This window comes from Natronorubrum halophilum (genome assembly GCF_003670115.1).
GTDB classification, from domain to species: Archaea; Halobacteriota; Halobacteria; order Halobacteriales; family Natrialbaceae; genus Natronorubrum; species Natronorubrum halophilum.
On the sequence record NZ_QQTY01000004.1, the window covers coordinates 1 to 54,537 of the forward strand.

The following is a 54,537-nucleotide window of genomic DNA, read 5'->3' on the forward strand; positions in this document are numbered from 1 at the left end:
ACTGGGAGGGTTCATTTGGCGGTGAATGTCGTATTCTTGTACACACTCACACATAAATGGGTCCACGTTCGGTGACCGCGATCGAAGACCGATCGGGCGTCACCGAACTACCAAGGCTAACATCAGACCCCTTCTGTACGGCGGACCGCAGGGGAAGGGTCCTCATCTTCCTTCGGATATAGTTGTAATCGCCGATCACTACTTAAGGCCTCCGAATCGGGACCTCAAAGGTAGGTAGTACCACGCACCCCGCTGTTATGTTTCTAAAACGGGACTTTCATAATCAGAGGAATGTTGAAGTACTGTCTCTGAAGGAGTATCGGCTCGAGTGACGTCTCGACTCGCAAGAAAAGTTAACCGCCGTGAGTCTCGAGACCGCGATGAATCGTGACGCGATCTCCAAAACGGACGGTGCGTTCTCAGAAGAGCAAATAGTTCTCCGAGAGTAGCTGAGAACGGCGATTCGCGGATCGTGGTTTCGATTCGCCGTGACGAAAACTCGAGGACCGAATTCGCTTATTCGATACTGGCGCTGGTGTCAATCTGCTAGAAGTAACCGCGATGATAACATGGCGACTATCTCACTCCCGAGACTACCGAGTGACGATGGGAGGAGAAGTCAACGATCAACTGGTCGATTTTTGTCCTCGGTTCCCCGTGATTCTTCTTTTTTCGTTCGAACCCACGTCCAGAGACGAGCGCCAAAGAGCCACTCGGGCCAGGTGAGTTCACGACGTCGCTGGTTCTGTTCAGGAAAGCGTCGGGTTTCGGTCATACTATAGTTGACGAGAGCGACAAATACGAGACCTCCAACGGTATTCCCGAGGACGACTGGCACGAAGAAGTCGGAGAATACCACGAGCAATTCTGCCTGCCCATTGAACACTAAAAAGAGTACTTCGCACGCGCCGACAATGCAGTGGAAGAGATGCGCGATGGGAATCAAAATCATGATGATATACACGATGAGAAAACGCGAGATGGTATCTCGCGCCGCGTGCACTACCCAGACCATCGTTGCGACAAGCCCACCGGCGAAGACGCCTTTGTAAAACAGTGCAGACCATGACGTACTCATCGCGTGTTCTCCGAACTCCGATGCGGTCTCGGCGATGGCCGGGTCGAGAACGCCCGTCCGAGCCAGAATAAACGCGACGACCCCTGCGCCGATGACGTTCGCGGTGAGCACGATCGTCCAGAGACGAAGGAGTTGTGGAAGGCTCGCGAGTCGTGTTAAAACGAGCGTAACTGGGGTGAGCGTGTTTTCTGTAAACAGTTGATAGTTCCCGAGGACGATAATGATGAATCCGATCGGATAGAGGAGATTTCCGACTCCAGACGGATCATCCGGATACGCTGCGGTCAACGCCGCTCGAGCAAGAAACGTCGCGCCGACGCTGAGCCCTGCGGCGAGTCCGCTGAAAAAGAGCAGTCGTTTACTGCGCCCGACTTCCTCGCCTGCAGTTGCCGTAACCCGCTGGAAGATCTCGTCCGCAGAAAACCGATCGCGAACCGCTTCACCGGCGGCGGGTGCGCCTCGACGGGATCGATCGATCGTTTCTCGAAACTCGTGATTCTCGTACTTGAGTGACTGTTCGAGATCGATGAAGTTCCCCGCATCAGCGATCTCGGCGAGCATCGAATCGAGATCCAGCGGGCCGTCGTAACGCGTTCCGTCGATAAAGAACGTTGGCGTCCCGTTCACGCCGCTCTGTACACCACTGAGAAGGTCCTCCTGAATTCGTTGTTCGTGTGCATCCGTTTCCAGTTCGGTTACGAACGAGTCGATGTCCAGATCGAGTCGCTCAGCGTAGCGAACCAGATCGTCTCGAGTAAGTGCGTCTTGATTCTCATAGAGGAGGTCGTGCATCTCCCAGAACCGGCCCTGAGCGCCGGCGGCCTCGGCCGCTTGCGCTGCCTGTTGGGCATGCGAGTGTTGTTGTGTGAGTGGAAAGTGTCGAAAGACGAGTCGAAGACGAGTCCCGACTCGGTTCAGGAGTCGCCGGACGATCGGGTAGATATCTCCGCAATACGGGCATTCGAAGTCGCTGTACTGGACGAGTGTTACCGAGGCATCGTCTGATCCGCGGATATGATCGCGCTCGCGTACCGGTAACGTTAGCGTAGTCGTCTCAGTTTGACTCATACGAATGCACCTCGCGACTGCGTACGAGGGGCCATGAATTGGGAACGATGCCGAACTGCTTAAATCACCGATCCGCTACCTCACCGTTTTGTACCCGCTGGTTCGGATTCGGCCCTGTGACTATCCAGCAACCACAGTATCTCTTCGACGATCGGTTTCGCAGGCTACCAGGACTGCTTCTCCGAGCGGAGCGAGTACCGTCTCACGGTCCCACGGCTGTCCGTAGCGTACCGCGCTGGTAGTAAAATCGCCATCTCGCGGTCATCGTTCACAGATAGTCGATGGCAGATTCAGAGACGTAATCGTGACCCACAGATAATCGATCCCACAGACGACACGAACGGTACTGGTGAGTGCTAAAAATGGCGACACCGGGCGTTTAAGAACTCTGCAAAAGCCGGTGGCCAACTCGGATTTGAACCACCTCGAGACGGCCCTGCTCACCTCGTTGCACTCGGTTGCGTGGGTCGCGACTCGTGGAATTCAAAACCTCGTGACTGTATGTATGTACTCGCGGCTCTCGATATTGTCCGTCGCGAGAAATGGGCCAACTCGGATTTGAACCGAGAGCCTCCACCTTATCAGAGTGGCGCTCAACCTGATTGAGCTATTGGCCCGCGTCGCAATCAGTAGTTGCCCGGTGGGATGTTTAAGGGTTTCTTTCTTCGGCCCCCGTGCGAACCGCTACCGAGCGTAGGGGTCGTCGTCTTCGTCCGTTTCGTCCGCCCGATCCGACGTCCGTTCGTTGCCGAAATCGATCGAGTACGAGTCCTCGCTGCGGTCGGCGTCGACAGTATAGTCGTCGGCACCGAGGTCGTACGTTCCGCCGTCGGTTGGCTCGCTCCCGCCGTCTCGAGCCACCCCTCCGTCCGGGAAGCCGAACGTCCAAACCTGGCCGCTGGCGAATCCGCCGGTCTTCTTGTCCGCGTAGGGGATGATCACGAAGCGTTTGAGTGCGGCACGGATCGGGATTCGAGTCAGCGGAATCACCAGGAGGAATCCGATGGCGTCCGTGACCAGTCCGGGAGTCAAGAGGAAGGCTCCGGCGGCGATGAGCAGGCCGCCATCGAGCAGTTCGTCGGTCGGCGGCTTCCCCTGGGCCATGGACCGTTGCATTTTCCGGATGGTTCGGCGACCCTCGGCGCGGACGAGCAACATGCCGACGAGGCCGGTCAAGACGACGAGCAGCACCATCCCGACCCAGCCGAGGTACGACGTCTGGCTGACGACGACGGCCAGGATCACCGCATCGAGGAACGGAATGAGCAACAGCGCGAAGATCCACCGGAGCATGCCGTCATATAGGCAGCGGAGAGTGAAAACGCTTTACTCTCGTGTCTCCCGGAGCAAGCGGACTCCGCTCGAGCGGTGAGAGAGTCATCGAGTCCCGTGCTGGAACGAGTCATCGGAGGATCGAACGAAGGGCTTACGCCCGCGACACTCGAGGCACCGGTATGGACGATCCGACACGCGTCGAGTGGCGGGAATGGGGACGGGACGCCTTCGACGAGGCGACGGCGGCCGACGTGCCCATGTTGCTCTCGCTCACTGCGACGTGGTGTGACCACTGCCACGAGATGGACCGGGAGACCTACGCGGAGCCGCGAATCGCGGCGAACGTCAACGATAGTTTCGTTCCCGTTCGCGTCGATGTTGATCGTCACCCGCGCGTTCGTGATCGATACAACATGGGCGGTTTTCCGTCGACGGTCTTTCTCGCCCCCGACGGGGCGGTGTTGACCGGCGCGGGCTATCTCGGCCCGGACGGGATGCGCCAGGTGCTGGACAGCGTCCGGACCATGTGGGAGACGAAAGGAAGCGACGCCGCACGGATCCCGCGGCCGCTCCGGGAGGACAACCCGCCCGCGGGGGAGCTCACGCCCGACATCGAATCCGCGATGCTCGGTCAGTTGACCGAAACCTACGACGAGATGGCGGGCGGGTGGGGACAGAGCCCGAAGTTCCCGCTCCCCGACGCCCTCGAGTTCGCGCTCAAGCGCGACCGGGAGATGGCGCTTCGCTCGTTCGACGCGGTCAGTGCGAACCTTCTGGACGAGTACGACGGCGGGTTCTATCGCTTCGGGGCCAATCGGGACTGGTCCGGGCTGCAGTACGAGAAGTTACTCGACTCCAACGGCGCGCTCGTGCGTGCGTTCGCGAACGCGTATCTCCACACCGGCAAAGACGAGTACCGCGAGCCCGCCGACCGAACCGTCGAGTACCTCACGGCGACGCTGTGGAACGACGATGCGGACGCCTTCGCGAACAGTCAGGCACCTGGAGAGGACGACGCCCACACGCTCGACGCGACCGACCGCGCTGCAGCGACCGAACCGCCGGTCGACGAGGGCGTCTTCGCCGGGCCGAACGCGCTGGCGATCGAGGGACTGCTCACGTACTACGCCTACACCGACGACGAGCGCGCTCGCCGCTACGCCGAACGGGCGCTCGCGACGCTGCGAGAGGACCTGCTCACGGACGGCGTCGTTGCCCACACGCTCGAAGGCGAGACAGCACTCGGCGAGGGCAGCGAACCGGTTCCGCTGCTCGCCACCCAGGCTCGCGCGCTGTCCACGCTGACGACGACAGCGAGCACCCTGGAGACGGACGTTCTCGCGGACGCGACGGCGGTTGCGGACGCGACGATCGAGCGACTCCACGACGGAGAGTCGTTCCTCGACGGGCCAGCGGCGGGAGTGGGACTGGTCGAGCGACCGCTCCGACCGCTGGACGCGAACGTCGCGTTCGCGGACGCGCTGCTCGAGGTGGCGGTCCTGACGGGCGAGGAGCAGTATCGCGAGCGCGCACGGGAAACGCTCGAGGCGTTTGCCGGGGCGAGCGACCGGTTCGGGGTCCAGATCGCCCGCTACGCGACGGCTACCTCGCGCCTGCTCGACGGACCGCTGGTGATTCGCGTCGGAGTCGAACCCGGAGCCGACCTCCATCGGGCCGCCCTGAGACTCGCGGACCACGAAAAGATCGTGGTCCCAAGCGCGGACGGCGGCGGCGATCTCGAGGCGGGGACGGCGCGAGTCGAGCGCGGCGACCGCGTCTCGAACAGCGCCGAAACCCCGGAGGAGTTGAGCGAACGGGTGCAGTCGCTCCTCGAGTAACGGCCGACGGCCCGGCCGTGGGCGAACGAGAAACTCGGCTATCAAACCACCACAGCGTTTATGTTTCTTCGGTTGGTCCCACAGCGTATGTCCAGCCTCAGGGATCTCGGGCTCTCGGAATACGAGGCTCGAGCGTATCGAGCGCTACTCAGTACCGGGCCCACAACGGCCAAGGAGTTGTCACGCGCGAGCGACGTGCCGATGGGACGGATCTACGACGTGTTAAACAGCATCGAACAGTACAACCTCGTTCGGAGTCAGACCGCGAGTCGCCCGAAGAAGTACGTCGCCGTCGAGCCCGCGACGGCCCTCGACCGGCTGCTCGACGACAAGAAACGCGAACTCGAGGAGAAAGCTGACCAGTACGAGTCGATCGTCGACGACCTGGCCGACGAACTCGACGCCGCCGAGCCGGTCGAAGATCAGTTCTGGACCGCCGCCGTCGGTCCCGAGGAGACGATCGACCTCCTGCTCGAGCGGCTCGCAGCCGCCGACGACCACATCGTGATGGTGTCCGCAAACGCTGCTCCCCAGTGGGATCTGCAGGCCGTCAGCGAGGAGGTCAACGCGGAACTCGAGGAGGCGCTCGACCGGGGCGTCTCGATCGACCTCCTGATGACTCGCGAGATGGTCGGGTCCCTCTCGGAGGACGTGGGCCGACGCTACCGAACCACCCTCCAGCAGCGCGACGACTTCGACGTCCGGACGAACGACGACGTTTCGGGATCGTTCAACATTATCGACGGCGTCGAAATCTGTATCCAGGTGCCCAACCCGCTCTCCTCGGGCGACGCGTTCGGGATGATCGACCTCAAGGACCCGGAGTTCGCCGCGAACGTCCACGCCGAGTTCGTCCCCCGGTGGGAGGAAGCGGAGCCGCTCGAGTTCTGAGCCTGACGACCGGCGACGCCGCTCCCGAGCGGCGACTACTCCTCGTCGAGGACGACGGGAACGCCGCCGGCCGCGACGTCGGCGGCGAACGCTCGGGAGTCGGCCTCCAGGTCGGGGAAGGTGTTGTAGTGGATCGGGAGCACGAGCTCGGGCTCGATAGACGTCGCCAGCTCCGCGGCCTCGGTCCGGTTCATCGTGAAGTTCTGTCCGATCGGCGGCACGAACAGCGAGACCTCGAGGTCGTGGTGGACGTCGAGCACGTCGGTGTCGCCGGACCAGAACGCGCTCGTCCCGTCGACGACGAATCGATAGCCGCAGCCGAACCCCTCCGGATGAAGGGGATTGCCGTCAGCGCCGACGTTGCGTCCGTCGGGGTGGTTGTACGCGGGGACGACCTCGAGATCGACGCCCGCGACGGTCGCCGTGTCGCCGTAACCGACGCGTCGGACGTCGTAGGGCAGCGACTCGAGGTCCTCGACGTCGCGGCCGCCCTCGCGGATCGCGCTCGCGTCGACGGACTCGTAGGCGACGACCGTCGCGTCGCCGCTCGCGACCCGGCGGACGCCGTCGGAGTCGTAGTGGTGATCGTGGGTTACCAGCACGAGGTCGCCGTCCCGTTCGTCGTACGTCCGGCCGCGCGGATGGGGCACGTTGCGGTCCCACTCGCCGGTGAGCGTGCCGTACCGACCGGGGTCGACGTAGACGACCGTCCCGTCGTCCGATTCGATCCTGACCGTGGCGTAGCCGAGCCACGTAACCGTCAGTTCGTCGTGTCGTACCGTCACGGCGGAACGTATCCCGGTCGCACCGATAAACGTTGCCTCGAACGGGACGGAAGCGTCTCGAAGAATTCGGGAGCGTCGCGAACGCCTCGAGCGCCGGTGGAGATCGAACCGCTAGATCAGGCGTCGCCGTTGACTTCCTCGCGCAGCGTCTGCATCTCGACGACGCGGTCGGCGTGGGCGTTGTGTTGGTGGATCGATTCGTCGTTGGACTGTTTCATCGTGATCACCGCGTCGTCTGGCAGGTGATCGAACTCCTCGACGGTGCCTTCGGCCAGCGCGCGGACGCAGTCCTCGACGAACTTCGCGTCCGCGTGGGCCGCGTAGGTCATGTGATCTTCGTCCGGGCGCTTCGCGAGGTTGTAGATTCGGGCGCTCATCGAGTCGCGCGCGATGTCGATGATGTCGTTCAGGTCGACCGCCGGATCGCCGTTCGATTCGATCGTCAGCGTCGCGTGGCCCCGCTGAGAGTGTCCCGCCTGCGGGACCTCGTCCAGAAACGCCGTGATCGTCTCGTCCTCGACGCCGAGGTTCTCGAGGGTCTGTTTCGCGCGCGCGGCGGACATCCCCTGGGAGCAGGGACAGACGGTCATCCCGGTCACTTCCGCGCCGATTTCCTCGCGGGTCCCGTCTTCGGTCGCGGTCGCCGAGGCGATGATGTCGACGGTGTGTTGGGTCTCACGATCGCTCGCGGGCGTCCGCTCGCGGCGCATGAACTCCGCTCGCATCGACACCTTCGCGGTGGAGGTGTAGTCGTGTTTCTCGAGGAGTCGTTCCGCGGCCTCGCCACAGACCTCCTCGACGCGGTAGGCTTCCTCGCGGGTCGCGTCCTCGAGGATTTCGTCGATGACCTCCATGTTGCGGCTCATATCCGCGCCCTTGCGCCAGGCGGGGAGGTCGACGAAGACCTCGAACTCGGCGGTGAGCACGATCGGGCGTTTGCCCTCGCGGGCGAGTTTGACGAGTTTGTCGACGCCGGTGACGCCGACCTGACTCAGTCCGACGGTGACGTCGGGCGACGTGGCTTGCACGTCCGGAAGCTGGTGACTCATTGTCCGCATTCGGGGCAGGGGCCGATTCAACCTTTCGGAACTGGCAGTCGCCGACGTGTGATCGGGGATACCGAACCGATTCTAGCGACGGCGATCCGTTCTCGAGTCGCTCCCGATCCCGCGTCGTTCTTTAAGTGCTTCTGGTCACAAGGTAAAGCTACGAAGGGCATTCGGGCGTGGTCCGCCCGCTTCTCGTTTCGCTACTCCTCGAGTGTCAGCTATGACTACCGTCCCGGATCACGTCTTCGAGGCCGCCGACGAGTTGCTGACGGCGATCGAACGCGGGCACGACGTTTCCATAGCGCTGGCGGCCGCCCGCGGCAGTCACGCCTGGGGTGCGGCGAGTCCCGAGAGCGACTACGACGTCGGCTTCGTCTTCGTTCCTGACGACCTGCGGCGCTACGCCCACCTCGAGGAGCCACCGGCGACGATCCACGAGACGGCTGACGGCGACGAGATCGAACTGCAGGGCTGGGACGTTCGCACGTTCGCGCGCCTGCTCGCGGACTCCAACGACGGCGCGATCGATCTGCTTCGGAGTCCGATTCACTATCGAACCGCCTACGATCCGACCGATCTCGCCGAATACATCGAACGCACGTACAACCCGATAGCCCTCTACCACGCGTGGCGGGGGATCGCGACGGGCAACTATCGCAAGTACATCTCGCACCACCTCGTGCGCACCGACGACGAAACGTTTCCGATCCTCGAGATGCTCGAAGACGCCTACGTCGTCGAAACCGACGACGGGACAGCGACGATTCCAGCCGACGACGAGCGATTCGCCGAAACGCAGACGAAACCCACGGTGAAACGGAACCTGACGATCTGTCGGGCGGCGATGTCGGCCCGATACCTGAAAGCGACCGGAGAGCGCGGGACGCACGAACTCCCGGCGCTCGAGTTCGAGCGCTTCCTGAGCGAACAGGCACCGGCGGTCTTCGAGCCGGATCGGATCGAACTCGCTCGAGACATGCTCGAGCGGAAACGACGGGACGAGGGAGCGACGACCATCGGCGACGCCGTCGGTCGCGAGTTCGCCAGACCGCCGGCCGATATCGACCCCGAGGTTCACGCCGGCGATGGACCCGAAACTGAACGGCTGGACACGTTCGTCGACGAACTGATCGCCGCAGTCCGGTAGCCGCGCCATTGATGTTAGCTGTTCGAGAGGTTCTTTAAGTATCTCTGGTTACAAGGTAGAGATATAGCAGGGGGACGCCGTTCTCGAGCGCTCGAACGTGCGAGTCACGACGCTTCCGAATTTTCGGCGGCAGGTTCGTCCGCTCGAGAACGCGACGTTGCGAGAGGCGACCGTTCTTTAAGTGCTTCTGGTCACAAGGTATAGCTACGAGGAGCTTTTCACGCCGCCACACCCAGAGCGAGAGCGCCGTCTAGCGGTCGGAACCGGTTGGAAAGACTGTTAGTCGCCCTATCAGACCGTTCGAAACGAGCGAGCCTTTTTCTGTCTGCCTGTCTGAGCGAGACGTAATGAGAGACGACGGTATCGAACCCGGCCCGGACGGCGAGCAGCCTGCGGCCGTCGGCGACAGTCCGCCCCTCGAGCACGACGAGCGCCGCCTCGAGACGCGTCCCGGATCCGGGGCGCTCTCTCGAGCGGACGTCCAGCGGGATTCGACGATCCGCCAGTGGGGCGTCGTCACGCCGAGTGCGACCGTTATCGGTCGCGCGGAGTCGCCCGAGGCGGACCTCTCCGAGAACATCCGGCGTCTCCACGACGAACAACACGGGGCGACGCCGGGCTACAGCGAGCGCGCCCACCACCTCGACCGGCTCCGGACGACGCAGGCGCTGTGCAACGCGCTCGACCTGACGCCGTGGCAACGCGACCTCGCGCTCGGCGTCATGGACAAAATCGACCTCACGGAGTTCGGTAGCCAGCGCGCGATTCCGAAAGTCGCCCTGGTAGTTATCCGGCACGTGGTCGACGTCGACCGACAGGCGTACTTCGGGCTCGACGACATCGACATGCAGGCGCTGTCGGCCGACCGGATGGAAGAGCTGTTCGGCCAGTACCGAGCCCACGATATCACGGACGAGGAGACGTTCAAACGGCTCACCGCCGAGTACGGGCTGGACACGACGAGCCTGAATCGACTCCGAAGGGTGCTCACGGAGCAACTCGAGGACGAACTTCCCGCCTACGGTCGAAACCCCTACCGAGACCCGAATCTGCCCGATCTACCCGGGACGAGCGATGCCGGCAACGGAGGAGCCAGCGCGACAGCCGGCGGGGACGCGAACGGAAGCTGAACGGGGCGTCAGACGATCTCGTGAACGGGACGTCCCACGATCTTGTTGATCTCGCGCGCGCGTAACGCAGAGACGAATTCCGGTTACTATCGACTTTTCCGTCCGGACTCCCTAGCGACGCTATGTCCGATTCAGTCGACCGACTGCAGCTCTACGCCGACTACGTTTGCCCGTTCTGTTACCTGGGAACGCGATCGCTCGAGCGCTATCGCGAGGCGCGCGAGGACCCGCTCGAGATCGACTGGCGGCCGTTCGACCTGCGGAGCGGAAAGCGAAACGCGGACGGATCGATCGACCACGACGCGGACGACGGCAAGGATGACCACTACTTCGAGCAGGCGAAACAGAACGTCCGTCGCCTTCAGGAGGAGTACGACGCCGAGATGGCCCAGGAGCTGGCGATCGAGGTCGACTCGCTGCCCGCCCAGCAGGCCTCGTGGTACGTCAAACGGGAGTATCCCGACCGGTGGGCGGCGTTCGACGAGGAGATTTATACGGCGCTCTGGCGGGACGGTCGCGATATCGGCGACGGCGACGTGCTGGCGGATATCGCGGAGACCGCCGGGGTACCGGTCGACGAGATCCGATCCGCGATCGACGACGACGGACTCCGAGCCGAACTCGAGGGCGAGTTCGCCGCGGCTCAACAGCGGGGGATCACCGGCGTTCCGACGTTCATCTACGAGGACCACGTCGCTCGCGGTGCCGTTCCGCCGGCACAACTCGAGCGACTGCTCGAGGGAGCGACCGACGATGCACGAACGGGCGCGGGACGGTAACGGGAACGGCGAGTCGTAGCGCCTCTTATTCGAGTTTCTCGAGGCTCGAGATGAAGTCCCCTTGCGGGCCGACGAGTCTGGTCGGATCGTCCGCGACCGAGACGGTGATCGTCGCGGGTGGCTCGAGTCGCTGCCGGTTGCGCCCGTCGCTGATCACGTAGGCGGTGTCGGTATCCGAGACGGAGAGAGTGAGATCGGTGCCGGGTTCGACGATCAGCGGGGGCATCGAGTCAGTGGCGGCCATCTGGCTGACGACGAGGGCGTGCGTCGTCGGGTGGACGAGCGGGCCCCCTTCGCTCAGATTGTACGCGGTCGACCCCGTCGGCGTCGCCACGAGCACGCCGTCGGCGTGACTCTCGGCGTAGCACTCGCCGTCGACCCGAATCTCGACGGTCGCGCCACCGCCGTGGCCCCGCCGCGGACCATGGACGACGATTTCGTTGAGCGCCGGTTCGAGCGTCCACGCGGAGTCGACGTCGTTCGCCTCGAGGCGAACGAGATCGCGACCCTCGAACCGACCGGTTTCGCGGTACTCCGCGACGAGATCGGTAACGACCGCGACGGCGTCAGCGGGTGCGACGGCGTTGAGAAAGCCGACTTCGCCGAGGTTGACACCGAGAAGCGGCGTCGAACCGACCTCGCGGGCGACGAACAGCAGCGTGCCGTCGCCGCCGATACTCACGACGAGGTCGCGGTCGGCCATTTCGGCGACGGGAACGGCGGTCGCGTCGATCGCCTCGCCGGTCGCTTCGTCGACGACGACCGACGTATCTTCGTCTGTTCGACCCTGTACACCCCCGCGCTCGAGCGTCTCGGCCAGCGTCGCGGCGAGTCCCTGTGCGCGCTCGTTGTCTCGTTGGGCGACGATTCCGACGGCGACGTCCATCGTCGGCGGCTACCCGCCCCGTGATCAAAAAGCCACGCTTCGCCGCGTACCGCTCGCGCGCCAGCACCGGTCGTCGAGATACGCAGTGCTCGAGCGGGCCTGCCGGCTGGAAGCCAGTAGGTAGCTCCTGGATGTCACGGCAGTAACAGACTGTTAGCCCTGCGTTCGCTGCCCATACTTTTGCGGGCGTCGGCGCGATGACTCGTATGGCCCAACGGACAACAGCCGACGAGACGCTTCCGCGAACGGCCCTCGCATCGTATCTCGAGGCGCTCGCCGGGGAGTTCGAGGCGGACGAAGAGGAGGTCCACGTCGACGTCGGCAACAAGACGATCACGCTCACACCGCCCGAGGACGTCGATTTATCCATCGACGTCGTCGAACGGTCCTCGCGGCTCCGAGGGAGTCGGGAGACGATCGAGATCGAACTGAGTTGGAAACCCTGATCTCGAGCGCGAACGGTTCGTATCGGACGAGCGGATCCTGCCAAAAATATAGAATTACAGACGTATTTCCGATTCCCTCAGTAGACCGATCGCAGAGACGGCAGTAGCGGGACCGTACACCGGTTGGCGCCGATATCACGAGGCGGACATCACGTACTTTGATATGTTTTCCATCGGTAGTGAGCGAAGAATGCGTCGCTCGCTCGTAATCGCGATCACACTGCTCGCACTGTCCGTGCTCTTCGTCGGCGGTCCGTCGCTGTTGTTCTCGCCATCGACCAGTGACATCGCACCCGACGAGACGGAAGTCTCGCCGCGAATGACTACCGTGGGAGACTCCGAAAGCAAATTCTGGCGGTTTATCAGCCCGCAGGAACGGTTTCAGCAGCGAAGCCCGCTCAACGTGATCGTCCGGGGAGACACCGACGATATCCTGCAAGTGATGTCCGAAGAGGGTGACGGAGAGTGGGCAGAACTGGATGACCGAGCGGCGAACGACACCGAAAACGAGACGATCCTCGAGGAGGAGAACGGTCACGCGACGGGGGTCAAGTGGGGTGACGCTACCGGAGCGACCCGATACGCGTGGGTCGATCCGGGTCCCGGTGAGGACGCCTACTGGACGACGGAGTCGGCCCAACTCGAGGACGGTGACTACTACGGCCAGCGCTATCACATCCGGCTCTACGAGAGCCCGAACCCGGACGACCAGTGGGTTGCCATGCAGGGACACACCGAACACTTCGACTGGTTCACGCTCCGTCACCGCGTCGACGGTGTCGAAGCCGCCCAGTCGAAGATCGAATCGGACTTTATGGCCCTCCCGCAGGTCGATACCGAGCAGGACGTCCGTCGGATCTATCTCAATAATTCCGGCCCCTCGGACGCCAACGGCTGGGCGACCGTCGTCGATCTCACTGGGATGATCCTCCTGCCCGCGGGCGTGGGACTTGCGGCCCGCAAACGCACCAGGAGTACCGGGACCGGCACCGGTCGGGGAACGAATCCCGAGCGCGTCTCCGAGCACGCGCCCGACGCCGTCGACGATCGCTTGACCGACGTCGACCGCCGCCGGATCGCGGCCGCCTACGATCGCATCGAGGCCGGGCACATCATCCTCGTCTTTACCGTCCTCGCGCTGTTCCTCGGCGTCCGGATGGGCGGACTCCTCCTCGAGCGCCGTGCCGGATTCATGACGCCGCACATGATCGCCGCGATGTTGTATCCGGTCATCGCGCTGGGAATCCCGACGGCGACCTATCTGATCGCCGGGACGCTCACCCGACGACTCGACGCCGCCATCGTCGCCGCGGGCTCGCTCGCGGTCGCAATCTGGCTCGATTACGGTCTGCTCGGCGTGGATTCGCTTCCCGTCGACGTCGTCTTACAGCGAATGCTCGTCGTCGTCGCGCTGGGGCTGATCGCCGGCGGTGCAGCCAAACGGGCGACGCGCGACTCCCGGTTCAACGATCTGCTGCTCGCCGGCGTCGCGATGTGGGTCGTCGTCCTCGTCGGAACCTTGTTCGGCTACTTCTGAGAAACCGGTCTCGAGGGGCTTCCGACGCCGGGATATCGATCGTTCTGCGACCGCGTCTCGGTCCGAGACGCCTTCGGCACGAGACGGGTCCGCTACCATCGTTTCCCCGGTGCTCGCCGAGTCGACAGCGTCGAGTATGACTTCGATACCGCTCTCGTGCTGGCAAGCCCTTAAGCCACTGGGACTCCGATATCGATTCGAAATGGCTAGTTCCACCCGCCAGCGCCAGCGTGATTCTGAAACGGACGAAAAAACGCAGGAATCAGGGGGTGAGCGGGTATGCAGTGAGTGTGACAGCGGAACACTCATCAAAAGCGAGGATCAGGGAGAACTCGTCTGTGACCACTGTGGACTGATCGTCGAAGGAACGAACATCGATCGCGGCCCGGAGTGGCGCGCGTTCAACCACTCCGAACGACAGAACAAGTCTCGCGTCGGCGCGCCGACGACGCAGACGATGCACGACAAGGGGTTGACGACCTCGATCGACTGGAAAAACCAGGACGCGTACGGACGGTCGCTCTCCTCGGACAAACGCAATCAGATGCGCCGACTGCGCAAGTGGCAAGAGCGGATCCGAACGAAAGACGCCGGCGAGCGGAACTTGCAGTTCGCCCTTTCGGAAACCGACCGGATGGCCTCCTCGCTCGGCATCCCCCGGTCCGTCCGCGAGGTCGCCTGCGTGATGTACCGACGGGCGCTGGACGAGGACCTCATCCGCGGCCGCTCGATCGAGGGCGTCGCGACCAGCACCCTCTACGCCGCCTGTCGCATGGAGGGGATTCCCCGATCGCTCGAGGAGGTCGCCGCCGTCTCCCGGGTCGAGCGCAAGGAGATCGGTCGGACGTATCGGTACGTCGCCCAGGAACTCGGCCTCGAGATGAAACCGGTCAACCCGACGCAGTACGTGCCGCGCTTTTGTTCCGAACTCGAGCTTTCCGAAGAGGTGCAGGTGAAAGCCAACGAGATCATCGAGACGACGACCGAGAAGGGACTCCTGTCGGGGAAGTCGCCCACCGGCTACGCCGCCGCCGCGATCTACGCCGCGTCCTTGCTCTGTAACGAGAAGAAGACCCAGCGCGAGGTCGCCAACGTCGCCCAGGTGACCGAAGTCACGATCCGAAACCGGTATCAGGAGCAGATCGAAGCGATGGGCATCTACGAGTAAGGCGCGCCATCGGTCTTCGACACGCGGTCGGTTCTGTCATTTTGATTCGGCTCCGACGCTCGAGCGCTCGCCGAGCGACGCGATATCCAGAAACCAGCGGATGCGCCGACCGGGAGTCGAACCCGGGCTATGAGCTTGGGAAGCTCATGTCCTACCACTGGACCATCGGCGCGCATCGTCGCTGCGAGCCTCGCGCGGCGAGGCCCGCAAGTCATCCGAACGTACCCGCCGATTGCACTTCAACGTAGCGCTCTCCCCTCGAGTCACCGCATCCATGGCACCTCGAGAATGTAACACCCGTCCACTTTTTGCCTGCGAGGGGAGGCTATTAGGACGAGCCATCCGTACGAGGAGACATGCCTACGCTCGACCTTCGCTTCTCGGAAGGGGAACTGGAACAACGACGCGAACACATTACGGACTTTATCCGCGAGCGGGTCGATACCGCGGGAGCGGAGGGTGCCGTCCTCGGCCTTTCCGGCGGCATCGATAGCACGCTCACCGCCGAGCTCGCCGTCGAGGCGCTCGGCGCGGAGAACGTCCACGGGCTCGTCCTGCCCGCGACCGTCAGCAGCGGCGGGAACATGAGCGACGCCGAACGGGTCGCCCAGGACCTCGAGATCGGGTACGACGTCATCGAAATCGAACCGGTCATCGACTCGCTGCTGGCGGCCTACCCCGAAGCCGAGGAGGACCGCGAGGCCGTCGGCAACGCTCGAGCGCGCGTCCGGGCCGTCCTGAACTACCTCGTGGCGAACCACGAACAGCGACTGGTGCTGGGAACCGGCAACCGCAGCGAGGCCGCCGTCGGCTACTTCACCAAGTACGGCGACGGAGCCGTTGACTGTCACCCGATCGGCAACCTCTACAAGGCGCAGGTTCGACAGCTCGCTCGCCACGTCGGCGTTCCGGAGGATCTCGCCGCGAAAACCGCCACGGCGGAGCTGTGGGCCGACCAGACCGACGAGGACGAGATGGGCGTCAGCTACGAGACGCTCGACTCGATACTCGCGACGCACGTCGACGGCCCGCTGTCAGTCGCCGCGACCTGCCGGCTGCTCGAGGTCGACGCGGAGACGGTCGAGAAGGTCCGCGGCATGTACGAGCGCAGCGAGCACAAACGACGGGTGCCGCCGGCGCCCGAGCCGCCGAACTGATCGCGACTCGCACAGTCCGCACCCTATTCCGATTCCGTCTCCGAGCGCCACTCGTCCTCGAGGACGCCGTACCAGTAGGTGTCGTGGTACTCGCCGTCGACGAACGCCTCGTCTCGGTGGACGCCTTCCCGCGTGAATCCGACCGACTCGAGCAGTCGCTGCGAGGCCTCGTTGAACTCGAAGACGCGAGCCGTGAGCTTGTGCAGACCGAACTGGTCGAAGCCGTAGGTGACGAGACGCTCGGTCGCGTCGCTTCCGTATCCCCGTTCGTGGTACGCTGGGGCGATCCAGTAGCCGATCTCCGCGCGCCGGGACTCCCACTCGATCGAGTTGAAGCCGATCGTTCCGACCGGCGTCGAATCGGCGACGACGAGCAGGTTCACCGTGTCGTCGTCGCAGACGACGTTCTCGAAAAAGTCCTGTTCCTGCGCTCGGTTGATCGGCCTCGAGCCACCGATCGCCCGCCAGACGCGCGGATCGTTGATCTCTCGTTGCAAGAACTCGAGGTCGTCCTCCTCGATCGGTCGAAGATCGACGCGATCACCGGCGAGAAATACCGTCTCGGGCATTGGTCTGTGTACTATCGAGCGCATACAAAACCGTTAGGATACTCACACGTTCGCGGTGACCGACTGCCGCACCGAACTCGCGGCGACTACTCGAGCAGCGCGTCGATATCGTCCGCGTGGGCTTCGACGAGGTCGCCGAAGGCCTGCGCTTCCCGTCGCTCCTGCGTCGCGCGCTCGCTGTCGTCCCGGATCCGGCGTTTCAGGACGGCGAGGGTGTCGACCGCGTTCGAAGCGATCTCTTCGGCGACGTCTCGCGGGTCGTCCTCGATCCGCGAGATCAGACCCATTCGCAGGGCCTCCTCGGCGTCGACGGCTCGGCCCGAGAGCGCGAACTCGAGGGCGTTTCCGTCGCCGACCGCGCGGGGCAGCCGGACGGTGCCGCCCCAGGCACCGAACAGCCCGAACGTCACGCCGGGCTCGCCGTAGGTCGAGTCGGGCGCGCCGACGCGGACGTCACACGCGAGCGCGAGTTCGAGACCGCCGCCGCGCGCGGGACCGTCGATACCGGCCACGACGACCGCCGGCGAGTCCTCGATGGTCCGGGCGACGCGCTGGCCCAGGCGGGCGAACTCGACGGCCCGGTCGCGGTCGCCGTCGAGGCCGCCGACCGCCGCGAGGTCCGCGCCAGCACAGAACGCCGAGCCGCGTCCGCGAAGATAGATCACGGGTTCGTCGGCCGCCTCGATCGCCGCCTCGAGCGACTCGAGCCCGTCGACGGTCAGGGCGTTTCGCGCCTCGGGGCGGTCGATCATGACGGTGCGGACGGACCGGTCGGCATCGATATCGACATCGATCATGTGCGGCAGTCTATCAGAGGTTTCCAAAGGTCTTTGGCTCCGCCGTCGTAAGCCTCTGCCAATGGAAAAAGCCGACAGCTGTCGGCGTGCCGCCTCCGAGGCCGTCGCGGACGTGGAACCACCGCAGCTACACGACCACATCGAAACCACCCTCGAGGAAGCGTCGATGCTTCCGGGCGTGCTCACCATCGAGAGCGCCGCAGCGACAGTCGACGGAAGCGACGGGACCGCATTCGAGGCCGACCGATCGACGAGCCGAGCGCAAACCGGGGACCACCAACGCGACCGCGACACGGATCGCAGCCGTTCCTCCGAGCGCGAATTCGACGGCATCGCCACGCAAGCAGCCGGTGTGCAGCTCATCTACGAGGGGCTGCGCCTGACGCGGGCGCTCGCCCGCGACGAACCGTGGGCGGCGATGGAGACCGATCGGGACGACACGACCGCCAGCGACCTCGAGATTCTCGCCGCCGATATCCTCGTCGCTCGCGGGTTCTACCTGCTCGCCCGCACCGACGCCGCGGGGAAAGCGGTCCGAACCGTGCAGGCGTTCGGACGGGATCAGAGCCGCCACGGTGCAGTCGCTGACGCCGACGAGTCCGAACGCGAGTCCATCGACGCCAACCTGGAACGAGACATCCTCGAACTCGCCGTCCTCACCGGAGCCGCCGCCGTGGGCGACGCCCCGAGTTCGCGGCTGCTCGCCACGGCCGACGCCATCGCTGACGCCGTCGGGGCCTCGTTCCCGCCGGCCGGGACGTATCTCGTCGACCCCGATCCGTCGCGCTCCGGGCAGTCACTCGAGGACCACACGACCGATCGAGCGACCTCCGCGACCGATCCCTGACTCGAACCGCGCCACACCACCCCACGCCCGGTGGCGAATCGAAACGCATAAAGACGACTCGAGACAACGATGAAATGCGCGCCTGGGTAGCTTAGCGGTAAAGCGCGTCCTTGGTAAGGACGAGAGCCCGGATTCAAATTCCGGCCTAGGCTTGGTTTCTCCACTGGACTCGAGCCCGTATCCTCGAGTCCAATTCTGGACAGGTTCGACGTCACTACGAACGGTCCCGTGGTCGCTCGAGCCACGGCGAGTACGAGACCGCGACGGTTCCGACGCCGAAAAACAGCGGGAGCCAGTACGTCGCCGCACGGTAGAGCAGCGTCGCGGCCGCCGCTTCGACGGCGGGAACGCCGGCGGTGGCGACGAGCAACAGGATGAACACCGACTCGACGGTGCCGAGTCCGCCCGGGAGAGGAAGCACGTTCGTCGTCGCGCCGAGCGGGACGATGAACAGCGCGATTTCCGGCGGGATCTTGTACCCGACCGCGTAGACGGCGAGCCAGAGCGCGAGCGAGAGACAGAGCCAGCCCGCCGTCGAGGAGACGAGTGCGCGCTTTAGATTGCGTCGGTCGGCGGTCACCCGTTCGACTTCTTCGACGAACAGCTCGAGGCGGTCGTATAATCGATCGACCGAAACCGCCCGAATACCGGGCACGACCGCGCTCACTCGAGTCGAGAGGCCGCCGAAGAGACGAGCGGTGCCGACTATCGCCCGCCGCCGATACTGCCATCCCAGAACGATCCCGCCGAGAATGAACCCGAACACGGCGACCACCGCCAGGAGTGCGAATTCGACTCGTCGACCGAGCGCCGCGGTCACGGTGATGTAGACGACGCCGATCCCGGCCAGTGGTAGCATGGGGGCGTAATTCAACAGATCGACGCTCGAGACCGTCGCGAAACTGGTCTCGTAGTCGCGGCCGGTGTGACGAGTCAGAAAGAACGCGGCGAGGGGTTCGCCGCCCAGATACGTCGACGGGGCGACGCTGTTGGCAAAGAGCACGTCGCCGAACATGAGGACCGCACCGATCGGGCCGTGGTCGACGTCGAGAATGTGCAAGACGATCGAGAACGTGTACGTCCACGCGCCGGCCCAGAGCACGACGGCCGCGAGGACCGCGATCAGGCCGATGCTGTTTGCGGTCGCGACGGCGGACGCTGTCGCTCGAACGCCGACGGCGGAGAGAACGAGAAGAATCACGCCGAAAGCGACGACGAACCCGACCGCGACGGTCGTCACGCGAACGCCAGTAGTATCCATGCGTGTGCCATACCGCGAACAGGAACAAAACAGTAGGCCAACACGGGACGGGACGAGCGCGCCCCGCCGACGCGAGTTCGCGACACCGGTGCAAATATTTGGGACCACGGTTTAGTGGGGTGACCGGTAGACGTCTAGCATGACCGAGCTATCGACGCCGGAGTTCGATCACGACGTCAGTACCGCAGTCGTCACGGGTGCCCTCGGAGACGTCGGTTCGTGGGTCGTCGACCGACTCGCGGATGGCGGCGTCCACGTCGTTGGCATCGATCGCGAGCGTCCCGAGGGAGTACGCGCGAACGCTGAGTTCCGTGCCGTCGACCTGACCGAACAGGCCGCCACGTGGGAGACAATTCGCGAGGTCGATCCCGACGCGATCGTCCACCTGGCGGCGATCTCAGACCCGCTCGTGAACCCGGCGACGCGGGTCTTCGAGAACAACGTTACGAGCACGTACAACGTGTTCCAGGCGGCCGGGCGCACGGGAACCGACGTCGTCTGGTCGTCCTCACAGGCGGCCTACGGCGCGCTGTTCGCGGAGACGGACTGGACGCCGGACTACCTGCCGATCGACGAGGAACACGACCGCCGTCCGGAGGATTCCTACGGGCTGTCGAAGGTCTGTAGCGAGGAGATCGCACGGACGACCGCTCGGCGATACGATGTGACCGTTACCACCGTTCGGCCGGCGACGGTGTTCACGCCGGACAACGCTCGAGCGCGCCCGACCGAGGACGGAACGGATCTCACGGACGAGGCGTCCGGCGGAAACTTCGGCTCCTACGTGGACGTGCGCGACGTTGCCCGGATGGTCGAAGCGGCGCTCGGAGCCGATCACAACGGCCACGAAGCGGTCTGTTGCGTCGCCGACGAGAACTACCTCGGACGGCCGACGAGAGAACTCGTCGAGGCTGTCTGTGGCGAACGTCCCGACGACGCCTCCCTCGAGGGCAAGCAGTCCGCGCTCTCGAACGCGAAAGCCGCTGAGCTACTCGGGTGGACGCCCGAATACTCGTGGCACGACGAGGATGCGGCGGACGCGTCTGGGCCGAACTGGTTGTGATACGCCGACGGGACGGCGAAACCGTCGAGAAAGCGTCCGAGAGCGACCAGTAGGCGAGTCACTACGAGACGTACAGCGAGTAGGCGATGATGAGAAAGCCGGCGAGCATGAGCAGACTCTCGAGAAGAATGCCCGTCATCAGCGGGACCTCGAGCAGTTCGTAGAGCAAGCCGGCGAGCACCAGTCCGAGGGTGACGAGGCCGAATCCGGCAGCGAGATAGCCGAGCGCGCGCTGACGGGTCCGACGGTAGGCCTTGTACGCGAAGAACGTGATAACGCCGCCCACGAGCAGGATCAGCGTCTTGACGACGGTAAGGATGATCGCGATCGACGTTCCTGCATCGTGGAAACTCATGTCAGTTGCGTACGTCGAAATTACGAACGGGAACCAAGTAGCTTGCGTTTACGACGATTCCGGCCACCGCCTTCGGTCGCGACTCGAGAGCGGAGCGACCGATGACCAGTTCCTTTTCGGCGATCGGTCCCGAACCGCGAGTGATGACACGACTCGTCGAACTCGAGGCAACCGGCCCGCGAAAACTGGACCCCACCGATATCGACGACGAGAAGGGCGACGTCGCGATCTGTCAGTGCGGTCTCTCGGACTCGTTCCCGTTCTGTGACGGGAGCCACCGCCACACCGAGGGCGAGGATTCTGAGACGACCTACGTTTACGAGGACGGCGAGCGCAGGGCAGTCGACCGCGTCGTTACGGCGGACGAGGGATAACGCAACACAGTCCCTCGAGCGGCGAATCGGAATGGATACCGGTAGTTCACCACGTTTCGATCCGGCCCTCGCGAACGTCCTCCGCACAGCCCTCGCAGTCGGGATGGCCCGCCTCGTAACAGGCCGGCCGGTACTGCTCGTCGAGCATCGCCGCTCGCTGTTCGGCGTAGCGGCGACAGACGATCTTCGCCCGTCCCGCCTCGTCCGAGGGGATCCCACGGGCGTTTTTCGCCACCCGGTAGGCCTCGCGAGCCTCCGCGAGTTGCTCGTCCGTCGATCCGCGAACCTGTTCGTACTGCTCGCCGGCTTGCTGGAGCTTCGAGCGAAGGAACCGCTCGAGACGACGACGGTCCGCCATTACCGATCCGTTGGGCCGCGGGCCACATAGTCCCGTCGCCGGAATCGGAGCGGACCGCGAACCGAGATCTGGTTGCAGTTTCGCAGTTCGAGTCGTCCCGTTCACTTTCACTCCGGCCCCGTTACTTTAAATACTATTGGGCGCGAAGCTGGGTATGCCTCCCACTGAAACGAAAGAGGAGGCGTGACACAATGAGCGACGTACGACAGCACGCGGACGACATACACGACCAGTTTTCAGACCACATCGACGTCTCCGTCGACGACGTCGAGGAGCGCCTGACAACGCTCGTCGACGAGTACAAGGTTCCCATCGACGAAGCGCGACGGAGCGTCACCAACCACTACCTGGAGGAAGCGGACCTAGAGCGCGAAGACATCTCGCGCGGCGGCAGCGAGGCCGTCAACGTCGAAGACGTCGACGAACCGGAGCAGTGGATCGACCTCACCGCGAAGGTCATCGAGCTCTGGGATCCCCGAAGCGACTCCGTCGCACAGGTCGGCCTGCTGGGCGACCCCACGGGAACGATCAAGTTCACCAAGTGGGCGAAATCCGACCTGCCCGCCCTCGAGGAAGGCGGCGTCTACGAACTCCAGAACGTCGTCACCGACGAGTACCAGGGCCGGTACTCGGTCAAACTCAACAGCACGACCGTCATCGAGGAACTCGACGAGGAGCTCGAGGTCGGCGACGACACGAGCGTGATCGAAGGCGCGCTCGTCGACATGCAAAGCGGCAGCGGGCTCATCAAGCGCTGCCCGAAGGACGACTGTACGCGCGTCCTCCAGAACGGCCGCTGTAACGAACACGGCGAGGTCGAAGGCGAGTTCGACCTCCGAATCAAGGCCGTCGTCGACGACGGCATCGACGCCCACGAGGTCATCTTCGACAAGGAGGCCACCGAGGACCTCACCGGGCTGAGTCTCGAGGAGGCAAAGGAGATGGCGATGGACGCGCTGGATACGACCATCGTCGCCGACGAGATCATGGACGATATCGTGGGCACCTACTACCGAATAGAGGGGCCGACCTTCGGCCGCTACGTGCTGGCCGACGACGTCGAGGAACTCGACGGGCCGGCCGATGCGGAGGAACTGCTGATCAAAGCGAGGTCGATGTGACATGAGCCAGTCAGAACTCACCCGCGAAGTCGCCCGACGCGTCTTCGCATCCGAATTCAACGATTCGACGTACACCTTCAAAGAGAGCGACGACGAGCGCGCGCCGAACTACGCGCTCCTCCCGACCGGCGACCGCGCGAACCGCGCGTTCATCGTCGGAACCCTCACCGAGACCGAAGACGTCGGCGACGAAAGCGAGTACTGGCGCGGCCGGGTCGTCGATCCGACCGGGACGTTCTTCGTCTACGCCGGTCAGTACCAGCCCGAGGCGGCCGCCGTTCTCCGGGACACGGAGCCGCCGGCCTACGTCTCGATCGTGGGCAAACCCCGAACCTACGAGACCGAAGACGGTACCGTCAACGTCTCCGTCCGGCCGGAGTCGATTTCGATCGTCGACGCCGCTACCCGCGACCGCTGGGTCGTCGAAACCGCAGAACGGACGCTCGACCGCATCGAAGCGTTCGAGGCGTGGGAAGCCGAACAGGAGGCACCCGAAAGCGGCTCGACGGCACCCACGAACGAGTACGCCCAGATGGCTCGCGAGCGCTACGACTCGCCCGTCATCAACTACCGCAACGACGTGATTCAGGCCCTCGAGAGCCTCGAGGATATCGAGAGCGACGACGCCGAAGCGACGGTCTGAGGTCGGTCGCGGTCACCGTTCTTTTTCGCAGCCGCTCGCGAGCGCAACCGGCGGAGCCTGCCGGCACAGTCGTTACCGGGCTCGAGCCGGAAGATAGCCTATGGTCGACTCGGATAGCACCCACAGAGACGACGGACGCGCCAGGCTCGTCGGTATCAATCACGTCGCTTGCGAGGTCGGCGATATCGACGCCGCACTCGAGTTCTACGAGTCGCTGTTCGCGTTCGACCTCCGGAGTCGGAGCGATACGCACGCGTTTCTCGATATGGGCGACCAGTTCATCGCGCTCGCGGAAACCGATGCGGCTGGCGACGAGATCGACGACGCTCGCCACTTCGGTCTCGTCGTCGACGATACAGATCGCGTGTCCGAGCGCCTCGAGACGCTCGAAATCGACCGGCTCGATGAACCGGGGATCGAGATCCGTGATCCGTGGGGGAATCGCGTTCAGATCGTCGACTACGCGGAGATCCAGTTCGCGAAGGCGGATCACGTTCTCGAGGGGATGGGTCTTGGAGACCTCGACAAAACCGACGACGCGCTCGCGGAACTCGCGGCGAAAGGGGTAGCACCCGATTCCGAGTGATCGGATCGGCGCAACTACGTCTCCGTTCGGTCACCCTCGAGAACGGCCTCGAGTACCGTTTCGATCGCCTCTCGAGCGCCCGACGAATCTACTCCCGTGATAGAGCCCTGCCGTGTCGGTGAGCGGCGGGAAACTTCGATCTCGGGAGAGTATACCGTCGCTCGGCGGGTCGGACGGACACTCCCGTCGTCCGACGGTACCTCCCGTCTGACGAACTGTTAAGTGTTATGCCCGACGAATAGCACTCAATGGGCAACAAGAACAAGACGATCTCGTTTCGTGTAAACGAGGACGCGTTCGCGGCGCTGCAGGATATCGCCGAGGAACGCGACATCTCGTTGTCCGCGGTCTTCCGGGACTACGTCGACCAACTCGTCGAACACGACGGGCAGGTCGCGGTCGTCACCGAGGCGGAACTCGAGGCGAGAGACGGGAGCACGGACGGCGAGGAGCAAACGTTCCCCCCGACCGTCGAGGTGCCAAAACGCTTCATCCGCGAACACGAGCGCCTCGAACTCGAGGCCGACCACCTCCGCGAGCAACTCGACGAGTACAAATCCTACGTGAACGACCTACAGGATCGACTCGAGGAGGAAGAAGGCGAGGTCCTGTTGCTCGACGAGTTGGACAACGAGGACGAATCGTACCAGCTTCGATAAGGACGACGGTTCCGACTCGACTCGGTAACGATGACGGCTCTGACTCGCGTCTAACGACGACGGCCCTTATCTCGAGAGATTCCGTTTTTCCCGCCGAATTTCGTCGTACTTCTCGTCTGCACCGTCGACCTGGGCGAGTCCCTCGGCCGCCTCGAGCGTGCGTACGGCGTTATCGAGAAACGAGAGCACGTCGCCGGGGTAAGCGTAGACCATGTAGTCGTCGGTCATCACGTCGACGATCGCGTCCGGCCCCAGCCCCTGCGCGCGGAGTTCGAGGAGATACTGGAGGAACTTCCGTTCCGGACAGCCACAGTAGGGGTTGTTGTCACAGCCGCAGTCGAGGAAGTCCTGCGTGAAATCGAGCACGCGATCGCGCGTCGCGTCGTCGAGTTTCTCGAGCCCCTGGCCCTGAAAGAGCATGTCGAGCGTCGCTCCCTTGAACGCACCCTTCGGGATGTTCGTCTCGAGTTGGGAGCTGAGTTGGCGGTGATTCTTGACGTAGATTTTGTCGGTGATGGCCACGCGTTGGCGGTGATAGCGCCCGTACCCCAAAAAACGTCTCGGTCGTGAGTTGTCGGCGACTACCGACGGGCGGTGGGCATCCACCCGGAGATCGCGCGGTACGGAGTCGCACGGCCTCGTGCTCGAGTCGTAACGTATTTGAGGGCAACCGCTCCTAATTCAGGACGCAAGCGTGTCCGGGTTAGGGTAGTGGACTATCCTTCAGCCTTGTGGAGGCTGAGACGCGGGTTCGATTCTCGCACCCGGACCTTTTGACGACGGCTTCACGGAGGAGTCAAAAGTCCGACCGAGATCGAACCACGCGAGACGAGCGTCAGCGAGTCTCGCAGTCGGGTTCGATTCTCGCACCCGGACCGGTAATCGAAATCGATACTCGTCCCTGAGACGCTCGACGACTTACTCACCGGAAGATGCCCTCGAGAGATCGCTCCGCGGAGGTTCGGGCCTCTTCGAGAAGCCAACATCCTGTTCGCTCGAGCATTCGTCCGTGATAACCTCGGACGTCGTCGGTAATCAGCGGGGATCGTACGCGCCTGCTCGAGCGCTCGAGACGTCGCAAGCGGTGTCGTTCCGACGGACGCGAGCGAGCGCGGACCCACGGACAACGCCAATACCGGTCCGTCCCTACACCCGATCGATGTCAGAACCGGACGGTCCGTTCGAGTGTCGTTCCTGTGAGGTTTCGGTAGCGTTCGAGGACGCCCGTCGGACGAAAACGATGGGGGGACTCGACCCGACGAAGTGGCAGACGCTTTGCTGCCCGAACTGCGGTTCGCGGCTGCAGACAGTTTTCGTCGGCGACTGAGACGACGGCTCAAGCGCCCGACGGCGGCGTGTTCATGCCTTCGCGTTTAGGCCGCCAAGCCTGTAGTGTGGCGTATGGCGGAGCCCCAACTCGATGAGACGCTGGATTCGACGCAACGAAACGCGGTGTTAGCCTGGCTCGTCACCGTCATTCTCGCGGCGCTCGCGGTCAATCACGGTCTCGCCGACTCGTATCGCTGGTTCGCGTTCACCTGGTTTGCGGTCGCGATCGTGTTGCTTCCGGTCGCCGCGTTCCGGGATCCGCTCGCGATGCCCCCCTGGGAGTTACTGGTCCTCGTCTTGCTCCCGGTCGCCGACGCGACGGTGCTCGGCGAATCACCGCTGACGATGATCGCGGTCTACATCGCCGTCGCCGCGGTCGCGCTCGTCGCGATCGTCGAGGTCGACCGGTTCACCGCGGTCCGAATGAACTACCCGTTCGCGATCGTTCTGGTGGTGCTCACGACCCTCGCCGTCGCCGGCGCGTGGAACGTCGCCCAGTGGCTCTCCGACGCGACGTTCGGTACTAACTACATTCTGGACGGGCGCTCGCAAGATGCGGCCAACTACGCGCTGATGGTCGACTTCGCCTACGCGGCGCTCGCCGGCCTGCTCGCGGGCGCCGTCTTCAGTCGCTACTTCCAGTCCGCTCGCGAGTACGCTGACGAAATAGACCGCACCCCGACGCAGGAACCGCAAGACAAGACGGCCAACTCGGGAACCGGGGCAGTTCCCAGCCTGATCCGCGATCGGCTGGACGTCCCCGATCGAACCGTCCGACTGCTCTCACGCGTTATGCAGGTCGCCCTCGCCGTTCTTCTGCTGTACGGGCTCGTCACGCGTGACCCGACCACGGTCACCAACAGCGCCATCGCGCTCGGCATCACGTTCCTCCCCGCGATACTCGAGGACGATTACCGGCTCCCGCTCGAACCGGGGCTCGTCTTCTGGCTCACGGCGGCGGTCTTCCTCCACGCGCTCGGCTCGGCCGGCCTGTACGGGGTCATCGGTCAGTGGGACAGCGTGACGCATACGGTTTCGGCGTCGATCGTCGCTGCGGCCGGATACGCGGTCGTTCGTGCGATCGACCTGCACACTGACGAGATATACGTTCCGTCGCGGATGCTGTTCGCGTTCATCCTCGTGTTCGTGCTCGCTTTCGGCGTCGTCTGGGAGCTCGCAGAGTTTGCGATCGACTGGAGCGCACAGCAACTCGGTATGACGGCAATCGTTGCCCAACACGGCATCAACGATACGATCGTCGACCTCGTCTACGACGTCGTCGGTGCCATCGTCGCCGCAGTCTGGGGTTCGTTCTACCTTACCGATCTCTCTCAGCGTATCGCTGGCCGGCTCGAGGGGTGACGCCGCTCTCCGAGCGCGGGTCGACGGTATCGAAGGGATGCGAATCACCGGCGTCGAAGAAACCCGATTCAGCGTGGGTTACTCCGCGATATCGGTCAGACGCTGTACCTCCTCGTCGTCCAGCGAGAGCCGCGAGGCGGCGACGTTCGACTCGAGATGGTCCGGATCCGACGTCCCCGGAATCGGGAGGATGACGTCCGAGCGCTCGAGCAGCCACGCCAGCCCGACCTGTCGTCGGGTCGCGTCGTGGGCATCAGCAATCTCGTCCAGTAGGTCCCCGTGTTTCTCGAGGTCGTCGCCGTCGATCGGTGCCCACGGGATGAACCCGATATCGTTCTCCGCACAGACCTCGAGGACGTCCGCGTTCGAGCGGTCTCCCACGTTGTACCGGTTCTGGACCGTCGCGACGTCGACGTGTTCCCGGGCCGTCTCGAGCTGTTCGACGGAGACGTTACTGACGCCGACCTGATCGACGAGGCCCTCGTCTTTGAGTTCGGCGAAGGTCTGCACGGAGTTCTCGAAGGGCGTGTCCGGATCGGGGCGATGGAACTGGTAGAGGTCGATCGTATCGGTTCGGAGCCGGTCGAGCGAGGCAAGCACCTGATTTCGGATGTAGTCCGGTTCGCCGTGGGCGAGCCACTCGCCCTCGCGGTTGCGCAGGAGGCCGGCCTTGGTCGCGACCAGCACGTCATCGGGGTCGCCGATCGTTTCTCCGATGAGCCGCTCGCTCACCCCCGGCCCGTAGGAATCAGCTGTATCCATGAAGTCGACGCCGCAGTCGACAGCGTGCTGGACGACTTCACGCGCGGTTTCTTCGTCCTCGGGCGGGCCGATGATCGCGTCGCCACAGAGCCGCATCGCTCCGAATCCCAGCCGATGGACGGTTTTATCGCCGAGTTCGAGCGTGTCGCTCTCGTTTTCGATCGTGTTGCTCACACGTCCAGTACGCCGGAATGCCAGATAATCGTTAGGTGTTCAGCCGCCAGGCCGTGTTCGGCGAGCAGCGGATCCACGGTAGCTATCACCGCCGGATGGGATGGGTGCACATGGCACGAATTTCGTACGTCGATCGCGGCGAGATGCCGGCCGACAAACGCGAACTGCTCGATACGCTCTCGAACGAGGACGGAGACGAAACGAACCGCAATCACTCGCTGTCGGGGGGCACCCTGAACGTCTATCGGGCGATTGGGCGAAACGTCGATCTCCTCGAGGGATTTCGCAGGTATGGATCACTGGTCTGGCAGGAGAGCGGCCTGTCGCCCCACGAGCGAGAACTCGTCATCCTCGCGACGGCGTATCACGCGGAAACGGCCTACGAGTGGCAACAGCACGTCCGCGTCGCCCTCGACGAGGGGATGGACCCGCAACGGATTCTCGCGATTTCGCGCGAGGAACTCGAGCGACTCGAACCCGCTCACGCGGCCCTCGTCGAATACGTCGAGCAATTCGTCGGGGGAGCCGTCGATGACGCAACCCACGAACGGCTGAGCCAGCACTATAGCGACGGCGTGATAGTCGGCGTTGGAATGCTCGCCGGGTGCTACCTCGGTCTCGCGCGAGTGCTCCAGGCGCTCGAGGTCGACCTCGAGCGCGAATTCGTCGGCTGGGACCTCGAGAATTGGTGAGGACGACGGATCGGGTCGCTCCGCCCGCGGGAGGGCTCGAGCCAAGCCACCACGCGCTCTGCTACTCCGTCCGATGTACGAACGTGGAGGTAGATTAGCGAGGGTTGGATGAGGATATGTTAACTGCCCATAACGCCGCGTTTGTCGCCTCAAACGGCGTATTTATGCGATCTACTCTACATCCTGACAGAATCGATACATTATTTTGAGAGGTTTGCGATAGGAGCGTATCGGCGTTCGTACCGCCGTCGATCGACGACTCAGTTCACGACACACGCACACAGAACCTACCGACAGGGGTACAACACGGAATCAGCCGCCGCCCAGAACGATCGCAGCTACCTGATCAATGACAAGCCACCACGCTGGAGACGCGTCTTCGCCGACCGCCATCGAACCGATCATCGACCACGAATCGCTGCGTGAACGCGACGACGTCCCGTTTCACGAGGAGACGGACGTGGTCGATGCGGAGATCGTCGAGCAAGTCGCTGCCCTCGCCGACCTCGCTGGTGTCGGCATCACGAACCGCGACGGCGAGGTTCTACTCCGACGGCTCACCGACACCTGCTCGTGGAAGATCCCCGTCGCCCCCGTCGGTCCGGAAGAGGATTTCGCCACAGCAATCGCGGCGCACATCTCGAAAACCATCGGACTCGCCGTTGCACTCGACGCGATCGAAGGCGTCTGGGATATCAGCGTCCGGACGGACAACGGGACACAAACGGCGTCGCGAGCCTTCGTCATCTTCAGCGCCTCCGCCGTGTCCGGTACCGACGACCTCGAGGCAGCGACTCCCGAAGGTGATGCCGTCGAGGCGGCTGACTGGTTCGACGAACTCCCAGATGGGGCGGACGAAATCCCCGGCACAGGTCTGTTCATCGACTGAAAGGGCACGGAGGCGACGGGAGCGAGTCACAGTGGGTGTGGGCGCTGTCTGTCGTCAATCGGTCGGTGATAGGGTGCTGTTTCCCGGATTTGAACCTACTGTGTCCTGGGTCACGGTCACCGTTCCAATCGACCTAGTGTCACCTCCCATTGATGAACCGTCGACGGTGATTCTGCCTGCCAGTTCGTGCTCACCCGGTTCCTCGAAGGTGTAACTGAACTCGTACTCCGGGCCGCTGGCATATTGACAGTCTGTACCACTGTCAACCGTTCCGTCGCGAGTTTCGATCGCTTCGCCGTCGACCAGAAGTGCGGCAGTAAATGACGTCTCAGCACCGAACGTTGCAATGCTGAATACCACCGTGACGTCCTCGCCGACTGACACTGTCTCAGGCTCGAACTCAGGTCGCCAAACATCGAGGGTTGGCGAATCCAGATAGTGAGAAACGGTGAGTTGTTCCGAAGCAAGAATCTCCCTATCTGGGCCACGAATCCGTACACGTTTGTCGCCTGGACCGGGAATCGTCCGTACGTGTTCTGGTCCCTCACCGCCTGGTCCCTCGCCGAAATCGACCGACCACCTACCATTGTTGGTCTCGAAGGTAACTTCCTCAATAATTTCCTCGTCAACGATTTCGAGGATTAGTTCCGCGTTGCAGTCCTCTGCTTGTCCCTCTATGCTCCCTGTTCTGATTGGACCGGCACCACACCCGTATTCCACGGATACGGACGCTCGGGTAATCTCAACAGTATCGCAAGCTTGAGATTGCGACGAGTTCGAGAGACAACCAGCCGAAAGCAGTAGAGCTGAGCCTGTAAACGTCGCGAGGAAAGCACGTTTTCTCATCAAAAAATTAATACGTGATGTTCTGCATAAGCTTTTTGCCGATACGGTTCAGGAGCGTCAGCGTACCACGGCGAGCGAAGTGAGTCGCGGTTTCACTCGACGCTCCCGTCGGTCGCGTCGAGGTGCTCTCACCTGGTTTTTGCGACCGAGAGATTCCCGTAGCGGGCGTAGTGAGCGAGAAAACCCGAAGGAGTAGAAGAGGTATGCCACCTCCCGGATTTGAACCGAAGGAAGACGGCCGCTCTCGCTCCGCTCGAGCGCTGCGACTTCCAGGGTTCAAAATCCGGAAGGCGTCGTTTCTACGTCTCCTCACTTCGTTCGTCGCCGCAGAATATGCCGCCTCCCGGATTTGAACCGGGGACAGCTCGATCTTCAGTCGAGTGCTCTCCCAGTCTGAGCTAAGGCGGCGCATCTCTACCTCCGTCCATCGTATAAAAAAGGATTTCGAATCGGAGCCGTCGTTCGACCGACCGCGTCGATCCTGCTAGTCTCCCGTTCGCTCCGCTGGTAGGCACACATATCACGCAGTAACGACAGAAATACGCACCCGTTTACCAACCCACGGCTCCGGTCTGTTGGATTTTTAGATATTCAAGACACCCTTTTCCGCTCTGGCGGGTAATATCGTGTTATGGAAGCACTTACCTCGAGTCAGGGGGCACAAGAACTCTCTGCAGATACCATCCTCGAGTTGCTGGCGAACCGTCGCCGGCGCTACCTCCTCTACGCGCTTCGCGGGCAGGACGGCCCAATCGAACTCTCCACGCTGTCCGAGCAGGTCGCCGGCTGGGAACACGACGTCCCGCCGGACGAGGTCGCCAAAAACGAGTACAAGAGCGTGTACGTCTCCTCGGTGCAGTGTCACGTCCCGAAACTGGCCGATGCGGGCGTCGTCGACCACAACGAGGATAACCACACCGTCATCCTCTCGTCGAACTTCACGCAACTCGAGCCCTATCTCCGAATCGTTGTCAAAGACGAACCGGAGAATTCGACGTTGCACGCCGCCCTCCAGACGGAATCCGGCGACGGTTTGCTCGGACAGATTCGGGAGAACGTCGCACGACTCAAGCACTGACTACTCGTTTTCGAACGGTGCGGACGGGGATAGTGGCGGCTTAGCGAGAACGGGTTGGCTCGAAGGACCCCGCATTTTTCGGCCGGAGAATGCAACAATTGTGACCGCCAGCGATGACGCCGTTCCCGGAGCGAGTTCCGGTGTCTCACGGACGATGGTGACGGTGTAGCATCGAATTACCCGCGCGAAACGTCGGTTGGGGGACGCGTCGCGATTCGTGCACGGAACCGACCGGCGGGAGCGATCCATCTCGGAGTGAGCTGGGTTCTGATCGTGCTCGGCGTTCATCTCGAGAGGGGTGGCGCGTAGTCGGTCTCGTCGTGTGGCTCGCGGAATCGTTCGACAGAAATGGGCTCGGGCGGGTTCGAACTACGCCGAGACGTGCTCACTTCGTTGCGCGCGTCTCGTCTACTTCGAACCGCCACTCGCGCTACGATTCACTCCTCACGTCCGTTCGTCGCAGAATCGAAGTGGGCTCGGGCGGGTTCGAACCACCGACCTCGGCCTTGTAAAGGCCGCGTCATAACCAGCTAGACCACGAGCCCGTACTCGAACCCTGTGCCCCCGTCCGAATAACCTTTACTTTCTCCCGTCGGAACATCCGCCATGGTTCTCGAGCGCGTCTGGAAGGCGCTGCTGGCCATCGTCGTTGTCGCCGTCATCGGCTTGCTCGTCCTCCAGATCGGGCTCGTTTCCCCGCCGTGGGCCGAGGACCAGGCCGAGGTCCGCGTTCTCGACGGCGACACCGGCGACGAACTCGCGGCCGTCGACGCCAAGGTCGCGGACACCCCAGCCGAGCGCTACACCGGGCTGAGCGATCACGACTCGCTCGAAGACGGCGACGGAATGCTGTTCGTCCACTCGAGCGAGGACGAGCGAACCTACGTCATGCGGGACATGGAGTTCGACATCGACATCGTCTTCATCGACGCCGGTGGCGAGATCACGGCGATCGAAGGCGCGAGAGCTCCCGAAGCGGGCGAGAACGGAAACGGCCTCGAGTACGAGGGCCGCGCTCGATGGGTGCTCGAGGTCCCGCGGGGGTACGCGAACGAGACGGGAATGGACGTCGGTGACGAGGTCGAGATCGAGTACGAATGAGTCACTGAACGACCGGGAGAGACACTGTTTCGATTCGTAGCAAACCCTTATTGGCAACGACCCCCGAGACGAACGTAATGCAGGACGTCGACTGGGACGAAGACGACCCGTTCGAGGATCAGCGGGAGCAAGTCGAGAGCCCGATGCGCCGGCTGTTGTTCGAGTACGGCCGTCCGTACTGGTTCACCGTTACCGTCGGGCTCATCTCGAGCGTGCTCGCACGGGCGCTGGATCTGCTGCCCGCCCTCCTCCTCGCAGTTGCGATCGACGCCATCTTCGGCGAGGCGGTCTTTGCAGAACAGGTCCCGCTGGTGGTCCTCCCCGAAGCGTGGCTGCCGGCGACCCAGGAAGGCCAGTTCTGGTTCGTCGCGATCGCCATCGCGTCGTCGTTCGTCCTCGGGGCGCTCTTTCACTGGCTACGAAACTGGGGCTTCAACGCCTTCTCGCAGGAGATCCAACACGACGTCCGGACCGCGACGTACGACAAGATGCAGCGCCTGGACATGGAGTTTTTCGCCTCGAAGCAGACCGGCGAGATGATGTCGGTCCTCTCGAACGACGTCAACCAGCTCGAGCGGTTTCTCAACGAGGGGATGAACTCGGCGACTCGGCTGATCGTGATGGTCGTCGGTATCGGCTTCCTGCTGTTCTGGCTCAACCCGCAACTGGCACTAATCTCGCTGGCACCCGTGCCGTTGATCGGGGTCTTCACCTACATCTTCGTCAAGAAGATCCAGCCCAAATACGCCGCCGTCCGCTCCTCGGTCGGGAAGGTGAACTCGCGACTCGAGAACAACCTCGGCGGGATCGGGGTCATCAAGTCCTCGAACACCGAGGGGTACGAGTCGGAGCGAGTCGACGACGTCTCCCGGAACTACTACGACACGAACTGGGAGGCGATCTGGTTGCGCATTCGCTTTTTCCCCGGCCTGCAGTTGATTTCGGGGATCGGTTTCGTCCTGACGTTCGCCGTCGGTGGCTACTGGGTCTTCACGGGAACCGCCCCCGGACCGTTTACGGGCACCCTCCAGACCGGGACCTTCGTCGCGTTCATCCTCTTCACCCAGCAACTCGTCTGGCCGATGGCGCAGTTCGGCCAGGTCATCAACATGTACCAGCGCGCAGAAGCCTCGAGCGAGCGCATCTTCGGCCTGATGGACGAGACGGGCCGGATCGAACGCGACGAAGGAGCGGACGACCTCGAAGTGTCGGACGGACGCGTCGAGTACGAGCACGTGAGCTTCGCCTACGAAGACGACTACGCCGACGCGGATCGCGAGGAATCGTCCGCACAAGAGCGCACGCGGTTCCGCGACGTGAGCGACGACGAAAGGATCATCGACGACATCTCGTTCGAGGTCGATGGCGGCGAGACGCTCGCACTCGTCGGCCCGACGGGAGCCGGGAAGTCGACCGTCCTGAAACTGCTGCTTCGACTCTACGACGTCAACGAGGGGGCGATCCGAGTCGACGGACAGGACATCCGCGAGGTCTCGCTGCCGAGCCTTCGCCAGTCGATGGGCTACGTCGGCCAGGAGTCGTTCCTCTTCTACGGTACCGTCGAGGAGAACATCACCTACGGCTCCTTCGACGCGGACAGGGAGGAGATCGTCGCGGCGGCCAAAGCGGCGGAGGCCCACGAGTTCATCCAGAACCTGCCCGCGGGCTACGACACGATGGTCGGCGAGCGCGGCGTCAAACTCTCGGGCGGCCAGCGCCAGCGCGTCGCCATCGCCCGCGCCGTGCTCAAGGATCCGGATATCCTGGTGCTCGACGAAGCCACCAGCGACGTCGACACCGAGACCGAGATGCTCATCCAGCGCTCGATCGACGACCTGACCGAGGATCGGACAACCTTCGCCATCGCCCACCGCCTCTCGACGATCAAGGACGCCGACCAGATCCTCGTGCTCGAGGGCGGCGAAATCGTCGAACGCGGCACCCACGACCAGCTACTGGAAAACGGCGGCCTGTACTCGCACCTCTGGGGCGTCCAGGCCGGCGAAATCGAGGAATTGCCACAGGAGTTCATCGAACGCGCCCAACGCCGGACCGCACGCACGGAAGCCGGCGATGACGACGACTGAGCGATCAAACCGGCGAAATAACGGACGCGCCGGCGGAAACGCCCTCTTCTCGAGATCGGAACCCGCTCGAAAATCAGCTGAGTATGGTCCGATTGAACCGATAGTAACCGATCGCGAGCGGAACCAGGATCCAGGCAGCGACGAACGCCCAGGCGAACCAGGGCTCGAGGAAGAACGGAACGTCTCCGGCGAGTCGATCCGCCGGCGAGACGGTCTCGGAACCGGGGATCTCGACGATCGTGCCGGAGATCGCGGCGAGCGGTTCCCAGATACCCAAGCGTTCGACGAAAAGGTACCAGACGGGGAGATCGGTACCGCCGGGCAGTTCGCGCTCGAGAAGCCAGTAGATCGCCATCGGGACGACCCACCAGAGCCAGTCGGAGATGATGTAGACGCCGAGCACGCCGGCGACCGCCTTCGCGCGCGTGTCGACGCTCGCGGAGACGCCGACGGCGAGGGAGACGTACACCAGACCCACGAGGAGCGAGAACGCGAGGAGACCGGCGTAGGTCGCGATGTCGAAGCCGTCGTAGAGGATCGCGATCACGACGCCACCGACGGCGAAGCCGATCACCGTCGGGACGGCGACGACGGCTGCCCGACCGAGCACCTTCCCGACGACGACGTCGAGGCGGGTGTTCGGCAGGCCGAGCAGAAAGCGAATGCTCCCGGACTCGCGTTCCCCGACGATAGACTGATAGCCGACGACGAGGGCGATGATCGAGGCCATCGTCACGACCACCGAGAACAGGAAGCTTATCGCCTCGTCGAACCCGGGGGCAGGCCCCTGTCCGGGGGTGTGAATGAGGTGGGGGATCGACGAGATGCCGGCGACGAGCAGGATCATCAGCGCGGTCAGTATCCAGAGCGTCATCGCTCGACTCGCGTCTTCGAAGTCCTTCCGGGCGATCCGGGCCCAGGTCATGCGTCGACCTCCTCGATGAGGTCGTCGGTCTGAGGCGGTTGGTGACCGCTGGGGCGTGCGCCCTCACCGGTCGTAAACGCCGCGAACAGATCGTCGAGCGAGTGGTCCTCGGCGGTGATATCGGCGACCACGCCGCCCGCGTCTTCGACCGCGTTGATAACTACGGCCTTCGATCGCGGGTTCGCAACCGTCGTTACGATATCCGCCCCGTCGACACGGACATCGTGTACGCCGTCGATCGCTTCGAGCGTGCGCGCGATTCCGTCGGGGACGGCGTCGACGGTCAGCGTGAGACGGGATTCGGCGTCGAACTGGTCTTTGAGCGCGTCGATGGAATCCTCGGCGACGAGTCGGCCGCCGTTCATGATTCCGATGCGGTCGCAGATCGCTTCGACCTGTTCCATGATGTGACTCGAGAAGAAGACCGTCGCGCCCCGGTCGAGTTCCTCCTGAATGATCGCACGCATCTCTCGAGCGCCGTTGGGATCGATCCCGGAGGAGGGCTCGTCGAGAATGAGCAGGTCAGGCTCGCCGACGAGGGCCATCGCGAGCGCGACGCGCTGTTTCATGCCCGTCGAGAAGCCGCCGGCCTTTCTGTCGGCGGCCTCGGCCAGTCCCACGCGCGCCAGGAGGTCGTCGGGGTCGTCGGTTGCGCCTTTCGTATCGATGGCGAACTGGACGTGCTTTCGAGCGGTGAGGCGCTCGTACATGCCGAAGTCTTCCGGAAGGACCCCGATCGATTGTCGGATCGCGAGCGACTCGTCTTCGATGTCGTAGCCGAGTACCGTTCCCGACCCCGACGACGGCGGCGTGAATCCGAGGAGCATATTGATCGTCGTCGACTTGCCGGCACCGTTCGGACCGAGAAAGCCGTAGGCCTCGCCGGCTTCGACGTGGAGGTCGAGCGACTCGACGGCCGTGACGTCTCCGAATCGCCGAGCGAGTGCACTCGTTTGTATCGCAGTCATTAGTTCACCTATACTTTCCCAAACGGGAAATATCATAACTGTTCCGATCCGTTCGGCGGGTAGATCGACGGGAACAGAAGTGTATGCCGCACTCAACGACCGAGCGCTCGAGGGCTCAGTTCGCCGTCGAAGGATCGGACGGGTTCAACTCGGCGATCACGAGCCGATCAATCATCTCTCGTGTCTCGAGGAGCGCGTCGTCGTTGCCGAGAAAGATTTTCTTGCATTGCGCTCCGGTGATGAGGTCGTCGATCACCTTCGCGAGGCGGACGGTATCGACGTCGTCGAAGACGCCCTGATCGATACCCTCCTGCATGATGGCGCTGAAGTGATCGACTGAGCGGTCGGTGAGTCGGTTGATTAGCTCTTGATGATCCGGATTGTGGTGAGACTGGGCCATGATTTCGTACAGCGCCGTCGCGAACGTCCAGTAATCGAACTCGTCCACCCCCGTTCCCAGGAGGATCCGATCGATTTCGCTCGTCAGTTTCGTCAGCGGATCGTCGTCGACCGAGCTGTCTAACTCCTCGGAGTGGTGGTCGACGAGGACCGAGAGCGTCTCGGTCACCAGCTCGTCCTTGCCGTCGAAGTAGTGGTGGATGAGCTGGCGACTCTTCGGAAATTCGGCGTCGATATCCCGGACCCGCAGATTGACGTACCCCTTCTTGGAGAGTGCGATGAGCGTCGCGTCGATGAGTTCCTCGTACGTGTCAGCCGGTATTGATGGAGAGTTTGTCGCAGTCATATCGGTCGGTCGTCGCCTACGTCTAGTGGCTCAGACAACTTGAACTGTTCTTCCCTGCCACTCGTTACGGCGTCCGCGCCGTTCGCCTTCAGAAGGACTCCTGTTCGCGCTGGTCGTCTTGCTCCGGCGCACCCTCGTCCTGTCGATCCTCGCCCGCCGCGGGCGGCGTGCGGTCGCTGTAGTTCTTCCGCCCGATCGCTTCGTCGCCGACCATGTTCATGATCGCCTGTTCGACCTCGCCGTAGTCTCTGTACTCGTCCTCGTTCAACGGCGCGATGAGTTCCTCGAGCGTCGCCGTTTCGTCCTCCATCTCGATCTCCTCGTCCCCGTACGTCTCGAGCAGTTCGTCCTCGCTGAGCGGGTAGTCGGCCGACTCGAGCTGGTCGCCGAGGTCGCCGAGTTCGACGCCGAGTTGGCGATTGTCGTCTGCCATACTCGTGTGTTGGCGAGGCGTCGGAAACCGGTTGGCCCTGCGTTCGCCACCGAATCGGCCGTCTCGACGCGCTGGTCGCACCGTGAGTCGTGCGATGTGAGCGGTCCCATCGGGCTCACGTCGACCACCGCGGAACCACCAGCGCTGGTGCGATCGCGAGCGCACCGAGGGCCGCAGCCGGGACGACCGTCATCGGCCCGCCCTCGAGGACGACGAGACCGGCGAGCAGCGCGAGTGCAGTCGTTGCCGTTTCGGCGTGATACGTCGTTCGCGGCGTCGGCGGCGATCGAGGTCGCGGCCGACCGATCGACCACGCGGCGAGCCCCCCGGCGGCGAGCGCGGCGTACGTCACCGAGCGACCCCCGGAACCGCTGACGGCCATCGCGACGAGCGCGAGGCCGAGCGCCGACGCGAACGCCGTGCTCGTCCGATCGAACGGGGAGCGCTCGAGGAGCCACAAGATCGCCGCGAGGTAGCCGACGCCGACGGCGATTCCGGCGACGATATCAGCCGGGTAGTGGACGGCGAGCACCACTCGAGAGAGGCTGATCGCGCCCACGAGAACGGCCGCGACTGCGAGCCGAACCCGTCGCGTACCGGTCCGTATCGTCAGCGCCAACAGTCCGTAGGCGACGGTTGCCCCGATGGCGTGCCCGCTCGGGAGGCCGTAGCCACCCACCGTCACCGTCGAAACGTACGTCGACTCGAGGGCGGTCGGCAGCACCGCAGGGGTCGCTGCGACGAGTTCCGGCCGCGGGAGCGCGAAGAGGTATTTCAGCGCGGTCATCGCGGCCAGTCCGCCAACGACGACGCCGACGAGCCAGCACGCGGAGCCGTGAGTCGGTGCGTCGCGGGACGAGTCCGCGTGTTCCTGCCGATGGGAGTCGGCGTTGGCTCGGCCCCACGTCAGCACCCACGAGGCCGCGATCGCGACCGAAATGACGATCCAGACGTCGCCGAGACGCGTCACCAGCGCTGCCAGAAGGAGCACCCACTCCGGAACGGAGTCGTGGACGGCCTCGAGTACGTCGCCACCGCGAAACATGCTGTTCGGTTCGAGACACGACACGGTAACGGTCGGAGCGGCAGTTGCAAGGTCACTATCCCGCGGCGATTCGCCACGGCCACCGGGAGTTTCATATCCGCCCCGCGGGAGTACTCCCGCATGGACCTACGCGACGCGACGTGGACGGACGTTCGGGACCTCGAGACGGATCTCGCCGTCGTTCCCGTCGGCAGCACGGAACAACACGGCCCCCACGCCCCGCTCGGCACGGACGTCGTGACGGCGGAAGCGGTCGCCGACGCTGGTCTCGAGCGATTCGACCACGAGGCCGTTCGCGCACCGGCGATCCCGGTCGGTGTCGCCGAGGAACACCGACAGTTCCCCGGCACGATGTGGGTTTCCGAGGAAACGTTCCGAAACTACGTCCGCGAGGTCGTCGAGAGCCTCGCCTCCCACGGCTTCGATCGCGTCATCATCGTCAACGGCCACGGCGGCAACGTCGACGCCGTACGAGAGGTCGGCGGCACCGTCACCCGCGACGGCGAGGCCTACGCCGTTCCCTTCACGTGGTTCGAGGCCGTCGGCGAGCACGCCGCCGAGATGGGCCACGGCGGCCCGCTCGAGACCGCCCTCCTGCGCCACTGCGAGCCGGAACTGGTTCGCGACGATCGGATCGAGGAGGCGAGCGCCGGCGGTGCCGATAGCTGGGGCGAGTGGGTCAGCCACACCAATCTGGCCTACGACGCGGCGGAGTTTACGGAAAACGGCGTCGTCGGCGATCCCCGGGACGGGGACGAACAGCGGGGCGAAGAACTACTGGAGTTGGCGGGCGACGCGCTGGCCCGACTGCTCGAGGCCGTCGCCGAGCGTGACGTTTCGCGGCCCGAGCGTCGATAGCGCTGGACGCGTCGGACGAACTCGGCGGCATCGGTGGGTCGCGTGGCGGGAGGCTACGCGTGCGACGGGAGCGGTGAACGACGGCTGGCTCGGCTTACTCCTCGTCCTCCTCCTCTTTGTCGACGTCGTCCGCCTCTGCCTCGTCCGCATCGTCGTCTTCGGCAGGCCCGGCGTCCTGTAGCGTCCCGCGAAGCGCCGGAATCGTCGAGGTGAGTTCGCCGACCTGTTCGCCCGCATCGGCGATGCCCTCGATCGCCTCCTCGAGGTCGGCGATCTCCTCCTCGAGATCGTCGGCGTCTTCGAAGGCGTCGGCCCGCTGGCCCATCGTGAACCACTTCTTGGCGTCGCGGAGGTGGTCTTCGGCGTCGCCGGCGTCCAGCGCGGACTTGAGGCCGTTGAGCACGCCCAGTACGTTGTCGGCGTCGGTCTCCCAGACGTCGTCGGAGCTCGGAAGCCCCTCCCACGCGCTCTCGAGCGACGATTCAACGTCCTCGCGCATCTCGTTGGCGGCTTCGCCGAACAGTTCCTCGTCGTCACCGAGTGTCGCTTGACTCATGTCTTTGCCTTCACGGGGACCGAGGTTAAAAGGTCGCCCGAAAGTGAAAGTGAAAACGAACTCGAGCGGGGCGATACTGCCGCATCGACGGATAGATTTCGAAAAGAAGGACGCTGGCCGTCTCCGTTTCGACGAGTCGCCGAAGGGGCGTTACACGACAGTCTACCGACAGGATTGCGCTCGCCGGCGTCGTTATCGACCGTGAATCGACTCGATGCGCATCAGCGGATAACCGTCTTCCATCTCCATACGCGTGCGGACTTCACAGCCCTCGTAGTCGACGACGATCTCGACTTCGAGAAACCGGCCCGTCAGTTCGGTGTAGTCGGCGGTGGACGCCGCGAGCGCGGCCTCGAGTTCATCGATCCGGACGTCGACGGTCACGTCGGTACAGTGGGGCTGGTTCTCGATGGCTTCCTCCATCGCCGTCGCGAGGCTCGAGGCGCTGTCCGGCGAGATCGGCGTGCCGGCGAACTGGTGGTAGAGCGTGCCGAACTTGATGCCCGCCTCGAAGCAGGCGGCCTCGGCGTCGGTCGGCGTCTCGTCTGTCGACATACGCGAGTGCTCGAGCGCGGTCGGGAAGGGGATTGCGGTGCCCGCTCGTCCAGCGGAAGACGCGACGTGCGTCTATCACTCGCCTCGTTCGCGACGGCCTCGAACGGCGTCAGGCCGCGACTCAGCCCGCACCGCCGCGGACTGGGCGCGCGGCACCGCCGATCGCGACGACGCGGAACCGCATGGTACTTATCGCCGCTTTCCCTCACACCGAACGAATGGCACAGTCGGTCCTGCTGACGGGGGCTGCGGGGCGCGTCGGAGAGGCGATCCTCGACGGCCTCGCGGACGAACACGAGTGGCGATTGCTGGATCGCGATCCGCCGACGGACGAGCAGCCGGGCGAGTTCGTCGTCGCGGACATCACCGACGACGAGGCCGTCCGCGAGGCGATGGAGGGGATCGACGTCGTCCTCCATCTCGCGGGCGACCCCCGAAAAACCGCCCCGTGGGACAGCGTCCTGACGAACAACATCGACGGGACACAGACGGTCTTCGAGGCCGCCGTCGACGCCGGCGTCGAGAAGTTCGCCTTCGCCTCCTCGAACCACGCCGTCGGGGCCTTCGAGACCGACGAGCGAACGCCCGATCTGTACCGCACGCACGACGACTACCTGCTCGACGGGACGGAACTCCCCCGGCCGGGAAACCTCTACGGCGTCTCGAAAGTCGCCGGCGAAGCCCTCGGACGGTACTACCACGACGAGTACGGCATCTCGGTCGTCAACGTTCGCATCGGAAACCTCACCGAGGGCCACCCGCCGATCGACTACGAGCGCGGGCAAGCGATGTGGCTCTCCTATCGGGACTGCGCGCACCTGTTCGATCGCTGTATCCGGGCCGACTACGAGTACGAAATCGTCTACGGCATCTCCGACAACGACCGCAAGTACTACTCGCTCGAGCGCGCTCGGGAGGCGCTCGGCTACGAGCCGCGGGACAACTCCGCGGATCACAACTGAGGTCGGCCAAACCTGGCCATCGATCCCCGTTTCCGCCCTTCGATGTCCGTTTTTCGCACTCGAAACGACTCCCGACGAGCGTGAGTGCCGGCGACTCGAGACGCCGGACAGCGACGTTTTTAACGGTCGGCCGTCGCAGAGGGTCCTATGGAGTACACCACGCTCGGTTCGACCGGGATGTCGGTTAGTCGCATCGGCCTCGGCTGCATGAGTTTCGGCAGCGGTCGGGAGTGGATGCTCGAGCGCGAGGAGGCCATCGAACTCATCGAGCGCGCGATCGACCTCGGAATCAACTTCTTCGATACGGCGAACGTCTACTCGACGGGCGAATCCGAAGCGATTCTGGGCGACGCGCTCGCGGGCTACGATCGGGACGCACACGTCATCGCGACGAAAGTGTACGCCGAGATGGATCCGGACAACCCGAACTCGAGCGGCCTCTCCCGGAAGACCATCGAGCAGGAACTCGAGGCGAGTCTGGATCGACTCGGGGTCGACACCATCGACCTCTACCAGACCCATCGGTGGGATTCCGAAACGCCCATCGAAACCACCCTTCGGGCGCTCGACGACGCGGTCCGTCGCGGAACGGTACGGTACGTCGGCACCTCCTCGATGTGGGCTCACCAGTTCGCCGACGCCTTACGGACGAGCGACAGGCTGGGGCTCGAGCGGTTCGCGACGATGCAAAACCACTACAACCTCTTCTACCGCGAGGAGGAACGCGAGATGCTCCCCCTCTGTGCGAAGGAGGGCGTTGGCGTCACCCCGTGGTCGCCCCTCGCCCGCGGCGTCGGAACCCGCCCGCACGATCGAATCGAATCGACGACCCGCGGCCGGACGGATCAGTACCTGGAACAGATTCCGTACCTCCAGGGCGGCGGCGAGGAGATCAACGAGCGCGTCCAGGAACTCGCCGCCGAGAAGGGCGTGACGATGGCCCAGATCTCGCTCGCGTGGGTGCTCCACAAGGAACGGGTCGACGCCCCCATCGTCGGCACGACGAGCGTCGACCACCTCGAGGAAGCCGTCGAAGCGATCGAGATCGACCTCTCGCCGTCCGAGATGGCGTACCTCGAGGAGCCCTACGCGGCGCTGCCGATCGCCGGACACGAGTGAGCCGGTACGTACCGCGAGGGGCGGCTCAGAACAGTCCATCGACGGACGACTCGCGGGCCTGTCGTCGCCCGACGTGGTCCGTCAGTCGCCGATAGACGAGGCCGCGGTGCTCGTCCTCGCGGACGAAATCGAACAGCAACGTGATGAACCGGCTGTCGTCGTCGCCGGCCTCGAGATCCGCGCGGGCGTACGTCCGGGCTCGCTCGATCGGCTCCGCATCGAGTCCGAACTCGTCTGCAAGGACCGTCGCCGCGACCGCCGTCGGCGCGAACTCGAGTGCGTCGAGCGACGGGACGGTCCCTTCGTGCTCGATTCGAACGGGTCGTCGACGCTCGAGGAGTTCGGGATCGGCCGCGAGGGCCGCGAGGAACGCCCGCACTGGCGGGAGTCGGACGTCCCGATACGCCGCGGGCAACTCGGCGAGGTACTCGAGTGCGCTGTCCGCCAGTCCGGTGGCCCCCTCCCAGTTGCGCTCGCGGGCGTGGTGCACCGCGGCCGTGAACTGGATCAACCCGTGGAGCAGTCGCTCGTCGTCGGTGCCGGCCTCGAGGTCGAGCCAGTACGCCTCCCACGCATCGTGGGCAGCGTGGTAGTGCCCCGCGTTGTAGATCGCGGCCCCTGCCCGAAGCTGATCGCGCATACCGTTCGTAGGGACTCGAGAACCGAGATACTGTCGGCCGTGAGGGGCGGTGGTCGCGATAAAAACGGCGAGTACCGGACACGTACCGCCTCCGGCGGGGCGGGTAGACAACTGTGGAAGGGAGTACGCCGCCGGCCGTAACTGGGTTGGAGTCCCCGAACTGTCTCGGCGACTCCGCCGACACGGGCTACGGCCGACGGGATACATCGGTCGCTGCAATGACGGGCAGCGGACCGCGTGCGGGACGAACAGCGGGTCCCCGACCGGTTACTGGCCGCCACCGGTCATGGCGGGACTCGATGAGAGGTCGGATTGGGATATGAGTATGTCCCGATTTCGGGAGTGTTTGGGATCGGTTGACGACGCACGGGAAGCGAGTAAGCGGATGCTACTCGTCGCGCCGGGGGTGTGATTCGCCCTCGGATAGTTCGTGATCCTCGCGAAGCATCCCCTCGGCCTCGGCTGAACGCCGGTGTTGTGGCGACGCGATCGGCTCGCCCGACCCCTCGATTCGTTCTTCGGGGTCGTCCACCGCAACCCACTCGCGAAGCCGCGAGAGCAGTCGTCCGAACATGGCTGTCTCTACCGGTTTCTCGAGCATAGTTCTTGGGCGTCGCCCGCCGGTCGGGTAACTGTCCGACAGCGTCGGTTCGATGTGTACCCGTTCGAACCGTCGCGATTCGGAGACCGGAGGCCGAAAACCGCGTTACTCCCACCGGAACCGGCCGTTTCGCTGCACGACTTCCCCGTCGATCTCGAGTCGCGAGTCCTCGCTGACGTCGGTGATCAGGTCGACGTGGATCGCGGAGTCGTTTCCCGACTCGCCGTCGGGGAGGTTCGCGTCGTAGGCCCGGCCGAGCGCGAGATGGATCGTATCGCCCATCTTCTCGTCGAAGAGGATATTGTCCGTATAGCGGTCGATACCGCGATTCATGCCGATCCCCAGTTCGCCGAGACGGCGCGCACCGTCGTCAGTCTCGAGGATTTCGGCGATCACGTCCTCGCCTTGCTCGGCGTCGTAGTCGACCACCGCGCCGGATTCGAACTCGAGGCGGACGTTCCGAACGGATTCCCCGTGGAGCGTCATCGGGACGTCGAAGGTCACCTCGCCCTCGGTGGCGTGCGGTGCGGTAAAGACTTCGCCGCTAGGGAGGTTGTGCGAGTCGTACGCGACCGACGCGGCGCTGTTGACCGCGGTGCGGCCGTCGATCCGCATGGTGAGGTCGGTGCCCGTCGAGACGAGGTGAACCTCCGATCCCGAATCGAGCAGCGCTTTCAGTTGTGCCATCTCCTCGGCGAGGGACTCCCAGTCGCGCAAGATGGCGTCGTATGCGAAGTCCTGGTACTCTTCGAACGCCATGTTCGCCTGCTGCGCGAGCGAGCGCGTCGGATGAACCGTCGAGATCCAGCGGGTGTCGAGGCGGGCCTCGCGGATGTCGCTCCTGGCGCTACTGTAGGCCTGTCGGATCTCGCCGGGAACGTCTGCCGTCGCGCTCGTATTTCGACCGCCACCGAGCGAGAGCACGACGTCGGCCCGTTCGAACAGCAAGCGTTCGTACTCCGGGCTCTCGTCGAAGTCGCCGTCGTGGGTCCGGAGATAGGCGCGCTTGATTTCCCCGGAGCTGTACATCGTGAGCAGGTTCGCACCGCGTTCACCGAGCGCCTCGGCGACCGCAACGGCGAGGTCGTGGGCGTCGGGCCCCGCTACGAGCACGACGTCGTCTCCGTCCTCGACACGAGCGCTCCAATCGACCAGCACTGCGGCGTGTTCGCGTACGCGTTCGTCCATACCGGCCACTCGCAACCGATTCACTAAACGCTCCTCGTTTGCCGTGACGAGTCGGTACTCGAGGAGAAACGGAGGAGAGATCGGAGACGGACTCAGGCGGCGTGAGTCTCGTCGGCGGTCGTCTCCTCTCGCGATCGGACGAGCGAAACGACCGCGTAGACGACCGGCGTATCGAGGACGGCGATGGCGAGTTTCAGGAGGTACTGACCGACCATCAACGCGAGGAGGTCGCCGACGCCGAGGACGGGGCCGACGCCCACCAGCGCGGGCGCGAGCGAGAAGGCAATCGCGACGAAGATGACGGTGTCGATGGCCTGGCTGCTGGCCGTCGAGGCGATGTTCCGAAGCCAGAGTTTGTCGGCTCCGGTGTACGCCCGGATGCGGTGAAAGACGACGACGTCCCAGTTCTGGCTAACGACGTAGGCGAGCAGACTTCCGAGGACGATATTCGTCGAGGCACCCAGAACGTCCGCGAACTGCCCGGAAACGTCGGGGTCGGCCGCCGGCGCTGCGATCGTCGACCAGACGAGCGCGAGCACGACGAAGTTCATCGCGAAGGCAACGTTGACGACCACCTGCGCCGCTCGCCGACCGTACAGTTCCGCGTAGCAGTCGCTCGCGAGGAAGGTGAGCGCGTACGCGAACGCCGCACCGGGCAAGACGAGTTCCGCGCCGGTGATCGGCAGCGAGAACGGCAACGAGAACGCGAGCAGCTTCGAGGCCGTCAGCTGTGCCGTGACGAGCGCCGTCACGAACAGCCCGATCAGCGCTACCTGCGCGATCATCGGCCCCGCGGATGGCCGGGACTGCGAGTTCGAGTGGGTCATGCACATCGCGTATCCACTGAGACCACCTAAACGGTTCGAGACAGCCGATACGAACCGCTCGAGCGAGAGACCGACGGCTCAGGAAGCCGTACGGATCGAACACATCAGACAACGGAGAGTCGAAACGGGTAGCAACGGGCCCGGACGGGCACTTCTCACGCATCTAAGAACAAACTACTCTGACATCTATCAATTTCAAAATGTGGAAATAGCGGCACTCTCCCCGAAGAGACGCCATTTCGCTCACGTGTGTGTCTGACTCTCGAGAGGACGAGTATAACACAACTGTTATACGTCTCCCGGGGTTTTGTTGAATCGCAATGGCGAAAGGAAACGTTGATTTCTTCAACGACACAGGCGGCTACGGTTTCATTGAGACGGACGACGCAGACGATGACGTTTTCTTCCACATGGAAGACGTTGGCGGTCCGGACCTCGAAGAAGGCACAGACATCGAATTCGATATCGAACAGGCCCCCAAGGGCCCCCGCGCCACCAACGTCACCCGCCTGTAACACGGCTTCTAGCGTTCGGTAACGCGTTTCAAACCTAATATCATTCTTCGGACGACTACCTCGGAAGCGATAGCTTCGTCCCCAGTCGCAGTCACTGCGGGCTGAGTGGTTTCGGCCGGCGTCAGCTACGTCTCGAACTCGGAACGGGGTACGCCGACGTCACAACGGATACACTCGCCGTCAAACGAAATGTATCTAGATGGAACGTCTGTAGTCCCCGCTTACTAATTCCAGGGGGACCGATCATCGTTAGCGGCTCAGTTAGCCCGTCAAAACGTCCGAGAAACAGTTGATACGAGAACGATAACAAATAGTCGGTTAGTTGGTTTGTCGGTGTGGTTGTAACATGGACGATCTGACCGGATTTCAACGCGATCTTCTGTACGTGATCGCCGGGGCCGACCAGCCGTCGGGCCAGGAAGTAAAAGACGAAGTCGAGAAGTATTACAACAGTGAAATCAATCACGGCCGACTGTATCCCAATCTCGATACGCTCGTCAACAAAGAGCTCGTCGAGAAGGGAGAACTCGACCGACGAACGAACTACTACGCGATCAGCGACAGCGGATACGAGCAAATCGAAGCCCGGAGAGAGTGGGAACAACAGTACATCGATTGACCCGACCTCGAGTAGGGCAGACTGGACTCCTTGTGACAGCTACGGTGCTGTGAGTAGCGTCTCCGACCGCCGCTCGCTCGAGCGACGGCAACGGCACCGGCCGCCGCGAGCGTTGCGACGGCCGGTCGACCAGCGTGGTCGGTTCCTGACCGCTATCGGGCCGACCCGAATTTGGAACCCGTCCTCGAGGCGACCCGACGAGGGCGTTTGGCATCGTCCATCAATTCGTCAGGTACCATCCGAATACCAGTGGAGAGCAAAAGAGTACCAGCGGGACGAGTATCCAGACCTGTCCCGCGAACACGTTGTACTGTGCGAGCGTTACCGCAACCGGTGTTCCCTCGAGATAGCCCACGAGGAACTCGAAACCGACGGTCAACGCCGTCCACAGCGTTCCGACGAGTAGCAACTCCACCGGAAGATACGCGATCGGCGTATTCGTAAAGTACAGGAACGAAAGAACGAGGATCACCGTCGTCAGAACGGCCGTACTGAGAACATGCCCGGGATACGCACCGACGCGAGGAATCAAGACGACTTCTCTCAGTCCGCCGTTCAAAACGGCCAGAACCGCCATGAGAACCCAGACGCCGAGCGGGTACAGGAACACGCGTGGGCGAACCGCCCGAATATCCATACTGGCGATCATCAACGAGGACATCGTCTCACACAGACACCGTACGCAGGGAAAATCACCCGTCCGCGATTTCAGTGACTGTCGTCTTGAGCGACACCAGTCTGTGGACCTATTTCCCGGTCGACCGATCGCAGAGACGGTCCGATCACCCGATGCTCATGGACAGGGTGTACGAGCACTGCGTCTCCCGTTACTTCGGCGGTACGGTGGCGTCGACTATCATCGGACGGACCGGGCGAAAGAGCGCTGGTGGCCGATTTGAACCACCCCTATCGATAACGACGGTGTGGTTAGCACTCTTGATAGTCCTCGGGAAAAGATATTATTTTCACGGTTAGTATAGAAGAATTTAGACCATAAGGGATATGTTCCGGCTCCGCTGACGGGTGCGTATGGTTCGCTACTCGGATGAGCGTTGTTCCGATTGTGGTGGCAAACAGAAGGTACGAGCGGACAGTTCAGTGTGGTGCCCGAACTGTTCCCTGTTCACTTCTCCCGAAGTGAAGCCGTAACAGTCGGCTCTGCTGCACTCCCAGCCTGGAGACGTGTTCGGGCGTGAAACGGATGTTTACGCCACGTGCGTACCGGTCGGTTCTCACCCTTCTCGGCTCGAGTAGGTGGAGAGACCGACGACGTTCGAGAACCCTCTACTAGCAACATCCTGTCCGTTCTGACGGGAGGTTTTTCGTCGGTTACCGTGTCTAGGTAGTATGGCAACCAGGTCTCCGATTTACTGTTGCCTATGTAACGAAACGATCGCTCCAGACGACGACCTCGAGCATCACTTAGTGTACAGCCACAAACCGCGTGAGCTCGCCATGGAACTCGCTTCCGAGTGGGAAACAGAAGAACTCGGCGATGCCGTGTAACCGCGCCTCGTTCGATGGCCCTGACGCGGAACGTCCAGATTTTCCGGGGAACGTCCAGCTGTTAGTACGCGAGAGAAGCGCCAAAAGTGGCGTTTAGAATTTGCTGTCTCCGGCCTTCTGTGAGAGACCATGACGGAAAACCTCGAACCCCTCGCACCAGCGGAAGCCATGAAGATGTACTCGACGAGCGACATCACGAACTCGCGGATGCGACGGTTCAGTCTCACCGTATCGTCTCAAGCAGTTCGTCCAGTGGTGTGAACAGGATGGTGTCGGCAATCTCAACGAATTTAGCGGACGGGACATCCATCGCTTCCGCATCAAACGGGGAAATGAAGACGAACTCGCAACAGCCAGCGTGAAAGGGCGGCTGGCAACCCTGAGAATGTTCCAAGAGTATGATATCACTTTCAAACCCCAGAATCAGAGATTAACTGACTTTTAGTGTTTATTCCTCTGAGCGATACACCCACTCTCGGCGGTATTGCGATATGTTATAGAACCCAAATTGTATAACTGTTAGATGGACGCAGACTAACAGAGGTTCGATCAATTGATTGGTTCCTTTCCCACACGGGGTCACACGTCTCGAGAATCGGTTTCCCGAATATGAACACGAGCGCGAGCACCGCGTGTTCATATTTCGTCGATCGCGAGCGCGATCGCCACGTCGACCGCGCCGATCACCGGCCACCCCGACATACCCTTTATATACAGAACCCTGTTCGCTCACCCGAAAAAACTAGGATATCCGACTCGTGTTCACGAGCATGGTCCGAGACAAGACCGACATTCCCGGCTCGGTTCGAATCCGAACCGACGACGGCAACGAGTGGCGATTCGACGAAATCGAGAAAGCTGCCGACTATTACGACTGTAATCGATCGAATGCAGCCGCGTTCGCCTGTCACGACGTTACCCGGCTCGTCGCGAACGCTCGCCACGTCCTCGAGCGTTCAGATCTCACCCTCGAGCAGCGCCAGGAGATCGCCGACCAGCTGTCGACCGGCACCGTGACGTTTTCTGTCGAGACCGGCGTCGAGGTCGAAACCGGCCGCGACTAGACGTCGTGCGTGGTGCGGGCGTACACCCGCACATCGCCTGTACGCTACGTACACGTCGCCTGCACACCGCCTGTCTGCGTATACGCGATCCGCCTGCGACGCCTGCGCCTAACGCCCATCCGACGTGTACGCGTCGCTCGCCCGTCGCCTGCACGATACGTACATCCGCCCGCCCGTCACACGCCTCACGCCTACACACCCGCCCGACACGCATACAACGTCACGCGGGTCTTCCCGAGCGCGCATTTACGGCGCGCACCCGTGGGGGGGACCCCACCGCGCCTATCTGAACTGCGCGCGCGCGTATTCTGTCGATCGCGACGCTCGAGCCGCACCAGTATCTGTTCTGTCGACGTGAAACCGGCGTCAGTGTCCAAGAATGACGAGATCCACCGGTAGCACCACCCTTTAACACTGGGGAGGTTACTCCGGTCAGTTACCGCATGGCAATTCGAAAAATCAGAGATATTGACGGCTCTGGCGGCGTAACGCTCCCAAAAGACGATCTCCGCCGAGACGGAATCGTAGATTCGGATGGAGAAGTTCTGAGCGCGTACGTGACGATCGATCGCGTTGACGAGGGCGAGTATTTAGTACGACAAGTTGATCCGGACACTCTCTGAACTTCGGTTCAAATATGATCAATTCAATCCCACACCCGCTGACCCCGGTTATCGCAGATCACATCAGCCGATCGAACGTCATTCGCGAACTCCATCCAGAAGTTGTTTCCTCCAGGTACGCCGATGCGAGCACCACCCAGGTGATTCCTGCGTTCTTCTTGCTCACGGAGAAAAATGCATTCGCAGTCGTCGAAAACGAACACCGAGATGGCTACCGAATACTCAGCAAAGGCTCTGTCCACGATCAGGATGCTGTCTACGCCGATCTCGACGACTGGTGTGAACAGCACGGCTATCTTGAACAATAACAGTCGGTAATAGCAGTGGTTCTTTTCCGGAATAAGATCGAAACTGGATCGGGCGATTCGGCAACTACAGGTGCGAACAGAGTACCGAATCGGGTATTCACCGATCAATAGGGAGTCATAGAACAGTTCACAAGGTGTTTGATTTCATTGCCGCTAAAGGTAAATCTCGTGCTTGGTACAGGAGAAGCACAGAACAAAGTCCACCGTCACGGAATTACGTCGCGAGCGAATCTGGGATTGTCAGAGTCCTCAATGAGATCGAGCAGCAGTCGAGCCTCATCGAACTGTGGGCCCTTTGCAACCATTCCTTGCTCGCGGTCCCAGTCAACAAAGCCTGCATCATCGAGTTTCGGGAGGTGGGTGTGATGGAGGGCGATTTCAAACGACTCAGGCGGCACCTTGTAGATACTTGGTTCATCAGGTAGCGCGTTAAGGTCGATCGGCGAATTACGCTCGTGTAGGACCTCCAACACCCATCGTCGCGTGGCATTGGACAAGGCCCCAAAGGCCTCTTCACTCATAATATCACAGATCCACAGCCAACCGAATACGCCGTATGCAGGAGACTGCCAGTGAAAATGATATTTCACCTTAGAAACGTCCTCCCTTCATCCGCTTTCAGATATCATCCACCAATGCTCAAATATAAATCACTCAATATCTTTATTTTTCCGCTGTCGTCCTACCACACAAGCTGTTGTCCTGCCGAACACTCCACTTGTAGCTGTAGTGAGCGAATAGAGGAAGCGGAGAACGCGGGTACGAGAACCGTTGTATGACACCCTCTGACAAATTCAAAAGGGCTATAGTTGGTCCCACTCCCAATTACCTCAATGCGCCTCTGGGAACGCTTCGTAGGCGTTATAGGTGGCAGAAATGTGATTATAGCTCTCGGCGGGCTGTACCTCATACTCGTTATAGGCTGGCTGCTCATGCCGACCTCTCCGCAGATGACTCTTGCGAATACTCTCATCGTTGCCTGCTTTATCGGCGGCTCTGGTGCCCTCCTCCTCGGTGGCGGATATCGATTGCCCCGCACCGACATCCACCCGAGATTCTACTCCACTATTGCCGGCTGGTGTCTCGTCAGTATTGGGGTAATGCTCGCTATTCTCGCGCTCTACAACTTCCAGCCCGGTCCAGGCCTCTCTAACCCAATCCGGTCTGTGCTTATGCTTACAGGGTTCAGTTCCGTCGCCGGATACGGTGTCGGGACGTACGCTGCGCAAGCGAAAACACGGGCCCACCAACTTGAACGGCAAAATTGTCTGCTGGAACAAACACAAAGACAACTCGAAGAATCGAACCAACGACTCGAGCAGTTTGCGTACGCCGCATCTCATGATCTACAAGAGCCGCTCCGAATGGTTTCAAGTTATCTGGAACTTATCGAGCACCGATACGGTGACGAACTCGACGAAGATGGTGAAGAGTTCCTCGACTACGCGATTGACGGATCGGAACGAATGAAAGAGATGATCCAGGGGCTGCTCGAATATTCACGTGTAGACACGCAGGGGGAACCGTTCGAGCCCGTTGATCTTGACGAGGTGCTTGCCAACGTTCGCAAGGATCTCGAACTACAGATCAATGAGTCCCACGCCACTATCGAAACCGGCGAATTACCACGTGTTGAGGGTGATGAGAGACAATTATACCAACTCTTTCAGAATCTCCTTTCGAACGCGATTGAGTATAATAGCGACGAACCGCCACGAATCGACGTTTCCGCTGAACGTGATGCCGAGAAATGGGTTATTTCGGTTTGTGATAACGGCATCGGGATCGATCCAAAGGATCAAGACCGCGTCTTCGAGGTATTCCAACGGCTTCACAGCCAAGAAGAGCATTCGGGGACGGGAATCGGACTCGCACTCTGTAAACGAATTGTCGAACGACATGACGGCGAGATTCAGATCGATTCCACAGCTGGCGAGGGGACGTCATTCACGTTTTCGTTACCAGCAGTGCTCAATAGTGCAGATAGCCACTCTACACAAAACGACTCAGTATCGACCTGAATAGTCTATTTTACTGCGTCGGTACATTAGCGGCCTGAAACAAACGCAGTTGGTGGTGCTGAACTCAATCTCTGTATTTAGCATGGTATTTATGACGCCTTCTGGAGATAGAGAGTGCCGCCCGGTAACGTCTCCACTGTACTTGCCGCGAGAAAGTTGAGTCGCCCTTAATTTTCTCCCGTCCTAAGGCTCTCCGCTAGCCGCTGTTATCACGGTCCCACCATCTGTAACAGTCACTCTCGAGCACTCAGCCGCGTGGTTTCTGCAGATCGGCCTTTCCTCGAGCGCGGCGCGCGCTCTGCGCGCCGCAAGATTACCCTGCCCCCTTAGGGGCACCTACGGTAGGGGTGCCTGCTAGTCGCGGTGCGTATACCGATCCCTGAAACGCCAGATTTAGGACCGTACGTACGCTTACTCTCCCGTCACCACATAGCCAGTTTTCGCTCCAACTCGCCCAAAACGGTCCGCTTTCGCTCGTTAACACGCTGGTGAAAGTGAAATACGCGTCAACGTGAGAACTTGTCTGAAATACCTGTATGATTCGGTGAAAGTTATCGACGAAACACGCGAGAAAAGACGTCTGCTGTAGCTATTCGACCGAGCAAACCGAACCGACGCAGGGTTATCTCAGTCGGCCCGGCAGCTCGTCAGCGCGAACCCGAACGTCGCGATCGTCGAGCCGATCGCGGTCGTACTCGAGCGCGATATCAGCGAGCGACGCACTCAGCGTCGCGAGGTACTGGAAGCCGATCTCGTCCGGATCACTGGCGCTATCAGGCGCTGGTTCGTCGTCGGTGCTCTGTTCCTCACGTTGTTCCTCACGGCGCTCAGTGCGTTCCTCAGCGCGTTCTTCCATGTCTTCGGGCATATCCTCCGGCCGCACTTCTCGAAGGATCTCGCGAGCCCGCTCGAGGAGCGCCTGGGAAACGAACACAACGAGTACCGGATTCCCAAGTCGTTTGACGACACCAGCTTCCGCGAGTCGAGCGACGTGATACCGGACCGTCGATCTCGCGAGCCCGGTCCGCTCCTGGAGACAGTCGTAACTCGCGCCGGTTTCCTCAGCGATCACGCGGAGGATATCGTAGACGGCCGTCGTGCTTTCCTTGAGCGCTTCCCGGTAGATATCCGTCGCCAAGTCTTCGTACCGGTTCTTGAGCATCTGACGGCGTCCTGTCGGACGTTCGAACTCCCACGGTGGAGAAGTCGGTCCGTCGAAGAAATCGTCGGCCACGAGGTCCGAGCGCTCGATACCGGCCCATTGCGCGTGCG

General features: G+C 62.7%; 57 protein-coding genes and 6 tRNA genes (1 of these 63 only partly in view). 32 read left to right on the forward strand and 31 right to left on the reverse strand.

Annotation, left to right across the window (positions count from 1 at the left end; translation table 11 throughout):
* Positions 1–619: 619 nt before the first annotated feature.
* The 3 genes from DWB23_RS15415 to DWB23_RS15425 all read right to left on the reverse strand — a co-directional run bounded on the left by DWB23_RS15415 (position 620) and on the right by DWB23_RS15425 (position 3,439).
* Positions 620–2,146, reverse strand: coding sequence for a formate/nitrite transporter family protein (locus tag DWB23_RS15415; RefSeq protein WP_121743704.1), 1,527 nt, complete (start codon positions 2,144–2,146; stop codon positions 620–622).
* A gap of 543 nt (positions 2,147–2,689) precedes the next feature.
* Positions 2,690–2,763 (reverse strand) — tRNA-Ile (locus DWB23_RS15420).
* A 67-nt stretch (positions 2,764–2,830) separates the two neighbouring features.
* Positions 2,831–3,439 (reverse strand): FxsA family protein, encoded by a 609-nt coding sequence (locus DWB23_RS15425; protein ID WP_121743705.1) that lies wholly within the window; start codon positions 3,437–3,439, stop codon positions 2,831–2,833.
* 161 nt (positions 3,440–3,600) lie between these two features.
* Here DWB23_RS15425 and DWB23_RS15430 point away from each other — a divergent pair, with 161 nt between their 5' ends.
* Together DWB23_RS15430 and DWB23_RS15435 are read left to right on the forward strand one after the other, a co-directional pair.
* Positions 3,601–5,259 (forward strand): DUF255 domain-containing protein, encoded by a 1,659-nt coding sequence (locus DWB23_RS15430; RefSeq protein ID WP_121743706.1) that lies wholly within the window; start codon positions 3,601–3,603, stop codon positions 5,257–5,259.
* Positions 5,260–5,346: 87 nt separating this feature from the next.
* Positions 5,347–6,150, forward strand: coding sequence for a TrmB family transcriptional regulator (locus DWB23_RS15435; protein WP_121743707.1), 804 nt, complete (start codon positions 5,347–5,349; stop codon positions 6,148–6,150).
* A 35-nt stretch (positions 6,151–6,185) separates the two neighbouring features.
* On the opposite strand, the gene DWB23_RS15440 is transcribed toward DWB23_RS15435, so the two are convergent.
* Positions 6,186–6,935 carry an MBL fold metallo-hydrolase gene (locus DWB23_RS15440; protein WP_121743708.1) on the reverse strand — a complete coding sequence of 250 codons (750 nt, stop codon included), beginning with the start codon at positions 6,933–6,935 and terminating at the stop codon, positions 6,186–6,188.
* A 116-nt stretch (positions 6,936–7,051) separates the two neighbouring features.
* Positions 7,052–7,984 (reverse strand): GTP cyclohydrolase MptA, encoded by a 933-nt coding sequence (gene mptA / locus DWB23_RS15445; protein ID WP_121743709.1) that lies wholly within the window; start codon positions 7,982–7,984, stop codon positions 7,052–7,054.
* A gap of 220 nt (positions 7,985–8,204) precedes the next feature.
* Here mptA and DWB23_RS15450 point away from each other — a divergent pair, with 220 nt between their 5' ends.
* From DWB23_RS15450 to DWB23_RS15460, 3 genes are all read left to right on the forward strand, one after another.
* On the forward strand, positions 8,205–9,131 hold the full coding sequence (locus DWB23_RS15450) for a nucleotidyltransferase domain-containing protein (RefSeq protein ID WP_121743710.1): 927 nt from the start codon (positions 8,205–8,207) through the stop codon (positions 9,129–9,131).
* A 347-nt stretch (positions 9,132–9,478) separates the two neighbouring features.
* Positions 9,479–10,261, forward strand: a complete 783-nt coding sequence (locus DWB23_RS15455; protein WP_121743711.1) for a DNA-directed RNA polymerase subunit epsilon — start codon at positions 9,479–9,481, stop codon at positions 10,259–10,261.
* Between the two features lie 122 nt (positions 10,262–10,383).
* Positions 10,384–11,040: a DsbA family oxidoreductase gene (locus DWB23_RS15460; RefSeq protein ID WP_121743712.1), complete on the forward strand. Its 657-nt coding sequence runs from the start codon at positions 10,384–10,386 to the stop codon at positions 11,038–11,040.
* Between the two features lie 25 nt (positions 11,041–11,065).
* On the opposite strand, the gene DWB23_RS15465 is transcribed toward DWB23_RS15460, so the two are convergent.
* The gene (locus DWB23_RS15465) at positions 11,066–11,926 is read right to left on the reverse strand and encodes an NAD(+)/NADH kinase (protein WP_121743713.1); all 861 of its coding nucleotides are present in this window, start codon (positions 11,924–11,926) and stop codon (positions 11,066–11,068) included.
* A gap of 206 nt (positions 11,927–12,132) precedes the next feature.
* On the opposite strand from DWB23_RS15465, the gene DWB23_RS15470 reads away from it, so the two are divergent.
* The 3 genes from DWB23_RS15470 to DWB23_RS15480 all read left to right on the forward strand — a co-directional run bounded on the left by DWB23_RS15470 (position 12,133) and on the right by DWB23_RS15480 (position 15,077).
* Positions 12,133–12,372, forward strand: a complete 240-nt coding sequence (locus DWB23_RS15470) for an amphi-Trp domain-containing protein (RefSeq protein WP_121743714.1) — start codon at positions 12,133–12,135, stop codon at positions 12,370–12,372.
* 190 nt (positions 12,373–12,562) lie between these two features.
* Positions 12,563–13,909, forward strand: coding sequence for a hypothetical protein (locus tag DWB23_RS15475; protein ID WP_121743715.1), 1,347 nt, complete (start codon positions 12,563–12,565; stop codon positions 13,907–13,909).
* A gap of 202 nt (positions 13,910–14,111) precedes the next feature.
* The gene (locus DWB23_RS15480; protein WP_121743716.1) at positions 14,112–15,077 is read left to right on the forward strand and encodes a transcription initiation factor IIB; all 966 of its coding nucleotides are present in this window, start codon (positions 14,112–14,114) and stop codon (positions 15,075–15,077) included.
* A 101-nt stretch (positions 15,078–15,178) separates the two neighbouring features.
* Here the strand turns inward: DWB23_RS15480 and DWB23_RS15485 are convergent.
* A tRNA-Gly gene (locus DWB23_RS15485) sits at positions 15,179–15,249 on the reverse strand.
* Between the two features lie 184 nt (positions 15,250–15,433).
* Here DWB23_RS15485 and DWB23_RS15490 point away from each other — a divergent pair.
* Positions 15,434–16,234, forward strand: a complete 801-nt coding sequence (locus DWB23_RS15490; protein ID WP_121743717.1) for an NAD+ synthase — start codon at positions 15,434–15,436, stop codon at positions 16,232–16,234.
* A 23-nt stretch (positions 16,235–16,257) separates the two neighbouring features.
* Here DWB23_RS15490 and DWB23_RS15495 read toward each other — a convergent pair whose 3' ends face one another.
* Both DWB23_RS15495 and DWB23_RS15500 read right to left on the reverse strand, forming a co-directional pair.
* Positions 16,258–16,803, reverse strand: a complete 546-nt coding sequence (locus DWB23_RS15495) for a GNAT family N-acetyltransferase (protein WP_121743718.1) — start codon at positions 16,801–16,803, stop codon at positions 16,258–16,260.
* Between the two features lie 86 nt (positions 16,804–16,889).
* Entirely contained in the window at positions 16,890–17,600 is a 711-nt protein-coding gene (locus tag DWB23_RS15500; RefSeq protein ID WP_121743719.1) for an enoyl-CoA hydratase/isomerase family protein, read from the reverse strand.
* Between the two features lie 61 nt (positions 17,601–17,661).
* Here DWB23_RS15500 and DWB23_RS15505 point away from each other — a divergent pair, with 61 nt between their 5' ends.
* Positions 17,662–18,447, forward strand: a complete 786-nt coding sequence (locus DWB23_RS15505) for a DUF7114 family protein (protein WP_121743720.1) — start codon at positions 17,662–17,664, stop codon at positions 18,445–18,447.
* 80 nt (positions 18,448–18,527) lie between these two features.
* Positions 18,528–18,599, forward strand: a tRNA-Thr gene (locus tag DWB23_RS15510).
* A gap of 62 nt (positions 18,600–18,661) precedes the next feature.
* On the opposite strand, the gene DWB23_RS15515 is transcribed toward DWB23_RS15510, so the two are convergent.
* Positions 18,662–19,708 (reverse strand): lysylphosphatidylglycerol synthase transmembrane domain-containing protein, encoded by a 1,047-nt coding sequence (locus DWB23_RS15515; protein WP_121743721.1) that lies wholly within the window; start codon positions 19,706–19,708, stop codon positions 18,662–18,664.
* Between the two features lie 139 nt (positions 19,709–19,847).
* Here DWB23_RS15515 and DWB23_RS15520 point away from each other — a divergent pair, with 139 nt between their 5' ends.
* Positions 19,848–20,771 (forward strand): NAD-dependent epimerase/dehydratase family protein, encoded by a 924-nt coding sequence (locus tag DWB23_RS15520; protein WP_121743722.1) that lies wholly within the window; start codon positions 19,848–19,850, stop codon positions 20,769–20,771.
* Between the two features lie 61 nt (positions 20,772–20,832).
* Here the strand turns inward: DWB23_RS15520 and DWB23_RS15525 are convergent, their stop codons facing one another.
* Positions 20,833–21,126 (reverse strand): DUF7521 family protein, encoded by a 294-nt coding sequence (locus tag DWB23_RS15525; protein ID WP_121743723.1) that lies wholly within the window; start codon positions 21,124–21,126, stop codon positions 20,833–20,835.
* Positions 21,127–21,269: 143 nt separating this feature from the next.
* On the opposite strand from DWB23_RS15525, the gene DWB23_RS15530 reads away from it, so the two are divergent.
* Positions 21,270–21,500, forward strand: a complete 231-nt coding sequence (locus tag DWB23_RS15530) for a CDGSH iron-sulfur domain-containing protein (RefSeq protein ID WP_121744298.1) — start codon at positions 21,270–21,272, stop codon at positions 21,498–21,500.
* A gap of 46 nt (positions 21,501–21,546) precedes the next feature.
* On the opposite strand, the gene DWB23_RS15535 is transcribed toward DWB23_RS15530, so the two are convergent.
* Positions 21,547–21,858, reverse strand: a complete 312-nt coding sequence (locus tag DWB23_RS15535) for a DUF7091 family protein (RefSeq protein WP_121743724.1) — start codon at positions 21,856–21,858, stop codon at positions 21,547–21,549.
* Between the two features lie 191 nt (positions 21,859–22,049).
* Here DWB23_RS15535 and DWB23_RS15540 point away from each other — a divergent pair, with 191 nt between their 5' ends.
* The 4 genes from DWB23_RS15540 to DWB23_RS15555 all read left to right on the forward strand — a co-directional run bounded on the left by DWB23_RS15540 (position 22,050) and on the right by DWB23_RS15555 (position 24,867).
* Positions 22,050–22,979: a replication factor A gene (locus tag DWB23_RS15540; protein WP_121743725.1), complete on the forward strand. Its 930-nt coding sequence runs from the start codon at positions 22,050–22,052 to the stop codon at positions 22,977–22,979.
* Position 22,980: 1 nt separating this feature from the next.
* Positions 22,981–23,622: an RPA family protein gene (locus DWB23_RS15545; RefSeq protein ID WP_121743726.1), complete on the forward strand. Its 642-nt coding sequence runs from the start codon at positions 22,981–22,983 to the stop codon at positions 23,620–23,622.
* A gap of 100 nt (positions 23,623–23,722) precedes the next feature.
* Entirely contained in the window at positions 23,723–24,208 is a 486-nt protein-coding gene (locus DWB23_RS15550; protein ID WP_121743727.1) for a VOC family protein, read from the forward strand.
* 248 nt (positions 24,209–24,456) lie between these two features.
* On the forward strand, positions 24,457–24,867 hold the full coding sequence (locus DWB23_RS15555; RefSeq protein ID WP_121743728.1) for a ribbon-helix-helix protein, CopG family: 411 nt from the start codon (positions 24,457–24,459) through the stop codon (positions 24,865–24,867).
* Positions 24,868–24,933: 66 nt separating this feature from the next.
* Here the strand turns inward: DWB23_RS15555 and DWB23_RS15560 are convergent, their stop codons facing one another.
* Positions 24,934–25,389 (reverse strand): DUF5814 domain-containing protein, encoded by a 456-nt coding sequence (locus DWB23_RS15560; protein ID WP_121743729.1) that lies wholly within the window; start codon positions 25,387–25,389, stop codon positions 24,934–24,936.
* Positions 25,390–25,564: 175 nt separating this feature from the next.
* On the opposite strand from DWB23_RS15560, the gene DWB23_RS15565 reads away from it, so the two are divergent.
* Positions 25,565–25,637, forward strand: a tRNA-His gene (locus DWB23_RS15565).
* 631 nt (positions 25,638–26,268) lie between these two features.
* Entirely contained in the window at positions 26,269–27,558 is a 1,290-nt protein-coding gene (locus DWB23_RS15575) for a hypothetical protein (RefSeq protein ID WP_121743731.1), read from the forward strand.
* Between the two features lie 78 nt (positions 27,559–27,636).
* On the opposite strand, the gene DWB23_RS15580 is transcribed toward DWB23_RS15575, so the two are convergent.
* Positions 27,637–28,494: an aldo/keto reductase gene (locus DWB23_RS15580; protein WP_121743732.1), complete on the reverse strand. Its 858-nt coding sequence runs from the start codon at positions 28,492–28,494 to the stop codon at positions 27,637–27,639.
* A gap of 110 nt (positions 28,495–28,604) precedes the next feature.
* Between DWB23_RS15580 and DWB23_RS15585 the strand changes: the two genes are divergently transcribed.
* Together DWB23_RS15585 and DWB23_RS15590 are read left to right on the forward strand one after the other, a co-directional pair.
* Positions 28,605–29,186, forward strand: a complete 582-nt coding sequence (locus tag DWB23_RS15585; RefSeq protein WP_121744299.1) for a carboxymuconolactone decarboxylase family protein — start codon at positions 28,605–28,607, stop codon at positions 29,184–29,186.
* A 349-nt stretch (positions 29,187–29,535) separates the two neighbouring features.
* Complete coding sequence (locus DWB23_RS15590; RefSeq protein WP_121743733.1) at positions 29,536–30,075, forward strand: NUDIX hydrolase; 540 nt, start codon at positions 29,536–29,538, stop codon at positions 30,073–30,075.
* Between the two features lie 54 nt (positions 30,076–30,129).
* Here DWB23_RS15590 and DWB23_RS15595 read toward each other — a convergent pair whose 3' ends face one another.
* Both DWB23_RS15595 and DWB23_RS15600 read right to left on the reverse strand, forming a co-directional pair.
* The gene (locus tag DWB23_RS15595; RefSeq protein ID WP_238717479.1) at positions 30,130–30,921 is read right to left on the reverse strand and encodes a cupredoxin domain-containing protein; all 792 of its coding nucleotides are present in this window, start codon (positions 30,919–30,921) and stop codon (positions 30,130–30,132) included.
* Between the two features lie 334 nt (positions 30,922–31,255).
* Positions 31,256–31,329: transfer RNA gene (locus tag DWB23_RS15600), tRNA-Phe, on the reverse strand.
* A gap of 223 nt (positions 31,330–31,552) precedes the next feature.
* Between DWB23_RS15600 and DWB23_RS15605 the strand changes: the two genes are divergently transcribed.
* Positions 31,553–31,999: a DUF7344 domain-containing protein gene (locus DWB23_RS15605; protein ID WP_121743734.1), complete on the forward strand. Its 447-nt coding sequence runs from the start codon at positions 31,553–31,555 to the stop codon at positions 31,997–31,999.
* A 471-nt stretch (positions 32,000–32,470) separates the two neighbouring features.
* On the opposite strand, the gene DWB23_RS15610 is transcribed toward DWB23_RS15605, so the two are convergent.
* A tRNA-Val gene (locus tag DWB23_RS15610) sits at positions 32,471–32,544 on the reverse strand.
* A gap of 61 nt (positions 32,545–32,605) precedes the next feature.
* On the opposite strand from DWB23_RS15610, the gene DWB23_RS15615 reads away from it, so the two are divergent.
* Together DWB23_RS15615 and DWB23_RS15620 are read left to right on the forward strand one after the other, a co-directional pair.
* Positions 32,606–33,100, forward strand: coding sequence for a DUF192 domain-containing protein (locus tag DWB23_RS15615; RefSeq protein ID WP_121743735.1), 495 nt, complete (start codon positions 32,606–32,608; stop codon positions 33,098–33,100).
* 77 nt (positions 33,101–33,177) lie between these two features.
* The gene (locus DWB23_RS15620) at positions 33,178–35,187 is read left to right on the forward strand and encodes an ABC transporter ATP-binding protein (protein WP_121743736.1); all 2,010 of its coding nucleotides are present in this window, start codon (positions 33,178–33,180) and stop codon (positions 35,185–35,187) included.
* A 73-nt stretch (positions 35,188–35,260) separates the two neighbouring features.
* On the opposite strand, the gene DWB23_RS15625 is transcribed toward DWB23_RS15620, so the two are convergent.
* The 5 genes from DWB23_RS15625 to DWB23_RS15645 form a co-directional block, all read right to left on the reverse strand.
* Positions 35,261–36,112 carry an ABC transporter permease subunit gene (locus DWB23_RS15625; protein ID WP_121743737.1) on the reverse strand — a complete coding sequence of 284 codons (852 nt, stop codon included), beginning with the start codon at positions 36,110–36,112 and terminating at the stop codon, positions 35,261–35,263.
* Positions 36,109–37,080 (reverse strand): ABC transporter ATP-binding protein, encoded by a 972-nt coding sequence (locus DWB23_RS15630; protein WP_121743738.1) that lies wholly within the window; start codon positions 37,078–37,080, stop codon positions 36,109–36,111. The genes DWB23_RS15625 and DWB23_RS15630 overlap by 4 nt, the downstream gene beginning before the upstream one ends.
* 115 nt (positions 37,081–37,195) lie before the next feature.
* Positions 37,196–37,825, reverse strand: coding sequence for a TetR/AcrR family transcriptional regulator (locus DWB23_RS15635; RefSeq protein WP_121743739.1), 630 nt, complete (start codon positions 37,823–37,825; stop codon positions 37,196–37,198).
* Positions 37,826–37,913: 88 nt separating this feature from the next.
* Entirely contained in the window at positions 37,914–38,258 is a 345-nt protein-coding gene (locus tag DWB23_RS15640; RefSeq protein ID WP_121743740.1) for a DUF5789 family protein, read from the reverse strand.
* Between the two features lie 115 nt (positions 38,259–38,373).
* A complete protein-coding gene (locus tag DWB23_RS15645) occupies positions 38,374–39,303 on the reverse strand; it encodes a phosphatase PAP2 family protein (protein WP_121743741.1) in 930 nt (309 codons plus the stop codon).
* A gap of 120 nt (positions 39,304–39,423) precedes the next feature.
* Here DWB23_RS15645 and DWB23_RS15650 point away from each other — a divergent pair, with 120 nt between their 5' ends.
* Positions 39,424–40,161 (forward strand): creatininase family protein, encoded by a 738-nt coding sequence (locus DWB23_RS15650; protein ID WP_121743742.1) that lies wholly within the window; start codon positions 39,424–39,426, stop codon positions 40,159–40,161.
* A gap of 94 nt (positions 40,162–40,255) precedes the next feature.
* Here the strand turns inward: DWB23_RS15650 and DWB23_RS15655 are convergent, their stop codons facing one another.
* Entirely contained in the window at positions 40,256–40,717 is a 462-nt protein-coding gene (locus tag DWB23_RS15655) for a DUF5790 family protein (RefSeq protein ID WP_121743743.1), read from the reverse strand.
* Positions 40,718–40,909: 192 nt separating this feature from the next.
* Positions 40,910–41,272, reverse strand: coding sequence for a dihydroneopterin aldolase family protein (locus DWB23_RS15660; RefSeq protein WP_121743744.1), 363 nt, complete (start codon positions 41,270–41,272; stop codon positions 40,910–40,912).
* A 218-nt stretch (positions 41,273–41,490) separates the two neighbouring features.
* Here DWB23_RS15660 and azf point away from each other — a divergent pair, with 218 nt between their 5' ends.
* Together azf and DWB23_RS15670 are read left to right on the forward strand one after the other, a co-directional pair.
* Entirely contained in the window at positions 41,491–42,234 is a 744-nt protein-coding gene (gene azf, locus DWB23_RS15665; RefSeq protein ID WP_121743745.1) for an NAD-dependent glucose-6-phosphate dehydrogenase Azf, read from the forward strand.
* A 147-nt stretch (positions 42,235–42,381) separates the two neighbouring features.
* A complete protein-coding gene (locus DWB23_RS15670) occupies positions 42,382–43,353 on the forward strand; it encodes an aldo/keto reductase (protein WP_121743746.1) in 972 nt (323 codons plus the stop codon).
* Between the two features lie 25 nt (positions 43,354–43,378).
* On the opposite strand, the gene DWB23_RS15675 is transcribed toward DWB23_RS15670, so the two are convergent.
* From DWB23_RS15675 to DWB23_RS15690, 4 genes are all read right to left on the reverse strand, one after another.
* Positions 43,379–43,993, reverse strand: coding sequence for a DUF309 domain-containing protein (locus tag DWB23_RS15675; RefSeq protein ID WP_121743747.1), 615 nt, complete (start codon positions 43,991–43,993; stop codon positions 43,379–43,381).
* A gap of 388 nt (positions 43,994–44,381) precedes the next feature.
* The gene (locus DWB23_RS15680; RefSeq protein WP_121744301.1) at positions 44,382–44,567 is read right to left on the reverse strand and encodes a hypothetical protein; all 186 of its coding nucleotides are present in this window, start codon (positions 44,565–44,567) and stop codon (positions 44,382–44,384) included.
* A gap of 132 nt (positions 44,568–44,699) precedes the next feature.
* On the reverse strand, positions 44,700–45,782 hold the full coding sequence (locus DWB23_RS15685; RefSeq protein ID WP_121743748.1) for an aminopeptidase: 1,083 nt from the start codon (positions 45,780–45,782) through the stop codon (positions 44,700–44,702).
* 92 nt (positions 45,783–45,874) lie between these two features.
* The gene (locus tag DWB23_RS15690) at positions 45,875–46,609 is read right to left on the reverse strand and encodes a queuosine precursor transporter (protein ID WP_121743749.1); all 735 of its coding nucleotides are present in this window, start codon (positions 46,607–46,609) and stop codon (positions 45,875–45,877) included.
* A 320-nt stretch (positions 46,610–46,929) separates the two neighbouring features.
* Between DWB23_RS15690 and DWB23_RS15695 the strand changes: the two genes are divergently transcribed.
* A complete protein-coding gene (locus tag DWB23_RS15695; protein ID WP_006187181.1) occupies positions 46,930–47,124 on the forward strand; it encodes a cold-shock protein in 195 nt (64 codons plus the stop codon).
* A gap of 346 nt (positions 47,125–47,470) precedes the next feature.
* The gene (locus tag DWB23_RS15700) at positions 47,471–47,743 is read left to right on the forward strand and encodes a PadR family transcriptional regulator (protein ID WP_121743750.1); all 273 of its coding nucleotides are present in this window, start codon (positions 47,471–47,473) and stop codon (positions 47,741–47,743) included.
* Between the two features lie 220 nt (positions 47,744–47,963).
* On the opposite strand, the gene DWB23_RS15705 is transcribed toward DWB23_RS15700, so the two are convergent.
* Positions 47,964–48,404, reverse strand: a complete 441-nt coding sequence (locus tag DWB23_RS15705) for a hypothetical protein (RefSeq protein ID WP_121743751.1) — start codon at positions 48,402–48,404, stop codon at positions 47,964–47,966.
* A gap of 1,615 nt (positions 48,405–50,019) precedes the next feature.
* Here DWB23_RS15705 and DWB23_RS15715 point away from each other — a divergent pair.
* A complete protein-coding gene (locus DWB23_RS15715) occupies positions 50,020–50,313 on the forward strand; it encodes a DUF7692 domain-containing protein (RefSeq protein WP_121743752.1) in 294 nt (97 codons plus the stop codon).
* Between the two features lie 637 nt (positions 50,314–50,950).
* The gene (locus DWB23_RS15725) at positions 50,951–51,244 is read left to right on the forward strand and encodes a hypothetical protein (RefSeq protein ID WP_121743754.1); all 294 of its coding nucleotides are present in this window, start codon (positions 50,951–50,953) and stop codon (positions 51,242–51,244) included.
* 206 nt (positions 51,245–51,450) lie between these two features.
* On the opposite strand, the gene DWB23_RS15730 is transcribed toward DWB23_RS15725, so the two are convergent.
* Positions 51,451–51,765, reverse strand: coding sequence for a DUF7344 domain-containing protein (locus DWB23_RS15730; RefSeq protein WP_121743755.1), 315 nt, complete (start codon positions 51,763–51,765; stop codon positions 51,451–51,453).
* 312 nt (positions 51,766–52,077) lie between these two features.
* On the opposite strand from DWB23_RS15730, the gene DWB23_RS15735 reads away from it, so the two are divergent.
* On the forward strand, positions 52,078–53,265 hold the full coding sequence (locus DWB23_RS15735) for an ATP-binding protein (RefSeq protein WP_121743756.1): 1,188 nt from the start codon (positions 52,078–52,080) through the stop codon (positions 53,263–53,265).
* Between the two features lie 622 nt (positions 53,266–53,887).
* Here the strand turns inward: DWB23_RS15735 and DWB23_RS15740 are convergent.
* Positions 53,888–54,537, reverse strand: partial view of a winged helix-turn-helix domain-containing protein gene (locus tag DWB23_RS15740; protein WP_238717480.1) — the final stretch only. Its footprint extends 727 nt past the window's final position; 650 of the gene's 1,377 nt are visible here — the last part of the coding sequence; the start codon falls outside the window, past its right edge; the stop codon is at positions 53,888–53,890.

Bases quoted from the DNA above. Each gene is read 5' to 3' on its own strand.
- DWB23_RS15415 (WP_121743704.1), bottom strand. From the start codon at position 2,146: ATGAGTCAAACTGAGACGACTACGCTAACGTTACCGGTACGCGAGCGC.
- DWB23_RS15425 (WP_121743705.1), bottom strand. From the start codon at position 3,439: ATGCTCCGGTGGATCTTCGCGCTGTTGCTCATTCCGTTCCTCGATGCG.
- DWB23_RS15430 (WP_121743706.1), top strand. From the start codon at position 3,601: ATGGACGATCCGACACGCGTCGAGTGGCGGGAATGGGGACGGGACGCC.
- DWB23_RS15435 (WP_121743707.1), top strand. From the start codon at position 5,347: ATGTCCAGCCTCAGGGATCTCGGGCTCTCGGAATACGAGGCTCGAGCG.
- mptA (WP_121743709.1), bottom strand. From the start codon at position 7,984: ATGAGTCACCAGCTTCCGGACGTGCAAGCCACGTCGCCCGACGTCACC.
- DWB23_RS15450 (WP_121743710.1), top strand. From the start codon at position 8,205: ATGACTACCGTCCCGGATCACGTCTTCGAGGCCGCCGACGAGTTGCTG.
- DWB23_RS15455 (WP_121743711.1), top strand. From the start codon at position 9,479: ATGAGAGACGACGGTATCGAACCCGGCCCGGACGGCGAGCAGCCTGCG.
- DWB23_RS15460 (WP_121743712.1), top strand. From the start codon at position 10,384: ATGTCCGATTCAGTCGACCGACTGCAGCTCTACGCCGACTACGTTTGC.
- DWB23_RS15465 (WP_121743713.1), bottom strand. From the start codon at position 11,926: ATGGACGTCGCCGTCGGAATCGTCGCCCAACGAGACAACGAGCGCGCA.
- DWB23_RS15470 (WP_121743714.1), top strand. From the start codon at position 12,133: ATGGCCCAACGGACAACAGCCGACGAGACGCTTCCGCGAACGGCCCTC.
- DWB23_RS15475 (WP_121743715.1), top strand. From the start codon at position 12,563: ATGCGTCGCTCGCTCGTAATCGCGATCACACTGCTCGCACTGTCCGTG.
- DWB23_RS15480 (WP_121743716.1), top strand. From the start codon at position 14,112: ATGGCTAGTTCCACCCGCCAGCGCCAGCGTGATTCTGAAACGGACGAA.
- DWB23_RS15490 (WP_121743717.1), top strand. From the start codon at position 15,434: ATGCCTACGCTCGACCTTCGCTTCTCGGAAGGGGAACTGGAACAACGA.
- DWB23_RS15495 (WP_121743718.1), bottom strand. From the start codon at position 16,803: ATGCCCGAGACGGTATTTCTCGCCGGTGATCGCGTCGATCTTCGACCG.
- DWB23_RS15500 (WP_121743719.1), bottom strand. From the start codon at position 17,600: ATGATCGATGTCGATATCGATGCCGACCGGTCCGTCCGCACCGTCATG.
- DWB23_RS15505 (WP_121743720.1), top strand. From the start codon at position 17,662: ATGGAAAAAGCCGACAGCTGTCGGCGTGCCGCCTCCGAGGCCGTCGCG.
- DWB23_RS15515 (WP_121743721.1), bottom strand. From the start codon at position 19,708: ATGGATACTACTGGCGTTCGCGTGACGACCGTCGCGGTCGGGTTCGTC.
- DWB23_RS15520 (WP_121743722.1), top strand. From the start codon at position 19,848: ATGACCGAGCTATCGACGCCGGAGTTCGATCACGACGTCAGTACCGCA.
- DWB23_RS15525 (WP_121743723.1), bottom strand. From the start codon at position 21,126: ATGAGTTTCCACGATGCAGGAACGTCGATCGCGATCATCCTTACCGTC.
- DWB23_RS15530 (WP_121744298.1), top strand. From the start codon at position 21,270: ATGACACGACTCGTCGAACTCGAGGCAACCGGCCCGCGAAAACTGGAC.
- DWB23_RS15535 (WP_121743724.1), bottom strand. From the start codon at position 21,858: ATGGCGGACCGTCGTCGTCTCGAGCGGTTCCTTCGCTCGAAGCTCCAG.
- DWB23_RS15540 (WP_121743725.1), top strand. From the start codon at position 22,050: ATGAGCGACGTACGACAGCACGCGGACGACATACACGACCAGTTTTCA.
- DWB23_RS15545 (WP_121743726.1), top strand. From the start codon at position 22,981: ATGAGCCAGTCAGAACTCACCCGCGAAGTCGCCCGACGCGTCTTCGCA.
- DWB23_RS15550 (WP_121743727.1), top strand. From the start codon at position 23,723: ATGGTCGACTCGGATAGCACCCACAGAGACGACGGACGCGCCAGGCTC.
- DWB23_RS15555 (WP_121743728.1), top strand. From the start codon at position 24,457: ATGGGCAACAAGAACAAGACGATCTCGTTTCGTGTAAACGAGGACGCG.
- DWB23_RS15575 (WP_121743731.1), top strand. From the start codon at position 26,269: ATGGCGGAGCCCCAACTCGATGAGACGCTGGATTCGACGCAACGAAAC.
- DWB23_RS15585 (WP_121744299.1), top strand. From the start codon at position 28,605: ATGGCACGAATTTCGTACGTCGATCGCGGCGAGATGCCGGCCGACAAA.
- DWB23_RS15590 (WP_121743733.1), top strand. From the start codon at position 29,536: ATGACAAGCCACCACGCTGGAGACGCGTCTTCGCCGACCGCCATCGAA.
- DWB23_RS15595 (WP_238717479.1), bottom strand. From the start codon at position 30,921: ATGAGAAAACGTGCTTTCCTCGCGACGTTTACAGGCTCAGCTCTACTG.
- DWB23_RS15605 (WP_121743734.1), top strand. From the start codon at position 31,553: ATGGAAGCACTTACCTCGAGTCAGGGGGCACAAGAACTCTCTGCAGAT.
- DWB23_RS15615 (WP_121743735.1), top strand. From the start codon at position 32,606: ATGGTTCTCGAGCGCGTCTGGAAGGCGCTGCTGGCCATCGTCGTTGTC.
- DWB23_RS15620 (WP_121743736.1), top strand. From the start codon at position 33,178: ATGCAGGACGTCGACTGGGACGAAGACGACCCGTTCGAGGATCAGCGG.
- DWB23_RS15625 (WP_121743737.1), bottom strand. From the start codon at position 36,112: ATGACCTGGGCCCGGATCGCCCGGAAGGACTTCGAAGACGCGAGTCGA.
- DWB23_RS15630 (WP_121743738.1), bottom strand. From the start codon at position 37,080: ATGACTGCGATACAAACGAGTGCACTCGCTCGGCGATTCGGAGACGTC.
- DWB23_RS15635 (WP_121743739.1), bottom strand. From the start codon at position 37,825: ATGACTGCGACAAACTCTCCATCAATACCGGCTGACACGTACGAGGAA.
- DWB23_RS15640 (WP_121743740.1), bottom strand. From the start codon at position 38,258: ATGGCAGACGACAATCGCCAACTCGGCGTCGAACTCGGCGACCTCGGC.
- DWB23_RS15645 (WP_121743741.1), bottom strand. From the start codon at position 39,303: ATGTTTCGCGGTGGCGACGTACTCGAGGCCGTCCACGACTCCGTTCCG.
- DWB23_RS15650 (WP_121743742.1), top strand. From the start codon at position 39,424: ATGGACCTACGCGACGCGACGTGGACGGACGTTCGGGACCTCGAGACG.
- DWB23_RS15655 (WP_121743743.1), bottom strand. From the start codon at position 40,717: ATGAGTCAAGCGACACTCGGTGACGACGAGGAACTGTTCGGCGAAGCC.
- DWB23_RS15660 (WP_121743744.1), bottom strand. From the start codon at position 41,272: ATGTCGACAGACGAGACGCCGACCGACGCCGAGGCCGCCTGCTTCGAG.
- azf (WP_121743745.1), top strand. From the start codon at position 41,491: ATGGCACAGTCGGTCCTGCTGACGGGGGCTGCGGGGCGCGTCGGAGAG.
- DWB23_RS15670 (WP_121743746.1), top strand. From the start codon at position 42,382: ATGGAGTACACCACGCTCGGTTCGACCGGGATGTCGGTTAGTCGCATC.
- DWB23_RS15675 (WP_121743747.1), bottom strand. From the start codon at position 43,993: ATGCGCGATCAGCTTCGGGCAGGGGCCGCGATCTACAACGCGGGGCAC.
- DWB23_RS15680 (WP_121744301.1), bottom strand. From the start codon at position 44,567: ATGTTCGGACGACTGCTCTCGCGGCTTCGCGAGTGGGTTGCGGTGGAC.
- DWB23_RS15685 (WP_121743748.1), bottom strand. From the start codon at position 45,782: ATGGACGAACGCGTACGCGAACACGCCGCAGTGCTGGTCGATTGGAGC.
- DWB23_RS15690 (WP_121743749.1), bottom strand. From the start codon at position 46,609: ATGACCCACTCGAACTCGCAGTCCCGGCCATCCGCGGGGCCGATGATC.
- DWB23_RS15695 (WP_006187181.1), top strand. From the start codon at position 46,930: ATGGCGAAAGGAAACGTTGATTTCTTCAACGACACAGGCGGCTACGGT.
- DWB23_RS15700 (WP_121743750.1), top strand. From the start codon at position 47,471: ATGGACGATCTGACCGGATTTCAACGCGATCTTCTGTACGTGATCGCC.
- DWB23_RS15705 (WP_121743751.1), bottom strand. From the start codon at position 48,404: ATGTCCTCGTTGATGATCGCCAGTATGGATATTCGGGCGGTTCGCCCA.
- DWB23_RS15715 (WP_121743752.1), top strand. From the start codon at position 50,020: ATGGTCCGAGACAAGACCGACATTCCCGGCTCGGTTCGAATCCGAACC.
- DWB23_RS15725 (WP_121743754.1), top strand. From the start codon at position 50,951: ATGATCAATTCAATCCCACACCCGCTGACCCCGGTTATCGCAGATCAC.
- DWB23_RS15730 (WP_121743755.1), bottom strand. From the start codon at position 51,765: ATGAGTGAAGAGGCCTTTGGGGCCTTGTCCAATGCCACGCGACGATGG.
- DWB23_RS15735 (WP_121743756.1), top strand. From the start codon at position 52,078: ATGCGCCTCTGGGAACGCTTCGTAGGCGTTATAGGTGGCAGAAATGTG.